The 57,491-nt window shown below is 56.0% G+C and carries 51 protein-coding genes and 1 pseudogene; 9 read left to right on the plus strand and 43 right to left on the minus strand.

Features of this window, described 5'->3' with window-relative positions; translation table 11 throughout:
* The 3 genes from APH41_RS23710 to APH41_RS23720 all read left to right on the plus strand — a co-directional run.
* Nucleotides 1-1,852 (plus strand): RHS repeat-associated core domain-containing protein (locus APH41_RS23710; protein WP_177333591.1); only part of this gene is annotated, 1,852 nt, incomplete at its 5' end.
* Entirely contained in the window at nt 1,849-2,253 is a 405-nt protein-coding gene (locus APH41_RS23715) for an Imm50 family immunity protein (protein ID WP_034126716.1), read from the plus strand. The genes APH41_RS23710 and APH41_RS23715, both read left to right, overlap by 4 nt.
* A 116-nt stretch (nt 2,254-2,369) precedes the next feature.
* Nucleotides 2,370-2,732 (plus strand): Mpo1-like protein, encoded by a 363-nt coding sequence (locus tag APH41_RS23720; protein WP_054921817.1) that lies wholly within the window; start codon nt 2,370-2,372, stop codon nt 2,730-2,732.
* 9 nt (nt 2,733-2,741) lie between these two features.
* On the opposite strand, the gene APH41_RS23725 is transcribed toward APH41_RS23720, so the two are convergent.
* From APH41_RS23725 to APH41_RS23735, 3 genes are all read right to left on the minus strand, one after another.
* Nucleotides 2,742-3,539, minus strand: a complete 798-nt coding sequence (locus tag APH41_RS23725; protein ID WP_034126715.1) for an acyl-CoA thioesterase II — start codon at nt 3,537-3,539, stop codon at nt 2,742-2,744.
* A gap of 89 nt (nt 3,540-3,628) precedes the next feature.
* Nucleotides 3,629-4,390, minus strand: coding sequence for a CHAD domain-containing protein (locus APH41_RS23730; RefSeq protein ID WP_054921818.1), 762 nt, complete (start codon nt 4,388-4,390; stop codon nt 3,629-3,631).
* A gap of 41 nt (nt 4,391-4,431) precedes the next feature.
* Nucleotides 4,432-4,710, minus strand: coding sequence for a hypothetical protein (locus tag APH41_RS23735; RefSeq protein WP_003189839.1), 279 nt, complete (start codon nt 4,708-4,710; stop codon nt 4,432-4,434).
* Between the two features lie 216 nt (nt 4,711-4,926).
* On the opposite strand from APH41_RS23735, the gene APH41_RS23740 reads away from it, so the two are divergent.
* Entirely contained in the window at nt 4,927-5,964 is a 1,038-nt protein-coding gene (locus tag APH41_RS23740; RefSeq protein ID WP_054898472.1) for a patatin-like phospholipase family protein, read from the plus strand.
* Nucleotides 5,965-6,079: 115 nt separating this feature from the next.
* On the opposite strand, the gene APH41_RS23745 is transcribed toward APH41_RS23740, so the two are convergent.
* From APH41_RS23745 to kdpF, 6 genes are all read right to left on the minus strand, one after another.
* Nucleotides 6,080-6,769, minus strand: coding sequence for a response regulator (locus APH41_RS23745; protein WP_034126713.1), 690 nt, complete (start codon nt 6,767-6,769; stop codon nt 6,080-6,082).
* A gap of 140 nt (nt 6,770-6,909) precedes the next feature.
* Nucleotides 6,910-9,552 (minus strand): sensor histidine kinase KdpD, encoded by a 2,643-nt coding sequence (locus APH41_RS23750; RefSeq protein WP_054921819.1) that lies wholly within the window; start codon nt 9,550-9,552, stop codon nt 6,910-6,912.
* Nucleotides 9,553-9,679: 127 nt separating this feature from the next.
* Entirely contained in the window at nt 9,680-10,225 is a 546-nt protein-coding gene (gene kdpC / locus APH41_RS23755; protein ID WP_054921820.1) for a potassium-transporting ATPase subunit KdpC, read from the minus strand.
* Between the two features lie 129 nt (nt 10,226-10,354).
* Entirely contained in the window at nt 10,355-12,412 is a 2,058-nt protein-coding gene (gene kdpB / locus APH41_RS23760; protein ID WP_177333592.1) for a potassium-transporting ATPase subunit KdpB, read from the minus strand.
* 15 nt (nt 12,413-12,427) lie between these two features.
* Nucleotides 12,428-14,122: a potassium-transporting ATPase subunit KdpA gene (gene kdpA, locus APH41_RS23765; protein ID WP_054921822.1), complete on the minus strand. Its 1,695-nt coding sequence runs from the start codon at nt 14,120-14,122 to the stop codon at nt 12,428-12,430.
* A gap of 9 nt (nt 14,123-14,131) precedes the next feature.
* Complete coding sequence (gene kdpF, locus APH41_RS28530; RefSeq protein ID WP_003218754.1) at nt 14,132-14,221, minus strand: K(+)-transporting ATPase subunit F; 90 nt, start codon at nt 14,219-14,221, stop codon at nt 14,132-14,134.
* A 412-nt stretch (nt 14,222-14,633) separates the two neighbouring features.
* Here kdpF and eat point away from each other — a divergent pair, with 412 nt between their 5' ends.
* Both eat and APH41_RS28535 read left to right on the plus strand, forming a co-directional pair.
* Entirely contained in the window at nt 14,634-15,998 is a 1,365-nt protein-coding gene (gene eat / locus APH41_RS23770) for an ethanolamine permease (RefSeq protein WP_054921824.1), read from the plus strand.
* A gap of 110 nt (nt 15,999-16,108) precedes the next feature.
* Nucleotides 16,109-16,276: a DUF2897 family protein gene (locus tag APH41_RS28535; RefSeq protein WP_003172675.1), complete on the plus strand. Its 168-nt coding sequence runs from the start codon at nt 16,109-16,111 to the stop codon at nt 16,274-16,276.
* Nucleotides 16,277-16,335: 59 nt separating this feature from the next.
* Here APH41_RS28535 and APH41_RS23775 read toward each other — a convergent pair whose 3' ends face one another.
* From APH41_RS23775 to APH41_RS23785, 3 genes are all read right to left on the minus strand, one after another.
* A complete protein-coding gene (locus tag APH41_RS23775; RefSeq protein ID WP_054921826.1) occupies nt 16,336-17,184 on the minus strand; it encodes a DUF1989 domain-containing protein in 849 nt (282 codons plus the stop codon).
* A 14-nt stretch (nt 17,185-17,198) separates the two neighbouring features.
* A complete protein-coding gene (locus APH41_RS23780; RefSeq protein WP_054921827.1) occupies nt 17,199-17,843 on the minus strand; it encodes a GntR family transcriptional regulator in 645 nt (214 codons plus the stop codon).
* Between the two features lie 139 nt (nt 17,844-17,982).
* On the minus strand, nt 17,983-18,315 hold the full coding sequence (locus tag APH41_RS23785) for a ComEA family DNA-binding protein (protein ID WP_054921829.1): 333 nt from the start codon (nt 18,313-18,315) through the stop codon (nt 17,983-17,985).
* A gap of 197 nt (nt 18,316-18,512) precedes the next feature.
* Here APH41_RS23785 and APH41_RS23790 point away from each other — a divergent pair, with 197 nt between their 5' ends.
* A complete protein-coding gene (locus tag APH41_RS23790; RefSeq protein WP_054921832.1) occupies nt 18,513-19,832 on the plus strand; it encodes a hypothetical protein in 1,320 nt (439 codons plus the stop codon).
* Between the two features lie 376 nt (nt 19,833-20,208).
* Complete coding sequence (locus tag APH41_RS23795; RefSeq protein WP_054921834.1) at nt 20,209-21,075, plus strand: acyltransferase; 867 nt, start codon at nt 20,209-20,211, stop codon at nt 21,073-21,075.
* Between the two features lie 147 nt (nt 21,076-21,222).
* Here APH41_RS23795 and APH41_RS23800 read toward each other — a convergent pair whose 3' ends face one another.
* The 31 genes from APH41_RS23800 to mtnA all read right to left on the minus strand — a co-directional run bounded on the left by APH41_RS23800 (nt 21,223) and on the right by mtnA (nt 57,069).
* The gene (locus tag APH41_RS23800; RefSeq protein WP_054921837.1) at nt 21,223-22,032 is read right to left on the minus strand and encodes a glycosyltransferase family 2 protein; all 810 of its coding nucleotides are present in this window, start codon (nt 22,030-22,032) and stop codon (nt 21,223-21,225) included.
* Nucleotides 22,033-22,043: 11 nt separating this feature from the next.
* Nucleotides 22,044-22,406 carry a multidrug efflux SMR transporter gene (locus tag APH41_RS23805; protein WP_232241726.1) on the minus strand — a complete coding sequence of 121 codons (363 nt, stop codon included), beginning with the start codon at nt 22,404-22,406 and terminating at the stop codon, nt 22,044-22,046.
* A complete protein-coding gene (locus APH41_RS23810) occupies nt 22,403-23,227 on the minus strand; it encodes a sugar phosphate isomerase/epimerase (protein ID WP_054921842.1) in 825 nt (274 codons plus the stop codon). Before APH41_RS23810 ends, APH41_RS23805 begins: the two co-directional genes overlap by 4 nt.
* Nucleotides 23,224-24,018: an NAD(P)-dependent oxidoreductase gene (locus APH41_RS23815; RefSeq protein ID WP_054921844.1), complete on the minus strand. Its 795-nt coding sequence runs from the start codon at nt 24,016-24,018 to the stop codon at nt 23,224-23,226. The genes APH41_RS23810 and APH41_RS23815 overlap by 4 nt, the downstream gene beginning before the upstream one ends.
* On the minus strand, nt 24,011-25,192 hold the full coding sequence (locus APH41_RS23820) for an FAD-binding oxidoreductase (protein WP_054921846.1): 1,182 nt from the start codon (nt 25,190-25,192) through the stop codon (nt 24,011-24,013). Before APH41_RS23820 ends, APH41_RS23815 begins: the two co-directional genes overlap by 8 nt.
* Entirely contained in the window at nt 25,192-26,214 is a 1,023-nt protein-coding gene (locus APH41_RS23825) for a glycosyltransferase (protein WP_054921849.1), read from the minus strand. Before APH41_RS23825 ends, APH41_RS23820 begins: the two co-directional genes overlap by 1 nt.
* A 125-nt stretch (nt 26,215-26,339) precedes the next feature.
* Nucleotides 26,340-28,337, minus strand: coding sequence for a nucleoside-diphosphate sugar epimerase/dehydratase (locus tag APH41_RS23830; RefSeq protein WP_054921852.1), 1,998 nt, complete (start codon nt 28,335-28,337; stop codon nt 26,340-26,342).
* Between the two features lie 86 nt (nt 28,338-28,423).
* Nucleotides 28,424-29,443 carry a glycosyltransferase family 4 protein gene (locus APH41_RS23835; protein ID WP_054921854.1) on the minus strand — a complete coding sequence of 340 codons (1,020 nt, stop codon included), beginning with the start codon at nt 29,441-29,443 and terminating at the stop codon, nt 28,424-28,426.
* Nucleotides 29,440-30,423, minus strand: coding sequence for an SDR family oxidoreductase (locus tag APH41_RS23840; protein WP_054921856.1), 984 nt, complete (start codon nt 30,421-30,423; stop codon nt 29,440-29,442). The genes APH41_RS23835 and APH41_RS23840 overlap by 4 nt, the downstream gene beginning before the upstream one ends.
* A 28-nt stretch (nt 30,424-30,451) precedes the next feature.
* Nucleotides 30,452-31,576 (minus strand): glycosyltransferase family 4 protein, encoded by a 1,125-nt coding sequence (locus APH41_RS23845; RefSeq protein WP_054921858.1) that lies wholly within the window; start codon nt 31,574-31,576, stop codon nt 30,452-30,454.
* Nucleotides 31,573-32,592: a UDP-glucose 4-epimerase GalE gene (gene galE, locus APH41_RS23850; RefSeq protein WP_054921861.1), complete on the minus strand. Its 1,020-nt coding sequence runs from the start codon at nt 32,590-32,592 to the stop codon at nt 31,573-31,575. Before galE ends, APH41_RS23845 begins: the two co-directional genes overlap by 4 nt.
* Before the next feature lie 104 nt (nt 32,593-32,696).
* Nucleotides 32,697-33,713, minus strand: coding sequence for an EpsG family protein (locus APH41_RS23855; RefSeq protein ID WP_172415457.1), 1,017 nt, complete (start codon nt 33,711-33,713; stop codon nt 32,697-32,699).
* A gap of 32 nt (nt 33,714-33,745) precedes the next feature.
* Complete coding sequence (locus APH41_RS23860; RefSeq protein WP_082430495.1) at nt 33,746-34,669, minus strand: glycosyltransferase family 2 protein; 924 nt, start codon at nt 34,667-34,669, stop codon at nt 33,746-33,748.
* Entirely contained in the window at nt 34,626-35,813 is a 1,188-nt protein-coding gene (locus tag APH41_RS23865; protein ID WP_054921868.1) for a glycosyltransferase family 2 protein, read from the minus strand. Before APH41_RS23865 ends, APH41_RS23860 begins: the two co-directional genes overlap by 44 nt.
* Before the next feature lies 1 nt (nt 35,814).
* Nucleotides 35,815-36,825 (minus strand): polysaccharide biosynthesis protein, encoded by a 1,011-nt coding sequence (locus tag APH41_RS23870; RefSeq protein WP_054921871.1) that lies wholly within the window; start codon nt 36,823-36,825, stop codon nt 35,815-35,817.
* Between the two features lie 11 nt (nt 36,826-36,836).
* A complete protein-coding gene (locus APH41_RS23875) occupies nt 36,837-38,192 on the minus strand; it encodes a lipopolysaccharide biosynthesis protein (protein ID WP_172415458.1) in 1,356 nt (451 codons plus the stop codon).
* Nucleotides 38,192-39,340, minus strand: a complete 1,149-nt coding sequence (locus APH41_RS23880) for a DegT/DnrJ/EryC1/StrS aminotransferase family protein (protein WP_054921875.1) — start codon at nt 39,338-39,340, stop codon at nt 38,192-38,194. The genes APH41_RS23875 and APH41_RS23880 overlap by 1 nt, the downstream gene beginning before the upstream one ends.
* Nucleotides 39,341-39,354: 14 nt before the next feature.
* Complete coding sequence (locus APH41_RS23885; RefSeq protein ID WP_198862922.1) at nt 39,355-40,395, minus strand: DegT/DnrJ/EryC1/StrS aminotransferase family protein; 1,041 nt, start codon at nt 40,393-40,395, stop codon at nt 39,355-39,357.
* 67 nt (nt 40,396-40,462) lie between these two features.
* Nucleotides 40,463-41,269, minus strand: coding sequence for a GNAT family N-acetyltransferase (locus APH41_RS23890; protein WP_054921880.1), 807 nt, complete (start codon nt 41,267-41,269; stop codon nt 40,463-40,465).
* 468 nt (nt 41,270-41,737) lie between these two features.
* Nucleotides 41,738-43,081, minus strand: coding sequence for a Wzz/FepE/Etk N-terminal domain-containing protein (locus tag APH41_RS23895; RefSeq protein WP_072446741.1), 1,344 nt, complete (start codon nt 43,079-43,081; stop codon nt 41,738-41,740).
* Nucleotides 43,082-43,509: 428 nt separating this feature from the next.
* The gene (locus APH41_RS23900; protein WP_054921884.1) at nt 43,510-43,752 is read right to left on the minus strand and encodes a LapA family protein; all 243 of its coding nucleotides are present in this window, start codon (nt 43,750-43,752) and stop codon (nt 43,510-43,512) included.
* A 24-nt stretch (nt 43,753-43,776) separates the two neighbouring features.
* Nucleotides 43,777-44,073, minus strand: coding sequence for an integration host factor subunit beta (gene ihfB, locus APH41_RS23905; RefSeq protein ID WP_003189779.1), 297 nt, complete (start codon nt 44,071-44,073; stop codon nt 43,777-43,779).
* Between the two features lie 130 nt (nt 44,074-44,203).
* Nucleotides 44,204-44,488, minus strand: coding sequence for a lipoprotein (locus APH41_RS23910; RefSeq protein ID WP_034126690.1), 285 nt, complete (start codon nt 44,486-44,488; stop codon nt 44,204-44,206).
* A 160-nt stretch (nt 44,489-44,648) separates the two neighbouring features.
* A complete protein-coding gene (rpsA, locus tag APH41_RS23915; protein ID WP_003189774.1) occupies nt 44,649-46,334 on the minus strand; it encodes a 30S ribosomal protein S1 in 1,686 nt (561 codons plus the stop codon).
* 120 nt (nt 46,335-46,454) lie between these two features.
* The gene (cmk, locus tag APH41_RS23920) at nt 46,455-47,144 is read right to left on the minus strand and encodes a (d)CMP kinase (RefSeq protein ID WP_003189772.1); all 690 of its coding nucleotides are present in this window, start codon (nt 47,142-47,144) and stop codon (nt 46,455-46,457) included.
* Nucleotides 47,141-49,351, minus strand: a complete 2,211-nt coding sequence (locus tag APH41_RS23925; RefSeq protein ID WP_054921894.1) for a bifunctional prephenate dehydrogenase/3-phosphoshikimate 1-carboxyvinyltransferase — start codon at nt 49,349-49,351, stop codon at nt 47,141-47,143. Before APH41_RS23925 ends, cmk begins: the two co-directional genes overlap by 4 nt.
* Before the next feature lie 28 nt (nt 49,352-49,379).
* Nucleotides 49,380-50,492 (minus strand): histidinol-phosphate transaminase, encoded by a 1,113-nt coding sequence (gene hisC / locus APH41_RS23930; RefSeq protein ID WP_054921886.1) that lies wholly within the window; start codon nt 50,490-50,492, stop codon nt 49,380-49,382.
* Between the two features lie 9 nt (nt 50,493-50,501).
* Nucleotides 50,502-51,596 (minus strand): prephenate dehydratase, encoded by a 1,095-nt coding sequence (gene pheA / locus APH41_RS23935; protein WP_032902668.1) that lies wholly within the window; start codon nt 51,594-51,596, stop codon nt 50,502-50,504.
* Nucleotides 51,596-52,681 carry a 3-phosphoserine/phosphohydroxythreonine transaminase gene (gene serC, locus APH41_RS23940; protein WP_054921888.1) on the minus strand — a complete coding sequence of 362 codons (1,086 nt, stop codon included), beginning with the start codon at nt 52,679-52,681 and terminating at the stop codon, nt 51,596-51,598. The genes pheA and serC overlap by 1 nt, the downstream gene beginning before the upstream one ends.
* A gap of 242 nt (nt 52,682-52,923) precedes the next feature.
* Nucleotides 52,924-55,578, minus strand: coding sequence for a DNA gyrase subunit A (gene gyrA, locus APH41_RS23945; RefSeq protein WP_032892792.1), 2,655 nt, complete (start codon nt 55,576-55,578; stop codon nt 52,924-52,926).
* A 420-nt stretch (nt 55,579-55,998) separates the two neighbouring features.
* A complete protein-coding gene (gene mtnA / locus APH41_RS23950) occupies nt 55,999-57,069 on the minus strand; it encodes an S-methyl-5-thioribose-1-phosphate isomerase (RefSeq protein ID WP_054921891.1) in 1,071 nt (356 codons plus the stop codon).
* 109 nt (nt 57,070-57,178) lie between these two features.
* Between mtnA and APH41_RS23955 the strand changes: the two are divergent.
* Nucleotides 57,179-57,491: pseudogene (locus APH41_RS23955) on the plus strand (TRZ/ATZ family hydrolase); the annotation flags it as partial.

Genomic DNA, 57,491 nt, shown 5'->3' on the forward strand with positions numbered 1-57,491 from the left:
CCTGATCCGCCAGGAAACCGGCTTCGACGGCCAGCGCACCGCCTACGCCTACGACCTCAACGGCAACCTGCTGGAGAAGACCGAATACGGCGACGATAACAGTCAGCTAATCACCCGCTACGAGCGCGACCACGCCGGGCGCCTCGTCCGAAAAACCCTGCCCGATGCCAGCGTTGTCGACTATGCCTACGACCGCCAGGGCAACCTCCTTAGCGTCGAGGACGGCCACTGGGCGCTGGCCTACGAATACGACCGCCAAAACCGCCTCACCGCCGAACACCAGGGCTGGGGCACCCTGCGCTACGGCTACGACGCCTGCGGGCAACTGAAAAACCTGTGTCTGCCGGACAACAACCGCCTCACCTTCACCCACGAAAAAGGCGGCCACCTCGCTACCGTCGAGCTCAACGGTGAAGTACTCACCTCACATCTATTCAAGAGCGGCCGAGAACATCAGCGCCAGCAAGGCCAACTGCTCAGCCACTACCACTACGACGACCAGAATCGTCTGCACGCCCACGCCGTTACGCAGCAGCAAAACTACCTCTACCAACGCCAATACGACTACGACAAAAGCGGCAACCTCACCCGCCTGCTCGACACTCGCAAAGGCGAACACCTTTACCGCTACGACCCGCTAAACCGCCTGACCCGCGCCGACCACTCCCAGGACGTACAGGAACGCTTCGCCCACAACCCGGCCGGCAACCTGCTGATGCAAGACCGCCCCGGCCCGGACATCGTCGCGGCGAATCGTCTGATGATCCAAGGCGACCGCCATTACGACTACGACGCCTTCGGCAACCTCATCCGCGAACGACGCGGCAAGGGCCAGCAACTCGTTACTGAGTACCGCTACGACTGCCAGCATCGGTTAATCGGCATCACAAAACCGAACGGCGAAACCGCCAGCTATCGCTATGACCCGTTTGGGCGGCGTGTCAGCAAAACCGTGGAGGGCAAAACCACGGAATTTTTCTGGCAAGGCGACAAGCTGATAGCCGAACACCATGCAGAGCGCCATCGCAGCTATCTCTACGAGCCCGACAGCTTCCGCCCCTTGGCCCTGTTGGAAGGTTTCGGCCCAAAAGAAACCAAGCCCTACCACTACCAACTCGACCACCTCGGCACCCCGCAGGAACTGACCGACACCGAAGGCGAAATCGTCTGGTCCGCCCACTACCGCGCCTACGGCCAGATCGCCCGGCTCGACGTGGGCAAAGTCGACAATCCACTGCGGTTTCAAGGGCAGTATTTCGATGCGGAAAGCGGACTGCACTACAACCGCCATCGCTACTACAATCCGGATATTGGTCGCTACCTGACGCCGGATCCGGTGAAGTTGGCGGGTGGGATCAACGGGTACCAATATGTGCCCAACCCTACGGGGTGGGTTGATCCTCTAGGGTTGAGCGCAAATTGTCCTGGCTCAGGAAAGAAAAAACCGATCTGCTCTTTGCCTGCAGAACCGGATATACCTGATGTCTCTCGTAAAGGGGCGTTCAGGCAAGCAAAAAGGGATGCCAATGTACCTATGACTCAAAACCCCGATGTGATGACACACCCGAACTCAGGAAGAACGACACAGTACAAAATAGAAAAAATGACTGATTTGAATGATGACAATATATTGGATGAAAGCGGTAGAACCATAAATTCAAGGGTTTATCAATTCACGAGAGCAGACGGCTCGAAGGTTCTTATTCAGGACCATTCTGCCGGGCATAAATTCGGCAGACCAGACGGCATAGGTGACCAAAAAGCGCATTTCAATTTGCGACCAATAGACAAGCCTCGAAACGGAACCGTAGACGGCGGCAAGGACCATTACAACTTTAGGAGAAGTCGATGAAATACTGGAACGAACTTGATCATAATATTTTTTTTGAAAAAATTTTTAGCACGCCTGTAGAAATCGGCCAAATTGCTCTTTTTTCTTTGCAAATAGAAAATGATCGACCTTCTGTGGGATTAGGATTCGACATACCCGAATTTCCAGATACTTTGCCAAAAAAATGGGAAGGGAAAGGCTATAACACCTGCAGAATGGGCATCGATTGCCATGGCATTCGCGAATTAAAAATACACAACATCCCCATTAAAGAGGTGTTTCTTGTTGATATCACTAAGCAAAATGATCTTTTTCATTTCCAAGCAAAGAATGAAAATTCTCTAATTGAATTCAAGGCTAAATTCATTTCACTTTGCGATCCGAATGTATACATAAATGGTCCAGACGATTATTTTTTCTAGATAGAGCAAAAATCGCATAATTACTATGAGCCCCATAGCCAGCCCCAATTCGCCACCTCGCCCACCTCAACCTAAACTCTGTTCAAGTTGTTTCAACGGACAGAGGATTCTCCACCATGGGCAAACGTCACCCCAATCTCCCCGCCTGGCAATGGCGTCAGTACCCACAGAACCATCAGCACCCAACCAACCTGGCGTTGCACCTGATTGCCGTGCCGCTGTTTATCGTCGGTTTCCTGCTGATCGTGTCGGGCGTGTTCAGCCTTAGCCTGGCCAGCTTCGCGGTCGGTGTCATTGGCATTGTCGCGGGCCTGGCGTTGCAGGGTCACGGCCATAGCCTGGAAGCCCAGGCCAGTGAGCCGTTCAGTGATCGCAAAGATGCGGTGCAGCGCCTGGTGGTCGAGCAGTTCGTGACCTTCCCGCGCTTTGTGCTCAGCGGTGGCTGGTGGCGCGCCTGGCGGCAGCGGCACCACCACTGACCGGCGGGTTCAGGCGAACACCACCACGGTCTGACGGCTGAGGGCGATCAACTCGCCGGTCGGGCTCCACAAGGCAGCGGCAGCGTGGCCATAGCCGTCGCGGGCGTGTTCGATATTGACGTGATACTGGCACCAGTCGAGCGTAGTCAGGTCTTGCAACGGCTGGATGAACTCGATGGTCCAGGTCAGGGTGCTGCCCGGCGCGGGCTTTTTCAGGTGTGGCAGCAACGCCGGTGGCCAGGCGTCGACCAGGGCGAGGATATGCGCCTCGGTCAGTGGCTCCTCTTTCACATCCCCCCGCAACCGTACCCAGCCGCCCATGTCGCGGGATTTATTGCCGGTAAACGGCAGGCCACCGACACTCCAGCGCATCGCCAGATGCCGCATGAATTCGGGGGTAACACCCTTGATATAGGGCAGTTCCTGGCACTCATCCCAATGTTTGAATACCGGTGGCGGCTCACTTGCCACGTCAATTTCGGAGGGGCGAGAGGCGCCAAAACTGGCCTGGACCAGGGTCGCCACTTCACCGTTCTGCACCACGCGCCCCAGCAACTGGCTGACCGCCTTGCCTTCGCGCAGCACTTCGACTTGATAGCTGGCAGTTACATCCGGCGCTACCGGGCCGACAAAGGTGATGGCCAGCGAGCGCAGCGGTCGGTCCGCCGGCACCTGGGCGCGCAGCGCCTCGTACTGCAAGGCAGCGACCAGCCCGCCAAAGGTGGCCCGGCCCTGGGCCCATTCGGCAGGGATGGTGACATCCAGCGGATTGCTACGGGCAGCGTCGAGCAAATCACTAAAGCGCATGGCGACCTCACATCAAGAAAATCGTGGAGGAATCTTAACCATCGAATTGCACAGGCACAGCGCCCATTCCGGCCAAAAACCGGACCGGTTTAAAAACACTCGGCGCTGAGCGTGTCCAGCACACGGTCGGCCTTGCCTTGCGCCTTGAGCATGGTGCGCTGCCACACTGCTACGCAGGGTTGCAGGTCTGGCTCATGGCCGGCCTGGGCCAGCCACTGCCAACAGTCATGCCAGTTACCCAGCGCACTCTGGGCCTTCTTCAAGTGCGACAGGGCGTTGGTGGGTAATTTGTCCAGCTCGGGATACGCCTCGGCGGCATAGCGCACACGTTTGATCAGCAACCGTAGCCGGTGGCGGTCATGATCGGGGTCCTTCAAGGCGCCATCGAGTGCCTGCCATTGCTTGGCCAGGCGTTTCTGGATGCGCGGGCGCAAGCCCTTGAGCAGTTTCTGATGCTGGGACGCGCGGATAAACCGTGGGAACGCATCCAGAATCAGCAGCAAGTGCGCCAACTCCGGGCTTTGCGCCACCTGGCGATAAGCCTCGGGCTGCAGACGCAGGCGTCGATCAGCCGCGTCGTGATGACCGTGCTGATGCAAATACGCCGCCAGCACCTCTCGGTCGCGTAGCGGCGTAGTCAGTTGGCCAACCGTGCTGGCGGCCAATTCAAGCTGTTCGACACCGGGCAGCCCGCGCAAAGGGCGCAACAGGCTGCGCAGGCGGCGTACCGTTGTGCGCAAATCATGCAAGGCTTCATCGTCAGTGACGGCGGCGAGGCGAGCCTGGCAGCTCAGTAACCCTACTTCCAGGCCAATGACCTGAGCGACTAACTGATTGACCAACGCTGACATCCTGCCCTCACTTTCCGATGAAAAATCCTATCCGCCCTGGGTTATCGCCCGGCGCGAGACTCACGAATGTAGAACCGCGCCTTTTCGGCCTTGTTGGAGCAACCCTCGAACGCTTCAAACTGCTGCTGAGTCTTGGCGCCAGTCAACAGCGACAAAGCCTTGGAGTAGCTGACAGTGCCAGCAAAACCTTCGGCCTTGGCCAGGTCCAGCTCTTTCCAGGCGGCGTCCAATTGCGAGCCACAGCTGTCGCGATACGCGGTTTTCCCGGCACAGCCAGCCAAGGCCAACACGATCACAGGCACACAGATCCAGGCTTTCATTGATGACACCTCAAATATACAAATTCAGTCGTAGCCTGTAGACGTTGCCTACAGGGAAAAGTGCCTTGTCCTTAGCCTGAAATCAGTAGTACCTATTGCCAGAGCATACCCGAGGCTGATCGCCAGCCTGGAAAAATATTGCGCGCTGTCAGCAAGGATTGAAGCAGGCCCCTTGATGGGTGCATTGTGGGCCCCTGTTTTGCGAAGGATCTGGCCATGAAGAAACGTGTTGCCTTAGTGCTGGGCTCCGGTGGGGCCAGGGGCTACGCCCATATCGGGGTGATCGAAGAAATCGAACGACGCGGCTATGACATCGCCTGTATCGCCGGCTGTTCCATGGGCGCCGTGGTGGGTGGAATCTACGCCGCCGGCAAGCTCGACGAGTACCGCAACTGGATCGAAAGCCTGGACTACCTCGACGTATTGCGCCTGGTAGATGTGAGCTTTCGCCTGGGAGCGATTCGCGGTGAGAAGGTGTTCGGGCAAATCCGCAAGATTGTCGGCGATATCAATATCGAGGAGCTGCGCATCCCCTACACTGCCGTCGCCACCGACCTCACCAACCAACAGGAGATCTGGTTCCAGGAAGGCTGCCTGCACCAGGCGATGCGCGCCTCGGCGGCCATCCCCAGCCTGTTCACACCGGTGATGCAGGGCAACCGCATGCTGGTGGACGGCGGCCTGCTCAACCCTCTGCCCATCGTTCCGGTGGTGTCGAGCCATTGCGACTTGATCATTGCGGTCAACCTCAATGCCACCAACCAGAAACACTACCAATTGCCGGTGATTCCGCGCCCGCCGGCGTTCAAGAGCCGCTTCAACAGCCTGGCCAAGTCACTGGGCTCCCACCTGCCATTTCGCCGCAAGCAGGCCGAGCAGTTGATGAAGCTGGAACAAGAAGCCTTGCAGGCCCAGGCCGCCGAAATCAACCCGTGGCTGGAGTCTGCCGAACCCGAAGCCCAGCAACCTGCCGCGGCGCCCGAGAAAGCCGGTGCACCGAAGTCGGCCACCGGCTCGTTCATCATCGACAACGTCGGGCCTGCCTCGTTGCTGGACCTGATCAACCAGAGTTTCGAGGTGATGCAAACCTCATTGGCACAGTACAAGATCGCTGGGTATCCGCCCGATGTGCTGATCAACGTGCCAAAGCGGGTGTGCCGCTTTTTCGAGTTCTATAAAGCGCCGGAATTGATCGCTTTGGGGCGGGAGATTGCCAGTGATACGTTGGATCGGTATGAGAGTGAGCAGAGTTGAGCGTGTAAGTGTTGCGGATGGCCTCATCGCGGGCAAGCCCGGCTCCCACAGGGAAATGCATTTCAGCTGTGGGAGCTGGCTTGCCTGCGATGGCGCCAGCACAGGCACCAAACGCTCAGGCACTTAGCAACCGATACCCCACCCCCGCCTCAGTCACGATAAACCGTGGCTGGGTCGGGTCATCCGCCAGCTTCTGGCGCAAGTGCCCCACCACGATCCGCAGGTAGTGGCTGTCCTCGGTATGGGTTGGCCCCCAGATGTCCTTGAGCAGTTGCTGTTGGGTAATCACCCGCCCCGGGTGGCGTGCCAACTGCGCCAGCACTGCGTATTCCTTGCGGGTCAGCGCCACTTCGGCACCGTCCAGCAAAACGCGGCGATAGGCCAGGTCGACCGTCAGCGGGCCAAAACTCAAGGCGGCTTCCTGGGCCTCTCCGGCCGGTGCCTGGCGCAACAGCGCACGCACACGGGCAAGAAACTCCTGGATGCCGAACGGTTTGGTCACGTAGTCATTGGCGCCACCGTCGAGGGCCTCGACCTTCTGACCTTCGCTGGCCCGCACCGACAGCACCAGCACCGGCACGCTCGACCACTCGCGAAACTCGCGCAGCACCTGTTGGCCGTCCATGTCGGGCAGGCCCAGGTCGAGTACCAGCAGATCCGGTTTGCTCAAGGCTGCTTGGGCCAGGCCTTCGTTGCCGGTGCCGGCTTCGATTACCTTATAGCCTTGGGAAGCCAGGCTGATGCGCAGGAATTTGCGGATCTGCGGTTCGTCATCAATGACAAGAATCGTCGCGGTCTGGCTCATGGTGTCTCATTAAAACCCATTAAAAAAATCACCCTCTGTAGGAGCGAGCTTGCTCGCGAAAAACCTCTAGGCAACGCGTGCATTCAGGAAGCCATCATTATCGTTAACGACCTTCGCGAGCAAGCTCGCTCCTACAAGGTTTACTCCAGGGCAGGCTGTGTGGGCAGCGGTAAAAACAAGGTGATGCAGGTGCCCCGCCCGTCAATGCCATCGGCCACGCTGATATGCCCACCGTGCGCACCCACCATGCCCTGGCAGATCGCCAAGCCGAGGCCGGTGCCCTGCCCGCCTCGATCACCGCGGGCAGCGGTGTAGAACATGTCGAAGATCTTCGCACGCTCCTCCTCGGGAATGCCTGGCCCTTCATCCGCTACGGCAAAAAACAACTGCTCATCCTGCACGCCCGCGCGCAACTGCAAGCGGCCCTGGGGCGGCGAAAACCGTGCGGCGTTTTCCAGCACATTGACCAGGGCCTGCTCAATCAGCGCCGCATGCACATACAACAAGGGCAGTTCCGGCGGCACATCGGTGCTCATCTGCAACGGCGCCAGCACGGCGCGCAATCGCCCAAGGGCACTGCCGACAATATCGCCGGGCGACACCCAATCGCGTGCCAGTTTCAGCGCACCGTGGCCCAGGCGTGTCATGTCCAGCAGATTCTGGATATAACGGTCGAGGCGCTCGGCCTCATCGCGAGTGCCTTCGAGCAATTCGCGGCGATCCTCCAGGGGGATGGCTTCACCCAGGGCCAGCAGGCTGTCGATGCTGCCGCGCATGGAGGTCAATGGCGTGCGCAAGTCGTGGGACACCGACGCGAGCAAAGCGCTGCGCAGTTGTTCGGTTTCGCCGTGCAGGCGCGCCGATTCCAACTCCTGCCCCAATTGTGCCCGCGCCAGTGCCTGGGCCAGCGGTTGGCTCAACGCGGTGAGCAAGCGTCGACGTTGCCCGCTCAATTCCAGGCCAGGCTTGGCACTGACACCCAGCAACCCCAAGGGCCCCTCTTCACCCGACAGCGGCCACCACCACCAACGCCCAAACGGCAAGGTGCCGGTGCCCATGCCGGCCGGCTGATCATGCTGCCAGGCCCAATCGGCGGCGGCGCGTTCAGCTTCGGTGAGGGTCAACGGGCCACCGGTCTCGACCTTCCAGCCGCCCTGTCCATCGCGATTGACCAGGCACAGATCGAGCTCGTTCCAACCTTGCAGATGGTGGGCGGCGGCACTGATGACAGCTTGGCGGTCGGTGGCAGCGGTGAGCTTGCGCGACAGGTCGAGCAGTTCGCTGGTTTCTTCCTGGGTATCGCGCAACGCCTGCAGCTGGCGGCGCTGGCGTGCGGCGAGGTTGCCGGTCAACGCTGCCATCAACAGGAAGAACAACAGGGTCAACACGTCTTCTTCGCGCTGGATGGCGAAGGAAAAATTCGGCGGAATAAACAGAAAATCGTAAGTCAAAAACGACAGTGCCGCACACACCAGGGACGGCCCCAGGCTGCTGCGCACCGCCACCAACAGCACGGCGGCAAGAAACACCAGCGAGATGTTCGGCAGCGCCAACGCACTGGACACGGCCCAGGCCACTGCGGCAGCGGCGAGGGTCGCCACCACCGCCAAGGCGTAATCGAACCACACCAACCCGCGCATCTCCGGCAGGCGTGGCGGTGCAGGCATGTCATCGCTGTCGAGGACGTTGATTTCCAAGCCGCGGGCATTGCGCAACAGGCGTGCCGCCAAGCCGCCACCGAACAGGCGCCGCCGCCAGCGCATCCGTGACTGCCCCACCAGCACTAAACTGGCACGGCGTTCGGCGGCGTGCTGGATGAGGGTCTTGGCCACTTCCCCGGCGCGCAGCAACACCACTTCCCCGCCCAGCCGCTCTGCCAGTTGCTGGGCGTTTTGCAGGCGCAGGCGCGATTGCTCATCCCGCGCACGGCCGTTGTCGATGTGCACCAGGCTCCAGGGCAAATGCCGACGCTGGGCCACGCGGCAGGCATGGCGCACCAGTCGTTCGGCTTGCGCATCGCCATCCACACCGACCAACAGGCGCCCACGCACTGCCGGCGCGGCCTGACCGAGTTGGCGGTAGCCCTGGGCCAGGTCATCGTCGACGTGGGCGGCGGCAGTTTGCATGGCCAGCTCGCGCAGGGCCATGAGGTTGGTCTGGGTGAAAAACGCATCGATGGCCGCACGCGCCTGCTCCGGCACATACACCTTGCCGTCACGCAGACGCTCAAGCAGCTCGCGGGATGGCAAGTCGATCAGCAGCAGTTCGTCGGCCTCTTGCAGCACCCAGTCCGGCAAGGTTTCGCGCACTTGCACGCCAGTGATGCCACGCACCTGGTCATTGAGGCTTTCCAGGTGCTGGACGTTGACCGTAGTGAACACGTTGATGCCGGCGGCGAGCAGTTCCTGGATGTCTTGCCAGCGTTTTTCATGACGACTGCCGGGAGCGTTGCTGTGGGCCAGTTCGTCCACCAGCACCAGCTTGGGCTTGGCGGCGAGCAGGCCGTCGAGGTCCATTTCTTCGAGCATCACGCCACGGTATTCGCTACGCAACAGCGGTTGTTGCGGCAGGCCGCTGAGCAAGGCTTCGGTCTCGGCGCGGCCGTGGGTTTCAACCACCCCAGCGATCAGGCGCACGCCCTGGCGCAGTTGGGTATGGGCCGCCTGGAGCATGGCGTAGGTCTTGCCCACACCGGGCGCGGCGCCAAGGAAGACTTTGAGCCGGCCACGGCCGTCCCGGGGCAGATCGGCTAACAGGGCATCGGCGCGGCCGGCGTCGCTCATGCTCGGGGGTTCCTTCAGGTATTGATAGAGACTCTTCAAGGCCGCCATCGCGGGCAAGCCCGGCTCCCACAGTGGAATGCATTCCAAATGTGGGAGCCGGGCTTGCCCGCGATGGCGATCGCCTGGCTTACAACGCTTCCAAAGCCATGTTGAGGGCCAGGACGTTTACTACGGGCGGGCCTACCAGAGGGCTTTCGATGTGCTCATCCAGCAACCGCTGCAAGGTCGACACCGGCACATTTCGCGCCGCCGCCACTCGCGCCAGTTGATAGGCAATCGCCTGCGGTGGCAAGTGTGGATCAAGGCCGCTGCCGGAGGTTGTCAGCGAGGCCAGTGGCACCGGGCCCTGGCCAGGCACTGACTGTTTGCCGGCATCCTCGAATATGCGTGTCGCCAAGGCCGGATTGCTCGGGCCCAGGTTACTGGCACTGCTGGACACTGTGGCAAAAGCACCGGCTGACGGGCGTGGGTGAAACCAGCTGTCGCCGGTAAAGTCCTGGGCGATCAGACTGGAGCCGCGCACCTTGCCGCTGGCGTCGCGCACCAGGCTGCCATTGGCTTGATCGGGGAAGGCCACTTGGGCCACGCCAGTGACTACCAGCGGGTAGGCCACGCCGGTGATCAGGGTCATGAGTACCAGCAGGCTCAGGGCTGGGCGGATGATGTTGGACATTTCAGACTCCTCAATTCAGTGGTGCGGTGGGACGCGGAGCGTCCGGGGTGGCATTCCCACGCGGAGCGTGGGAACGATCAGCGGAGCGTGGGAACGATCAGCGGAGCGTGGGAACGATCAGCGGCCAGGTCAAACCAGGTGCAGCGCGGTCAGCAACATGTCGATGGCCTTGATCCCCACGAACGGCACCAACAGTCCGCCCAGCCCGTAGATCAGCAGATTGCGCCGCAACAACGCCGCCGCACTCGCGGCCTGCACGCGCACGCCGCGCAGGGCCAACGGGATCAGCACCACGATAATCAGCGCGTTGAACACGATAGCCGAGAGGATCGCGCTCTGTGGGCTCTGCAAGTGCATGATGTTGAGCACGCCCAGTTGCGGGTAGATCGAGGCGAACAGCGCCGGCAGGATCGCGAAGTACTTGGCCACGTCGTTGGCGATGGAAAAGGTCGTCAGCGCGCCGCGAGTCACCAGCAACTCCTTGCCGATCTGCACCACGTCCAGCAGCTTGGTCGGGTCGCTGTCGAGGTCGACCATGTTGGCGGCTTCGCGCGCGGCCTGGGTGCCGTCGTTCATCGCCATGCCGACGTCAGCCTGGGCCAGCGCCGGGGCGTCGTTGGCGCCGTCGCCGCACATGGCAACCAGGCGACCATCGTTCTGCTCATGGCGAATACGCGCGAGTTTCTTCTCTGGCGTGGCTTCGGCCAGCACATCGTCCACACCCGCTTCAGCGGCAATCGCGGCGGCGGTCAGCGGGTTGTCGCCAGTGACCATCACGGTGCGAATCCCCAACTTGCGCAACTCGGCAAAACGCTCACGAATACCTGGCTTGACCACGTCTTTGAGATGGATCGCCCCCAGTAACTTGCCATCGGCGCACACCAGCAAGGGCGTGCCGCCGCTTTGGGCGATCTTGTCGATTTCCCGCGACAACGCAGGCAGCAGGTCGCTACGTTGCTGGCCGATAAACGCCAGCAGCGAGTCCACCGCGCCTTTACGGAACACACGGCCCTGATAGTCGACACCGGACAAACGGGTCTCGGCGCTGAAGGGCACGGCGGTCAACGCATCCAGGCTCGGCTCGGCCTGGGGGTGCAAGGCGCGCAGGTATTCAACGATGGACTTGCCTTCCGCCGTGTCATCGGCCAGGGACGCCAGCAACGCGCCTTCGGCCAATTCGCGGCCACTGACACCAGGTGCAGCGACCACGGCCGAGCAACGACGGTTGCCGAAGGTGATGGTGCCGGTCTTGTCCAGCAGCAACACATGCACATCCCCCGCCGCTTCTACCGCGCGGCCAGACTTGGCGATCACGTTGAGGCGCACCAGGCGGTCCATGCCGGCAATCCCGATGGCCGACAACAAGCCGCCAATGGTGGTAGGAATCAGCGTCACCAGCAGTGCGACCAGGAACACCAGAGGCAAGCTGCCATTGGCAAAGTGGGCGAACGGCTGCAGGGTCACGACCACCAGCAGAAAGATCAGGGTCAGGCCGATCAGCAGGATATCCAGCGCGACTTCGTTGGGGGTTTTCTGGCGTTTGGCGCCTTCCACCAGGGCGATCATGCGGTCCAGGGTGGACTCGCCCGGGTTGGCGGTGATGCGGATGAGCAGCCAGTCCGACACCAGCCGCGTGTTGCCGGTGACGGCCGAACGGTCGCCGCCAGACTCGCGGATCACCGGGGCGGATTCGCCGGTGATCGCAGCTTCGTTGACTGCCGCAATCCCTTCGACGACCTCGCCGTCACCGGGGATCATTTCCCCGGCGGCAACACGAACTACATCGCCTTTGCGCAGGCTGGTGGCCGGCACCACCTTGAAGCTGCCATCGGCTTCCTGGCGTCGGGCGCTCAAGCCTTCGCTGCCAGCCTTGAGGCTGTCGGCGCGGGCCTTTCCGCGGCCTTCGGCCAGGGCTTCGGCGAAGTTGGCGAACAGCACGGTGAACCACAGCCACACGGCGATTTGCACCGCTACAAAAGTGGGCACGGTGGTGTCGGGCACGAAGCACAACACGGTGGTGAGGATGGCGGTCAGTTCGACCACCAGCATCACTGGCGAGCGTTGCAGTTGGCGTGGGTCCAGCTTGATGAACGCCTGGACCAGCGCCGGGCGCCACAGGGCCGAGATGGCGGTTTTGGCAGGCTCCTGGCGTTTGACCGGGGCCGCGTTTTTTGCAGGCATATTCATTTTCATATCCCTTAACTAGAAGCCCATGCTCAAGTGTTCAGCGATGGGGCCCAACGCCAGCGTCGGCAGGAAAGTCAGGCCGCCCACCAACAAAATGGTCACGGTCAACAAGGTCACGAACAGCGCGCCATGGGTGGGGAAGCTGTTCTGGCCAATCGGTGCGGCCTTCTTCATCGCCAGGCTGCCGGCCAGGGCCAGTACCGGGAGGATGTAGCCAAAGCGGCCGATCAACATGCCCAGGCCGAGCATCAGGTTATGGAATGGGGTATTGGCGCCGAGGCCGGCAAACGCCGAACCGTTGTTGGCACTGGCCGAGGTATAGGCGTAGAGCAACTGGCTGAAGCCATGGGGGCCAGGGTTGCTGATGGCACCTGCCGGGCCGGGCAGGCTGGCGGCGATGGCACTCAAGACCAATACGCCGACCGGCATAACCAGCAGAGTCACCACCAGCAATTGCACTTCCTTGGCCTGGAGTTTCTTGCCCAGGTATTCGGGGGTGCGGCCGATCATCAAGCCGGCGAGGAACACCGCGATCAACACGTTGAGCAACATGCCGTACATACCGGCACCCACGCCGCCGAAGATCACTTCGCCGACCATCATGTTGACCAGCGCGACCATCCCACTCAGGGGGCTGAGGCTGTCCTGCATGCCATTGACCGAACCGTTGGACGCCGCAGTGGTGGTCACCGACCACAGCACGGTACCGGTGGTGCCGAAGCGTGTTTCCTTGCCTTCCAACGGTGCGGTTTGCTCCACCGCCGGGTTGTTCAGGGTTGGATTGGGCTGGTACTCGGACCACAGCGACGTCGCGCCGCCGATCAAGAACAACGCCAGCATGCACGCGAGGATCGCCCGGCTCTGACGCAGGTCTTTGACGTAATGGCCGAAGGTAAACACCAACGCTACCGGGATCAGGATGATCGAGGCCACTTCAAACAGGTTGGCCCAGGCTGTCGGGTCTTCAAACGGATGCGCCGAGTTCACGCCGAAGAAGCCACCGCCGTTGGTGCCCAGTTGCTTGATCGCAATCTGGCTGGCGGCCGGCCCCAGCGGAATTACCTGGTCCACGCCCTGCAGCGTGATGGCATCCACATAGTGAGCGAAGGTTTGCGGCACGCCCTGCCATACCAGGAACAGTGCGAGCACCAGGCACAACGGCAGCAGGCCGTAGAGGGTGGCGCGGGTCATGTCGACCCAGAAGTTGCCCAGGGTCTGGGCAGATTTGCGCCCGATCCCACGGCACAAGGCGACCAGGACGGCGAGACCGGTCGCCGCACTGACGAAGTTCTGCACCGTGAGGCCGGCCATCTGACTTAGATAACTTAGGGACGCTTCGCCGCTGTAGTTCTGCCAGTTGGTATTGGTCATGAAGCTGACGGCGGTGTTGAACGCCAGGGTCCATTCCTGGCCCGGCAGTTTTTGCGGGTTCAGTGGCAGGGAGCCCTGGAATAACAGGATCGAGAACAACAACAAGAAGCCTGCCAGGTTGAATGCGAGCAAGGCCAGCATGTATTTCTGCCAGCTCTGCTCCTGCTGCGCATCCACGCCCGAGAGGCGATAACAGGCTTTCTCGACAGGCCCCAGTACCGGGGTGAGCCAAGTGCGCTGGCCTTCCATCACCTTGTAGTAGAACCGCCCCAAAAACGGTGCCGGCACCAGTACCACGGCGAAGAAGGCGATGATCAGCCAATAGTCATAACTGTGCATAGCCCGCTCCTAGTTCCGATCCGCGCGTAACAGCGCAACCAGCAGATAAATGAACAGCGCCACGGCCAATAGCAGTGACACTCCGTCCAGAACGCTCATGGAAATTTCCCCGTCTTGCGGCGATTGCCGCGTGTGGGGGCATTGTCCGCAGGAGCGGTGTAAAGGAACGAGAGCGAGGCGCCGGGTGGGGCGTAAAGATGGCGTAAAGAGTGGGTTTATGCAGGGTTTACAGCGGGGTTTGCCGTGGCTGGGGGGCCTCTTCGCGGGCAAGCCCGGCTCCCACTTTCGACTGCGTTCTTTCAGTTAAAACTCGGTCAAGTGTGGGAGCGGGCTTGCCCGCGAAAGCGCCCGCCAAGTCACCACCGCACTTATGTGGTGCAACTCATGCCGCATTCAAACGCCAAACCGTCCCTTCGGCGACATAGGCATTGCTTTACGACATAGTTCTGAGGCTTGGCATAGCCACTGCAACACCTTGAATCATTCCAAACAGTTCAAGGAGCGCAGCACAATGAACACACAACTCAAACCCACATTGGGTACCTTGCATCTATGGGGCATTGCCGTGGGGCTGGTGATCTCCGGCGAGTATTTCGGCTGGAGCTACGGCTGGGGCGTCGCCGGTACCTTGGGCTTTCTGGTGACCTCGTTGATGGTCGCCGCGATGTACACCTGCTTCATCTTCAGCTTCACCGAACTGACCACTGCGATTCCCCACGCAGGAGGCCCCTTTGCCTACAGCCGTCGCGCCTTCGGTGAGAAAGGCGGCTTGATTGCCGGCCTGGCCACCTTGATCGAGTTCGTCTTCGCCCCGCCCGCGATTGCCCTGGCCATTGGTGCGTACCTGAACGTGCAGTTCCCGGCACTCGACCCCAAGCACGCCGCCGTCGGCGCTTATATCGTGTTCATGGGCCTGAATATCCTCGGGGTGAAACTCGCCGCCACCTTTGAGTTGGTCGTCTGCGTGCTCGCCGTCGCCGAACTGCTGGTGTTCATGGGGGTGGTCGCCCCTGCGTTCAGCTTCAGCCACTTCGCCCTCAACGGCTGGGCCGGTTCCGACACCTTCGGCGCCCCGGCGATTGCCGGGATGTTTGCCGCCATTCCCTTCGCCATCTGGTTCTTCCTCGCCATTGAAGGCGCTGCCATGGCCGCCGAAGAAGCCAAGGACCCCAAGCGCACCATTCCGAAGGCCTACATCAGCGGCATCCTCACCCTGGTGATCCTGGCCATGGGCGTGATGTTCTTCGCCGGTGGTGTGGGTGACTGGCGCACCCTCTCGAACATCAACGACCCACTGCCCCAGGCGATGAAAACCGTGGTGGGCGACAGCTCCGGCTGGCTGCACATGCTGGTATGGATTGGCCTGTTCGGCCTGGTGGCAAGCTTCCACGGCATCATCCTCGGCTACTCGCGCCAGTTCTTCGCCCTGGCCCGTGCCGGTTACCTGCCGCCCTTCCTGGCCAAACTGTCGCGCTTCCAGACGCCGCACCGCGCCATCCTCGCCGGCGGCGTGGTGGGTATCGCCGCCATCTACAGCGACGGCCTGATCAACCTGGGCGGCATGACCCTGACCGCCGCGATGATTACCATGGCGGTGTTCGGTGCCATCGTCATGTACATCATGAGCATGCTCAGCCTGTTCAAACTGCGTAAGACCGAGCCGTTGCTGGAACGCACCTTCCGCGCGCCGGGTTACCCCATCGTGCCAGGCATTGCGCTGGTGCTGGCGGTGGTATGCCTGGTGGCGATGGCCTGGTTCAATGCGTTGATCGGGCTTATCTTCCTGGGTTTTATGGCAGTGGGCTTCATCTACTTCCAGCTGACCGCACAAGACCGTGTCGATGCGCCGGCAGATGCGATGTTGACCGGACAATAGCGCCTATGAGGCAGAACGGGCCTACACTGAACTACTCAGAAAGCCCGTGACTCAAAGCAGTCATTACCGTGGGAAGCTTTCCCACGGACATCTGCCTCAAGGAGAGCCTTATGCCGTGGTATGCATGGTTGATTATGGTAGTAGCGATCGGGTCGATCGTCGGTGGCCTGATGATGCTGCGTGACAGCGCCAACAAAGTCGAACTCACCGACGAACAACGCAAACGCGTGGCCGAGCGAAATGCGCAGGCGGACGCCAAGGATGCGCAAGACAGATAAAACGCGTGTAACCCCGTGGCGAGGGAGCTTGCTCCCGCTGGGCTGCGAAGCAGCCCCCCCTACTCCCAATCCGCCTTGGCAATATGCAACCCATGTTGCCCCTTGTAGGCCGCACGCTCCGGCTGGCTCCAGCCACTGAGCAACTCATCCTCCAGCCTATAGATCTCAACCCCTAACGGACGACAAACCGTCAACGGGTCCTGCGCCTCCGGCCCCCACATCGGCAGCGACAGATCCCCGCCAGGGCACGTCGACAGCGCACACAGCAGATCAATCTCGGCAAAGAACTCCAGGTAATCGCCCTTCTGCGCCGGACAGGCCTTCATAAAGTACATGTCATCGTGATTGAGCCCGGTGCACTGGAAAATATTCAACACGTCATGCACATCGAACTCCGTCAGCCCATGGGGCAATACCGCACGGGTCAGGTTCGAGTGGCAATGGTGATGAAAGTCCTCCCCCGTCAGCATACGGTTCACATAGGGGTCGCACCGCGTGCCCAACAAATCATGCAAACGCCCACCGTGTTCATCAATGCCGTAGCTGGCCAGGCTGTCATCGGTGATCGTGACCAAGGGCCGTAGAAAAGGCAGGTTCGACCACAACCGATCATGGGTGCTGACATGGGCGCCTTGAAGCTGCCGGGTGCGCGCGGCCCACAAACGTTCGCGTGGGTCGTTGGCGTTCCACACATTGAAATCCCCCACCTGCGGGCCCACCGGCGTGGTCACACGAAACACATGCCCGGCCGGCACCTTCCACGCCCTCCCCGTGCGGATCGGCACCTCGAATTGTTCGATCAACCTGCGCTGGGTTTTCTGATCACGAATGCGCTCATAGAACGCCGTATCCACCTGCAACGCCGAACCTTTGCTGACCTGGTACGCGGCGGGATAGTCTTTGTACATGGGGCACTCCTCCATCAAGGGTGATCAAACAGGGCGAGGGAAAGGCGTTCCGAATCGTCCAGGTACAGGCTCATCGCCTCGCTGGCGGCCTGGGTTTGGTTGCGGGTTAGCAGTGTGTATATCTCATGGTCGCGCTCCAGCCAGGGTGACTGGAACCGCTGCTCATCCGGCGCGGCGCAGAACGCCAGGCGCAATTGGGCAATCACCTGGGCGAAGAACTCGTCGAACAACGGGCTGCCCATCAACGCGACGATCTGTTGGTGAAACATAAGACTGTGGGTGGCCACCGCTCGCCAGTCTTCGCGCTCCCGGGCCAGGGTGGTGGCGTCGATGGCGTTTTGCATACGGCCTGATTGAGCGTCCGTCAGCGGGCCGCTTTGGGCAATCGCCTGTAATTCCAGGGTGCGGCGGACTACGAAGAGGTCACGCACTTCTGCTCGCTCCAAGCGCCGAACCATGACGCCCTTGTTGCGGACATAGCGGGTAAGGCCCTCCTGGCCCAGACGATGCAGCGCCTCGCGAATCGTATTGCGGGATGCGTTGTAGGCTTTGACCAGGTCGGCCTCGATCAGCGGCATGCCTGGCAACAGCCGGCCGCCGATGATGTCGGCGCGCAGTTCCAGGGCGATCTGGTCGGCTAAGGATAGGGTGAGTGGCATTGTTACCTCGAGATTGTTGAACAATCACTGAGGAAGAGGTAACCACGTTTCGTGCCAATGCTGCCTGCGAAGGGAAATCGCAAGGCCGGATAAAGGAAAGGCCGGTCATTAACCGGCCCTCCGCGCTGTTTTCAGATCCTCAATTAATCACCAACCTGTCGCGATTTTTCTCCAGCAGTGCCTTGCCGATGCCTTTTACTTCGAGCAACTCATCCACCGCAGTGAACGGGCCGTTGCTTTCGCGATAGGCGATGATTGCCTTCGCCTTGGAAGAGCCGATACCGAACAGATCGCGACGCAGGGTTTCGGCGTCGGCGGCGTTGAGGTTGACCTTGGCGGATTGCTCGGTCTTGGTCATCTGGGTGGAGATCGGGGTTGGGGACTCTGGCTTGATGGACGGCGCAGCGGTGGTGGCGACAGAGAGGCTGGTGAGGAAGGCGAAGATGAGGGAGGAAATGTAGAGGTTTTGCATTGGTGACGCTCCATGACATCGGTGAGGGAAAAGCAGCTTTTCCGAAGCTGCTTTTCTAACTTAGGCGAATGTTGGAGCATGTCAAAAGCCCGTGAGTAACAGAGTATGAATGACGCCTAATAGATGATTTTCACAACGGTTCATGGCCCAATGATAAAGTTGCACCTGATTGTGAGACTCTGACCAAGGACTGCACGGTGAAAAAGCAATATTTAAACCTGATCGGATTGGCACTTTTCATCCTGTCGATGGTATCGGTTTTCTCGTTTTATCCCGGTGCGATGACATGGGACAGCATGGAGCAGCTCAGACAAGCGAGAGCCGGAGAATACAGCGATTGGCAACCGCCCACGATGGCTTACGTATGGAGTTGGTTATTGCCCTTTACAGATGGTCCGGGAGGGATGTTCCTATTGCAGTGCAGTCTGCTATGGGCAACCGCGCTGATTTTATATAAAGCTTGCATTAGAGAGGAATACTCCTATGGCATGCTTTTCTTGCTGATTCCTATTGCCCCATGGATCATGAACTTCGAATTTACCCTCTGGAAAGATGTGGCCATGGCTTACTCCTGGGGCTTGGCTACTGCAATCTGCTTATATTATAGAGATTGTCAAAAATTCCCCAAGGCTGCTGCGCTGCTTGTCTCAGTATTATTTTTGTACGGCGCGCTAGTGCGAACCAACTCTTTAAGCGCCGGGATCTTTCTGCTGCCATTCTTGATCAACTCAATTTTAAAAATCCATACCATCAAGAGCACAATATTTTTTATATTCATCAGTGGCGCGATAATTGGTCTGGCGCATTTATGCGTTACCCCCTTGATTGGGGCGAAAAAAGCCAATTCAGTTAGTTATGTGATGTTCGATGATATCGTTGCACTCAAGGTCAGAGGCGTCGAAGTGCCTGTAAGCTTTTTGAGTCCAGACGACATGAATGCCATCAAACAGTGTGAGTACCTGAATGTTCATGAAGTGGGCGCCGCCTTTTGTCTGAGCAATGAAAAATTCACCGATATCACCCAAGCGCATTACCAGGAACTCAAAGAAGCGTGGACCCGGTATGTACCGCGGAATATTCTGACGTATGGAGAATTCCGATTGAATGCTTTTTTGAATTTCATACGCTCGCCCTCCCTCCCTCCTTATTACCCTACTGAATTTCGTGTCATGAATCAGCCGTATGAGCCCAATGCAGGAACCAGATCGGTCTCGTCGATAGAAAAACTTACCGCTGGTTACGTTACAACCTCGATAGAAATACTTCCCGAGCTCTTCAAACCTTATAGCTGGCTTATCATATCCATACTATTGATTGGCGCATTTCAACTCAGCCGACAGTGCAGGGCACATTCACTCTGGCTTTTACCCATGTCGGGGCTTTCCTACACGACAAGCTATCTACTCATCACACCAGCCAGCGATCTGCGGTACGCCTACTGGATGATTTTTATAGCCACTCTTTCAATCGTTCTATTCATAAATATCCACTTTAAAAAACCGGCCACATCCAGTTGAGTCGAAAGCTGAACTTCCCCTCGGCCCACGATATTTCTTGCAACAGAGCTAAGGAGCGCTGCCGGTATAGCCTGCGGCAGCCCCGATTCGAGAACGAGTGCTCATCCAAGCCAAAAGCTCTCTTCACGTACCCATCGTGAAGGCTTCAGCACGAGCACGGATCCGGTAGGGTCGGTGAAGGCTAGCGACTCATAGCGTCAAACCACATCGAGGTCGACATACCTCGTGATCGAACGGCCTGCACGTAGGACAGATACCATCCTCATATGATTTAATACGTCACTACTTAGACCGAATTCAGCGTTCGGTAGTGTTTCCAGGACAAATGCAGATAACTCTGCCTGAACCAAAAAACCAAAAAAATGGACAGTTAGTGATGCAAAATTATCAGACTCACGGAATTGGCATTGTTAATATTGGTAAAAACTGCTCGATAGGCAATAACGTAAAATTCATCTTCAAGACCAACAGAACGCTAACCCTGGGCGACTATGTCACCTTGGGCGATGGGGTAAAAGTCATCATTGAAGACGGTGATGTATCGATTGATGATTGGACCACCCTACACTCGGACTGCCTTGTATTAAGTACAAAGGGTGTATCGATAGGACAACACTGCTGGTTTGGCCAAAACTGTGTGATTGATGGCACAGGCGGCCTGACGATCGGCAATGGCGTTAGAGTCGGCATGTATTCGCAAATTTGGACGCACATAGCCGCAGGTGAACAGATTGAAGGCTGTCTCTTCTACTCCGCCGACCCGGTAGTCATCCAGGACAATGTCTGGTTAGTGGGCTCATGCACTGTCGGCTCTGGTGTCACGATTGGTAAGAGGGCCGTGTGTCTCAGCGGCTCGAACATTATCAAGTCAGTGCCAGAAAATGTCACGGTTGCCGGCGCCCCCGCCAAAGTCAAAGAGCATATCAATGCTTACACGCACAAGTCGCTGGATGAGAAATTTGAAATGCTTCGCGGTTGGATCAAGGACTTCTGCGATGAATCCAACCATGCTTTCGCGTTCAAAAACGAAGACAACGAAAAGCTGACAATTCATTCAACCAGCGACTTGAACGACCAGATAATTATGTTCAAGTACACTGAAAGCTACAGCGCTGCGGCTAATCAAGAATTCAAATCCAAAGCGTGCATCGAAACCAAAACCTACACCAAAGGATTTACGCTATCCGAAGAAAGGGTGATGCGTTACCTGTCCGGCAACAAAGCACGTTTTCTAAGGGATTAACTAAAGCCGGCGTGCTTATCACCGTCCAGTGATAAGCACCGGCTTCACCCCGACACAGACCACCGAGCCAGCCACATAAACGTTACATTCCGATTCGTCCTCATCAGGCGAACTGCCCACATGAAAAAACCATGGCATATCGGCCTGCTAACGCGGATTGTAATTGCCAAAACATGACTTAAACAATATCGTCAAGACAGACAGATTCCCCCTAACACTGCTAATTTTTGTCGGTACTTCACCCTTAGGGTATCGCCGCACGGTAGGCAACTCAGCACAACGATATCCCAACCTTGGGGCCCGACATGACAGGTAAGCGAGTAATTCATACGTGATAAAGACATCACGGAACACAGCCAACCTGGAATCCAATAGCATTTTCCGGCTATACGCCCGAAAGCCCTGAGTCGTGTCAGTCCACTTGAACCCCGAGAACATGCTCAACATCGGAGCATGGATAAAGCGGATGGCAAAGTCTCTTGATTTGGGGGTATTTTCAGCCACGCCCCCTGCAACGAATCGCGAAGCTTGTACAAAATCAACGCCCTGCTCCAGCGCTGCTATAAAGCGCGGAATGGCTTCTGGATCATCTTTATCATTACCATCGATGGTAACGATGCCCTCATAACCCTGATCGAGCGCAAAGGAGTAGGCGCAACGAAGCTGTGCACTAAGTTTTCCTGCTGCTGTCTTGACCAATAGCCCCCGCACGCCAAGCGGCTTCAACTCGTGCAACTTCAGGGAACCGTCCGTGGTGCCGCCATCGACAATGATGATGTCAGCAATATTCTCGACGTGAAGTACGGACATCCTCGCGAGTAAATTTTTAATTCGTTCACCTTCGTTAATGACAGGGATTACGACGCACCAGGAGTGTTGGCGTCCAAGCCAGAGTGGGGTGTCATGCGCTGGCACTTCCCATGTTGCGCGAACGGCAGCAATATCCGAAAGGATCATTTGGGTTTCCATCAAGTCACGCGAGCTGTGATCAGCCCGACGCCGGCGATTATCAGTACGATTCCGACCGCTGTGGTCCAGTGGAAGGATTCACGAAAAAAAACAACCGAAAACACAGCAACGGTCGCAATCGCTCCAGCCGTCAGGACCGGGTGGGCAACATTCATCGGGAGCCGCGCCAATGCCGCTGCGTAAAGAACAAAGGCCCCACCATACAAACCGAGCCCTAGCCAAAATGGCCAATTACTCAACGCGCTCATGGGGTCGCTGGGGGACGGAAACTTACGTGGTGGAGTCATGGCCATCTTCACCAATACGCTTGCTGACGCATTGCAGAGAATACCAAGAATGAGAATGAGCCATTTCATATTCATACACTGACCCCACGGTAACGAAGAGTGGCTACCTGGATAGCGCGTTTAATCGACTCTAAATGTGGCTCATTCCCAGTTGCTACCATTTCGATGGACACGAGATGAGCCGGCAGGTAGCGCCCCAGTGCAGCGGCCATTGCCACATGGTCAGTACTGCCATCGCCCAAGGGTAAAAGATTCGGCTCGCTGGCATGCACATGCCCAATCAATTGAGCACAATCTGCCAGGACTTCCAGCGGATCTTCCTGGTTAATCGCGAGTGCGCCTGTGTCAAATTGCATACGAATAGAAGGATGCGCAACAGCACGAACCACTCTGGCAGTCTCAACACTGGTGGTCATAAAGTTCGCGCCGTAACACGCAGGGTTGGGTTCCAGGCAGAGTGTCACGCCGCACGCCTGAGCGAGATCGCCCAACTCACGAAAAAAGGGAATCGCAATGTCCAGCGCCTCTTGATCATTCAGCCCACTGCGATCCCGATTCTTCGGTGAGCCAAAAACTATTCGCGTCCCGCCCAAGCCTGCACCGATTCGACATATTGCGGCCAAGTGTGTAAGCAGATCCGCCCGGCTCCGAGCACTACCAAAGATATTCAGCCCCTTCGTACCAAACAACAGCGCCTGCATACCGGTGATTTCGACTCCTCGCTCAGCCCACCAAGCTTTGACTTGAGCGATATCTTCCCCTGTCGCTTTGGTAAGTTCAGGAAAATACTTTCCAGGGGCAATATCTATCGCATCCACCGAGAACTGCTGAAGCAAGGCAGCGACGGCCTCATCCTCGCAAATGTCCCACGCAATGTTGGATATAGCCAACCTCATGCCTTCAACCCTGTTTCAGGTTTAATCGTGCGGGACTCAGACTGCGCGTATGCCCTGACCGCCAGGATTGTTTCGCGAACACTATTTTGATAGAAGCCAGCAGAATCGAATACGTGAGCGTATTTGGTACGCAAGTCATACGACGCAGGCGAATGGCTCAAGGTATTGGTAAAAGGCAGACCAAAACCTTGCAGCGAGATCTGCTCCACACTGACGGGTGCCGCCGTCAGGTGGACCAACTTGAGCTTGGCATCAAGCGCTGTTTGGATGTCATGCCAGAGGTTAACCATGGGATAAAATTGGAAAACGCCACGGCTGTCAATTGTGTGAAGGTTGTTGTCATTCAAAAAATCAAAAATCACGTTCTTACGTAGCCCCGGGCCTACGAGTCCCGGCAAACGCACAACAAGACAATTCGAAAAATATTTCTCAACAAATATTTCCAATTTCCGGCGATGCAAACCGTAAGCGTGCAAACCTGATTCATCTACAGAGGCATCCTCATCGACCCCTATAGGGTGCTTGAAAACATCTACCGTACTAATCAAAATAAAGGTCTTGCATTTTATGGTTTTAAGATGACCAATCAATGTCTCAATTTTCTTGAGGTCATCTTCAGGTTCCCGGTTAGCGAGCCATTTTTGCGCGGAGGCAGCCGCACACACGACGGTATCGAATGACTGATGATCGATGTCACCGATATTCGTTGAGCGGTACAACGACGCGAAGGCAGTTTGCTTGAGGAGTGTGCCCCCTACATACCCAGAATATCCAATTAGCGCGCTACGCATCCGTACCTCCAGACATCGACGTGGTTTGATCGCTGCCGGTGAAGAAACTCTCAGCATCCAGCTTTTCAAGCACGTCATAAATATTGTCGATTTTACCACCCAGCACTGAGTAGGCGCCTGGCAAACCGGTGTGTTTCTCAAATAGAATCGGCCTTCCGTCGTCGCCTTCATTCTTCAGCAAAACGGTTTTAACCTCAAATAATGAGTCAACATGTTTGGCTTTTAACACTTCAGGGATATAGCGACCTACGTCCCTGAGCATCTTATCAACGCGCGTGGCACGATCATATTGGCCAAGTTTCTGATAAGGATCTAGCCCTTGCAGATCATTCCAATGAAGGTGCGGTGTATAGCGCACATGAGACAATGTATGGAGCCCACGTGCGGGAAACGGCATCATAGAAAAGAACGGACCGTCCATGACTGTAACACCCACATTTTCAAGTGCGGGCGGCATCTGGAGCAGGGCCATTTCTGTAATCTCTTGTTTTAGGCCTAAACCGACGCCTGGAAAGTCTCCGCCAAATTGGTTTAGCCCGCTATAGGTACAGTTGAATACATAGCGGCAGGAAAAGGCTTGCTGCTCTCCCTGCGCCAGGTCGACTACCACCTCCAGTGGTGCCAGCCGCCCCTTTGAAATAGCCACGACGCGGGTTTGATAGTGAACCTGCACACCACTCTCTTTAAGTTCTCGCGAAGCCCAAATGGAAAGTTGCGAGGTGTCAAATGCGCACTCATTGACCCAATATACTTGCTCAATCAATCGAGGTTCAAACAACGCACGTAAAGAAGGCTCAGCCGGTTTGATCCCTGCACCGATCTCTCGGCAAAACCGTTCAAACTGTTTAGCCGTAACTTTGGAGTTGCGTCGGGCAATAGCATAGAGCTTGGTGAAGTCTTGCTTTATGGCGAGCGGCCAATCCCGAACAAATTTCGGCAAGTTTACTCGACTGCGATAGGCAGTGGTAAAACTGCGCGGGTAATGGTAGCCGTTATGGACGCGTGCCTGGTTATTATAAGACGCACGCATCAATAACGCCGATTCGCGCTCAATTAGTAAAATACGCTTGAATCCCCGTTGTCTGGCCAGATAAATAGCGATAGCAGCGCCGTAGAACCCACCCCCGATGACTACCGCATCGTGGCATATTTCGCCTTTGTTAAGCCCCGACATCAGGCACGGTCACTGGTCGGAATTTCCTTATCCGCCGACTCTGATGCCCACTCTTCAACATTCAACTTTTCACAACGGGTCATCCGCGCACTGGTGAACTCTTGCGCAACATGATAAAGCGGCCCCTCGTTCGACAGGCTTGCCATGTTTAGAATGTATTCACCCAACACCAACAACACCAGAGAGATGAGAAAGAACATGCCAGATTGTTGCAATGAGAGACTGATCCAACCTGGAGCAACATCAGTTTTTAAAATGCCCACGGCAATGACGTAGATGCAGTACAGCAGGTTTGCAACGGCCCCAAACAGCGAGAGAGACGTGACCAATCGCATTGGAGCGCGCGTAGTCGAAATCAGCAAGCGCATGCCGCGATCAATGCTTTCACCCAGGCGTTTACGCTGTGAGGTTTGCGGGGGAGAACTGTAATTCAAATAAGCTTTGGCAAAACCACCCGTTGCGGGTAAGTGCCTATAGGTCATTACAGGCTGCGGATGCTGAAGAATGAAATTGATTACTCGTTTGCTCAAAATGCGATACTGCGGCGCCTCTCTGGCCAGATGCACGCCATTGAACCGATTGTAAAGGCTATGGAAAACAGAATTAGCCGCACGGTACATTGGCCCCTGCGCCGGCTTCATCGCGTTATTCGCAAATACAACATCAGCGCCGCTAAGCGCCTGATCAAGCATAGTCGGGATAAAAGCTACATCATCGGCTAACGGGTCAACTACAACGACGAAATCTCCCAGTGCGTTTTCCAGGCCAACCCAAAATGCGGTGTCCGTATCCACTTCCTTGGTTAGCGCATATACCTGCAGATTCGCGAGTCCATTTTCAGCCGTGAGTCCTTTCAATATCGACACGCTGTCATCGTCGGAGGCGTTATCCACCACAATCAATTCATAGTCCGCGACAGTATCAGCAATGATAAGCGCTGCATCAGCGAGAATTCTCTCGACACTGGCCGACTGATTTCGTGCCACGAACACGACAGACAAAAAACAGGGGAAATAATCCATGCTTGCTCTCAAAAGCTAATGCCGAAGCCGAGATCTAAAGGAACGACTAATCCGCCCTCCACCAGCGTGTCCGAGATGGCCGCATACCATGGCCATCGCTTTCGGCCTGGGCGCATCACCTCAGCTCACTTGAGCTTCATTCTACGCTGCTGGTGAACCCAATCGACGATATCGCCATCCGGCGCATAACCGCTTACGGTCTCGCGTAGCAATTGGCGTACCTTAGCGTAGTCATGCACCTCTATCGCGGAAAGCAGATCTCTGAGGACCCCTTTCAGTAGATCCCATTCGAGATAGTCTTCAGAAGCACTCATAATCATTGGATGCTGGGTGGGGGCAACGTTATCGCCAATCAACAGCTCTTCATAGAGTTTCTCGCCTGGCCGAAGCCCACTGAACTCAATAGAAATATCACCATGCGGGTTTTTCTCGGAACGAACACTAAGCCCAGAAAGATTGATCATCTTTTCAGCCAACTCCACGATTTTGACCGGTTCGCCCATATCCAGAACGAACACGTCGCCGCCCAAGCCCATCGATCCTGCCTGAATGACAAGTTGCGCAGCTTCGGGAATGGTCATGAAGTATCGAGTAATTTTCGGATGCGTCACTGTCAGGGGGCCACCTGACTTGATCTGTTTGTGAAAAAGCGGAATGACTGAGCCTGAAGAACCCAATACATTGCCGAAACGTACCATCGTGAAGCGCGTTTTGTTAGGCATGCCTACAGCCGCTAAATCACCGTGCAATTGCGGATTATCTTCACGACTAAGCGCCTGGAGTATCAGCTCGGCCAACCGCTTTGTACTGCCCATCACGTTAGTAGGACGCACCGCTTTGTCCGTTGAAATGAGTACGAAGTTTTGGACTTCCGCCTTGAGTGCCGCCTGCGCCGCACTCAGAGTACCCATCACATTGTTGAGTATGCCTTCAGCGATATTGTGCTCGACCATCGGCACATGTTTATAGGCCGCAGCGTGATAGACGGTATTTACGTTCCAAGACTTCATGAGGTTGAACAGCTGACCTTCGTTGCGCACCGACCCTAAAATCGGAAGCAACAATACAGACAGCGACTCACGGGAGACCCGCTGCTCCAGCTCGGAAACAATACTGTATAAGTTGAACTCGCTGTGTTCAAACAACAACAGTGTAGACGGACGCAGCGCCAGTATCTGCCGGCACAACTCAGACCCTATCGAGCCGCCCGCGCCGGTCACGAGCACTACTTGACCTTTGATACAATGTTCGAGCAATTCCCCTTGGGCAGGAACCGCGTCACGTCCCAGCAAGTCGGCAATATCCACCTCTTGGATATCATCGACCTTAACCCGTCCGCTGGCGAGATCCATAAATCCCGGAACACTACGAACATGCAACGGAAAGCCCTCCAGAAACCCCAGGATTTCCCGGCGACGGGCTCTGTTAGATGACGGGATAGCCAAAAGAATTTCTTGGGCACCCGTTGCGTCAATCATCCTCTGGATGTGTTTGGACTTATAAACCTGCAAGCCGGAAATAACACGATCGGAAATGCTGACATCGTCGTCAATAAAGGCGACAGGCCGCATCACACGCCCCATCCGCAATGCCGCAACCAACTGATTACCCGCGGCGCCTGCGCCATAAATTGCAACCCGTGGCAGGCCATTGTCGCGACTGGTAAATGGCACATGCTGAGCAGCAGAGAACCAGTCGCCCAGGAAGAACTGCCGCATGGCGAGTCTCAACCCTCCGACCATGATCAGGCTCAACCACCAGTAATTGAAGATAATAGAACGAGGCACGACGTTTTGGTGGTTGCTGTACCAGTACACAACCACACCTAATATCAGCGCTGACAGGCTCACGGCTTTGATAATAGCTATCAGCGCATCATTGCCAAAGTAACGCATAACCGCTCTGTACATGCCAAACCGTACATAGAGCGGTATAGCGACAATCGGCGCACACAAGAAAAGCCAGGTATGGGCAACCAAGGGGTTAACAAAATCCTCTACACCCAATCGTACAATGAACGACAGCCAGAGCGCAGTCCATACAAGTAATACATCTACGGAAACTTGAATAAGCCGTTTTTGCCGCCGTGGCAGATCAACTAAAAATGCACGAACCCTATCCATACCTACCTCTGAAGCACCGCATTGTTCAAAAAAACAGTCGCTTGATCTTTCCAATACGCTCCATCCTATCGACAGAGCAACAAATGTTATTCGCTGGCTTCCAACGCCCCCGCCCTGAACCTCCAGGCTAACAATATCAACGGCGTGTACGCGATGATCAACGCGACAATGCCATCAAGCTGTTTAGTCGCGACCAAGCAAGCTAAAGGCAATAACCATAAAATGTTAATGAGGGCAACAGCTACAGTTACAGGAATATGCGCTCTAAACTCGCGTGAGGCGAATTGATAGGCATGGCTGCGATGCGCCTCATATAGTTTGTCACCGCGCAGGATACGCCGACACAGTGTGAAAGTGGCATCAACAATAAACACGCCCAGAAGAATCAACCACCCCCAGAAAAGATCAAACGACATCCAAGCTCCCTGTATCGCCAGGACACCCAAGGATATGCCAAGGAAGCCGCTGCCAGCATCGCCCATGAAAATTCGTGCTTTGGGAAAGTTCCAATACAAGAATCCAGCCACCGCAAAACCAAGAAGCAATGGCACCCAGGCGATGATGGGCGTCGCGCAGAGCCAGTAGAGCAAGGCTGCGCCGAAGCAGGTGGTGATGGCCTCAACACTTGCCAGGCCATCAATTCCATCCATGAAATTGTAAAGGTTGAGCATCCATACCAGGTAAAACGCAGCCAGTATGTGGGCGAACCAACCTAAATCCACCACATAGCCAAAAGCCTCGACAGGGGGTAGGCCGTGACTCCATATCAGCACCCAGACAGCAGCGGTGAAATGGCTCAATAATCGCCAGCGAGCTGGAATATGCCCATGGTCATCGAGGAAACCGACGATCGCAACCAGCAGGCCGGCGCCGAATAGCGCCATGAATGCGTCAAAAGAAAGTACATCCCCGATCCAGAGCACGGGGAGGAACGCGAGAAAGCTCGAGACGATCGCTACCCCCCCTCCACGCGGAGTTGGGACAACATGAGAGCTACGACCATTCGGAAGATCAATGAGATTGTTGTTAAGAGCGTAGCGGCGCAGAGCTCCTGTGAGCACCAACGCCAAAATCAGAATGGCGGGAAACAACCAAAATAATGTCATTCAAATTTACTCTCGAGATAAGCGTTGGCCGTTTTTTTGAGGGACGCATCGAGAGTGACAGGAGGCAACCAACCCAACAGCTGATGATTTTTCGAAATGTCCACTTGCAGTGAGCCGAAGAGCCGGGTTGCTACCCCTTTCTTGCCAACAAGCGTGGCCATAAACATCAATAATTTTACTGGAAACGGGACCAACACAGCCTTAGTTCCAACCGAATGCGCGACCTTGCGTAAAAGCTCTGTGGTGGACACGTCATTGCCATCACTCACCAAAAAAATCTGGTTGGCTGCGGCAGGATGCACCATACAGGTTTTGATCAAGTCAACCAAATTGTCCAAAGCAACAAGGCTGCGTTTATTGTTGACCGAACCCAGCGGCAACGGAATGGAAACTCCCTTCGCCAGGAACGCCATCATATTGCGGAAATTCGCCTTCACACCTGGCCCGTAAACGAGAACCGGTCTGATGATCACAATGTCCATGCCGGTACTCTTGGAAAGGGCCAACAAACCATTTTCGGCTTCCAGCTTGGAAATGCCGTACGGGTCTACCGGGCATGGAGAGTCATTTGCCGTAAAAGGCCTGCCGGGGAGCGTGAACTCGCCGTTTACCTTGATTGAGCTGATAAATACGAAGCGCCGCACCCCGGAAGCCGCAGCTTGGCGCGCCAGGTTCAACGTACCGTCCACGTTGACCTTACGAAACTCTGCCAAAGGATCTGCGCTGTTATCGTTCATCACATGCACGCGAGCAGCGGCATGAACAATTACATCAACATCCTGGGCGAGAGATTCCCAGCGGGCATCACCACCCAGATCGCCCATGGTGATGTACTCGACATCAGGGTGCTCGGCCACACCGATATTGCGAGCGCAGGCGCGTACCTGATAGCTTGCGCTACCAACCAGAGAGTCCAAAAGCGCCCGCCCCACAAAGCCGGAAACGCCCGTCAGGAGCACGACTTTCTTAGTGCCTTCCATAATCCACCAGACCTATAATACAAAAAGTTCAAACGAGATAAGTCATCAAACGCTGATTAACAACGCCAGCGTCAAATTTCTCCTGCGCCATCGCATGGCTTGCCAACCCCATTTGGACTATATCGTCTGGGTGTCTGATGAAATGGATCATCTTGTCAGAGAGTTCTTCCGCAGACCAAGGTGCAACCAAGTAACCGTTGACCCCGTCCACCACAGTGTCCCTACAACCGGGCACATTCGTAGTCAGGATCGCACGGCCAATTGCCATTGCTTCCTGAGTGCTCCGGGGGACGCCTTCACGATAATAAGACGGGAGAACAAAGACACTGGCACCGGAGACCCAGCCAACAACATCAGACACGTGCCCCGGATGCTCAATCACGCCTTCCATCTTCAGTCGCTCTAAATCGTGCGCCTTTAGTCCACCTGGATTCGACTCGTCAATCCCCCCAAGCATCACGAATCGCGCCTCGGGAAATTGTTCTTTCACAATCCGTGCCGACTCGATAAATATATGCACACCCTTTTCCGCCAAGAGTCGCCCGACAAATATGAAGCTCACGGGAGACACGGGAGGTCGGGAATAGGGGTAGTCACTCAATTTCAAGCCGATTCCGCCGAGCACTGAAATCTTATTGACCTTCAGACGATACTTATCAACCAAGTCAATCTGGTCATCTTTGTTCAACAGGATCAATTGCTCAAGAAACGGAAACGCCATTCGATAAAGTGAAACTTGAACCCACTTTAACAGCTTGCGTTTAAACCCCATCCCCTCAGGGAGCTCCGTAAATACGTAGCCGAGGCCTTCCAACATTCCAACCCTGCGTTTGACACCTGCCAACACAGCCGCGAAAGTACCGAATATCACAGGCTTTGCAAAATATGAAAAAACCATGTCTGGCGCGATGGAGCGAAGAATTCTGGATAATTTCAGCGTCGAGGCAAGGTCATTTAACGGGTTTAATCCTGCCCTGCTAATGTGATAATCCATTGGAATGCCGCCCAACGCCCTGACGCCCTCGCGACTTGCACTGTCGTAGTCCAGGGCGAATGCGTAAACAACGTGGCCTTGCTCCGTCATCGCACGGATTAGATCAGCACGAAAGCCCAACACACAGGCAGCAGTAGTTCCTATCAAAGCAATTTTCATTTGGACTGATATCCATCCGGGTTGCTCTGTAACCATCTCCAGGTATCCCGCATCATATCCTCAAGGTCTAATTCCGCACGCCACCCTAGTTCTCTCAACGCCTTCGAGGGGTCAGACCAACATTCGGCAATATCTCCCGGCCTGCGCTCACAGATTTTCTGGGGGACTTCCACTCCTGACACTTTTTCAAATGCAGCGATCACTTGCAAGACAGAATAGCCCACGCCGGTGCCTAAGTTCCAAGCATGTAACCCAGTCTTCTCTGCTATATACCGCAATGCGCTAATGTGGCCGTTCGCCAAATCAGCAACATGAATGTAATCGCGCACGCCCGTTCCATCACACGTTGGATAATCATTACCGTAGATGGACAAATAGGGCAGCTTACCGGTTACTACTTTACTGATATACGGCAGTAAATTATTAGGCGTGCCATTCGGGTTTTCCCCAATCAGCCCGCTGGGATGAGCCCCCACCGGGTTGAAGTACCGAAGTGTCGCTATCGCCCATCGATCATCGGCGCGAACCAGGTCTTCGAGTACCTGCTCAACGATAAGCTTGGAACGACCATAGGGGCTTTTGGGCGCACCAACGGGATATTGCTCAGAGATAGGCATGACTTCTGGCTCGCCATACACTGTTGCCGACGAACTGAACACAAGCCTGAACACGCCCGCTGTCGCCATGGCAGAAAATAGTGAAAGGCTGCCCGCAACATTGGTTTGGTAGTATGCAAGGGGGTCTTTAACGCTATCCCCAACAGCTTTCAACCCAGCAAAATGGATTACGGCATCGAATTTATGCTCGCGAAAAAGCGTCGCGAGGAGTGCCTCGTCCAGAATGTCGCCGAGGACAAATAATGGCTCGCGTCCAGCTATCTGGGCAATCCGAACCAAGGAGACCTCGGAGCTATTAGCCAGGTTGTCAAGCACGACAACGTCCCAACCGACGCCCAGTAACTCGACCACCGTATGAGATGCTATGTAGCCAGCACCTCCAGTTACTAATATCTTCACAACTTCGTCTCCAACGGCCCTTCACGACCGCATGAATATAAAATGATCGAGAGCCAGATACACGCTCTGCTGCTGTTCACTAGATGCAGAATGAGGCTGCCTCTCTAATCTCCATTGGGAAAGCCGATAAAATGATAAGGCATGAACGGAGAGGGCCCAATACCCTCCTCGGCTACAAAATTCCTGTAGCCACTCGCCGCGCTCAAAACGCCCGCCATAATGAAGGCGAGTTTGATTGTTGTGTCAAATTTCAAGGCCAGACGGCTATAGGTCAAGAGAATCGCAACGGGAAAGGCGAAGGATATCAAATCCAAAAATCGCAAACCGGCATACGACACCGCTGACACCAACCAAAAAGAAATGGTGAAACCAGCGCCTAACACTATGAGTTTGGTTTTTTCCGCATTTGGAAGTTTTGAAAAGAACAACGCTGCCACGAACAGCAATAATACCCCGACCTTACTCAGGCCCGACAGCGGATTTGGAGACTCTGAATCCTGATAAGACAGCAATTTGGCGAGAAAGTAGTCACCATTCAAACTCAGTAAAAACAACAATGCACATACTACAAACGGGACAACCAAGACATTACTTGTCTTCAGCCAACGAGACCACGATGCCCAGATAAACAGCAACGACACCAGAGACGAGTAGTGAAACAACAGGGCAGATACCGCCAGCACCATTCCAGATTTATACCTAAGCTGACGCACGTTCTGCGTGGCCAGCAACAGCAACATTGCCGCCAGTCCAATTCGTAACCCGTTCATGCTGTACTGATAAACAAAGGTCGGCAAAATATAGGCGATGAGCAAAAAACGTTCGTTCTTGTCGGCACGACCCAAGTATAGAAACAACATCGCAAAAATCAGAAAGCTGAGCACCCTCACTGCGATGACGCCTGAGTCTGAAACAGACAATAACGCTTTACCCAATAATACGAAACCCGGCTCCATGCCACCCCAGACATAGTCTGCCGAAAAGCCTTCAACGATCAACTCGTAGTTGGCCGTGTCTGTGCCTACGGCACCGCGCATGACCGAAAACACCATAAATACAATCAAAGATATTGCGATAAACAGGCGCGTCCTGTTACCCGCCAACCCGGTCAGGAAAAACATGAGATACAGTATGCCCCAGCCAATTAGATATATCATCCCAGGCTTGATCCCAACTTAATCTTAAGCACTCTGCGTATATAACGCATGACCGACCACCCTTTTAGGAGACACCGACGGACAGATCCAATTCGACCCTCACGAAAAAGATGGTCATAGACATCCAGCTCCCCCTTTTCCATTGCCCACATATTACTGCTCAGTCCGGCATGCCCATAAATGGGCTTGTGGCAAAACGTCAAGGGCAACTCAAATGAATAGCCGCGAGCGCCACTACCCAGCAACTCGCACCACAGCAGGTAGTCCTCGCAGAACCTCTTATCCGTTGAAAAACGAAAAGCCACATCTTTCTTGATCATGACCGAGGGCGTTGAAAATCTATTGGATTTCAATAAAGCCGGGAAGGTAACTTGATAGAATCCTGCCTGCGAAGCGTTATAAACTTGATGCGGCATCGACTCCGAACTCAGCGTCTCACAGATCTGTCCGGTTAGCGTCACCTCTGGATTTTCCAGCATCCAGCCATACTGAAGCTCGATTTTCTGTGGGTGCCAACTATCATCGGAGTCTAGAAACGCAATATAGGGCTGCGACGCCATTTCCCATGCCGTGTTGCGAGCCGCTGCGGGTCCTGCGTTTTTTTCCAACGCGCAAACCCGCACCCAGTCCTCCGGGTACTCTGTGACCAATGACTGAAGAAAGTCTAGAGTGCCGTCCGGACTTGCGTCGTCGACCAGCAATACCTCGGCCGGTCTCAGCGTCTGGGCAAACACTGAATCAAGCGCACGCCGAATTGTTCCCTTGCAGCGATAACAAGGAATCACAACGCTCACGTTAGCAGACGTGGCGCTACGGGCGCCCTTTTCACACAGCATGTTCTGGCTCACACCTTCGTAATTATGAAGTAACAGAAGTTCACGAATTTGACTCAGGAAAATTGATCTTCGAGCCGCGCGCATCTAAGACTTCACGTAGTTTTTCGCTGCCGATCAACGTGTTGTTGAGCTGATCAAAAACCTCGACATTCTTCTCGACGTATCGTGCACGAACCCGGTTAATTATCCTTGACAAGCCCCATACAAATTCTGAACACACTGAAAATACTAACTGTGCAGTAATCTTCAGAACACCAAATTCTGCGCAAGCTGCCTTCAGGGAAGCCAATGTATATTTATACGAGCCTGGAAAGTAAACGAAACACTTCAATAACAACCTGCCAAAATTCGGATTCAGGCTCTTACCGCCTTGGGACTGAACTCTCTCGACGGCCTTAAGCAAAGAATACGACCACACCGTGGGAACCGAATAAAATTCGGGTATTCGGGCATCCCACACCAAGTTTTTGAACGGCGCAATATGAGCATTATCTCTTAACGCTCCGTAGTGCCCGCCCGTTACGCTCTTGCCTGAAGTACTTTGACCCGAGGCGCCTGGTACGATGACCGGATAATCGACCAGCACGCACGAGGTGGACTCAGTGGCGATCAGCAATGAACTGTAGATATCAGGACTGACGCCGCCAAACAGCGCGCCGTACTTCCCCTCAATCCTCTTGGCCAATGTGTTTGAAATCATACCTGCATACGCTCGCGGCATACCAAATACGCCACCGCCAAAATTATCCAGAGCGTAATTGACCGACGCTTTGACGTCGTGTCGAACCACATCACCTGTGAACGGGCTCATGTGCAGCGTGCCAAAATAAGAATCGCCACGGGTTGAATGTTTGAAATCATCCCAGTAGTACAACGCAGGAAAATTGAATTTCAGCGCATCAACATCGTGTTTTTTAGCCCAATGGGCAACATCAATTATTTCCTTCGCGACGAAATCATCATCGCCGATGAAAACTAAATAATCACCATCTGCCGACTGCAACCCAAGGTTGAAGTTATCGACCACACTGATGCCCTCAGTCGAACGAACCAACTTCAAGCGTGTTTCTGGATATAGACCTTTAAAGGCTTCTGATATTTCGTCAACCGGGCTTGAGTCACAAACCACTACTTGAATTTCTTCCGACAAATCCAATATAGATCGGATTGACGGAATCGCGTAGCGCGCCCGATTATGCGTAGGGATAATGACACTCAGAATGCTCATACTATTGACCAAGACTGTGCTGAATATAGGACAATGTCATGAGCAACTTCTTAATATCTTCGCCTTTCAGCAATTCTGTATTGTGCGACGTATAGTCGTCGATTGCGTTTGCCTCTGGCTGACCTTCAATAATAAATTTATCATAGTTCAGGTCGCGGTTATCCGCCGGAATTCGATAGTAACGTCCCATGTCTTTGGCTTTGGCCATTTCTTCTCGAGACACCAAAGACTCATAGAGTTTTTCGCCGTGTCGAGTACCAATAATATTAACCGGCACGTGGCTATCAAAAAGCTCCTTCAACGCGTTCGTCAGATCACCGATGGTACTGGCCGGCGCCTTCTGCACGAAGATATCACCCTGCTCGCCATGTTCGAACGCATGCAATACCAAGTCCACGGAGTCTTCAAGACTCATGAGGAACCGGGTCATGTTCGGGTCAGTCACCGTGAGAGGGGCACCCGCTTTGATTTTATCCACGAACAACGGAATGACCGAGCCACGGGAGGCCATTACATTACCGTAACGGGTTGCGCACAACACTGGGCCGCCGTCGCGGACTGTCCGCGACTTTGCGATCAATACCTTCTCGCCCATCGCCTTGGAAATACCCATAGCGTTGATAGGGTAGACCGCTTTATCTGTACTCAGCAGAACAACGCGTTGTACTTTGTTATCAATCGCCGCATTGAGTACGTTCTCTGTACCGATGATATTGGTCAATACAGCTTCCATCGGGTAAAACTCACAAGACGGCACTTGCTTCAGTGCGGCAGCATGAAATACGTAATCGACCCCGGCCATTGCGCGACTGATGCTCTCGTAATTTCTCACATCGCCAATGTGAAATTTCACCTTGGGATTGTTCAGTGCAATCCGCATGTCTTCCTGCTTCTTCTCATCGCGACTGAACACGATGATCTCCTTAACCGCAGTGTCGAGAAAACGCTTCAGGACAGTATTACCGAATGAGCCTGTGCCACCGGTGATCATCAAAACCTTATTGTCAAACATACCTTCACCAATCAAACCAAGAAGAAAAACAGCAGCGCTACCACCGCTACAAACAACATCACTGCTGAAGACACCAATAGCGCCGAAACTCTCGCGTAGCCTTTTACATCCGGCAGGGTCATCGCCCTGCCCCACGAAACCATAGTCGATGACGCATGATAGGCCGAGTACACATAACAGATCGCTTTTACGTCGCCAGCGGAGGCGGCCAATATCGTCATGACCAGCGTAGCGATCGTCAATAAGCCTGACATGGTCGCCTGAAACCTGAAGTCTTTGGCATAGATTAACAGGCTATAAGGGATAAATCCGAAAGCCCCGATCGCAACACCGGGTAAAAGTATCGCGAGATAGGCTGAAATCAGCTCGTTATTAGCACCTGGCCCCACCCAAAGCGTGATGAGAGGTTCACGGAACCACCAGAGTACAAAGGTCGGTAGCGCGGTCACTACGAAGACCGAGATGGTGAACCTGATAATTATCTTACGCGCGTCACTGCGCACTCCGCTCGCTGCTGTACGCAGCATGATCGGTTGAAAATACTGGCTGACTGGCCCTGCGAGAATCGAAATCGGGGCCATGCAAAGCAAGCTGGCGAGGTAATAGGGCGCGACACTGGCAGCAGAAGTAAAAAATGAGATGATTGGTTTGTCGAGCTGCGTCACCGCGGCACCCGCCGCAGAGAAGATAACCAGCGCACCACCCGCCTTCGTGAGGTTGAATGCTTCAGAAAAAGATGGCCAATCAGCCTTTTGGACCCCGAGTGATGTATCTGACAGATCTTTTATCAAGATCAGTCGAGACACCCACCAATGAATAATCGTAGTTACCAGTTGGGTGTATATGAACACATCCAGAGTCGCTGAAAACACGTACATTGCAATGACAGTTAAGGCTGCTCTTAGCGACACACCTATCACCTGCAAAGCGCTACCCGATATATATTGCCTGTTGGCGATCAGCATCGAATAGTAAAGGTTTTGCAGCACCAAAAACCAAAACAGTAGGACTACCGCAACGATCGCCCCCCAGCTGATGCCCAGCTCAGTAATAAACAGCTTGACGCCCACTGCAACAAAAAACAAAAACCCATAAAATCCAGCGAGACTAAGCTCCGCACTTCTAAGCAACTTGATTAAGGGGGATTTATCTTTGTCTGATACAGAAACCTCCCTTCCCAGCAGCGTTGACATCCCCAAGTCCATCATCACCAGAAGGGCTTGAAAGGACAGAATCACCGCGATGCTGCCAAACTGACTCGCACCGAGCATACGGCTATAAATAGGTAAAAAAACAAAAGCTACCAATAGGCTGGACGATCGCCCAGCGTACAGCATCAGCATCCTGCTAATAACGGACATATTCATCATTTCGCACAATCGGTCATAGTATCCGCAGGGCCTCTCAGTGCGCCCTTCAAAGACGCTGTGACCGTCAGCAAGTCATCCTCATCGAGCCACCAACCACATGGCACACCTATTATATGATGCTGAAGGAAATCGGTGTTCGGCAGATATTGCGGCGCCGCGTCAAACCCACTGTAGATATCGTTTCTTTGATGAATACTTGAAACCATGACTCCGGACTGCTTGAGCCGGCAAATCACTTCATCTCTATTTTCAACAAAAAACAGTAACACCCAATAGGCGGATTGATCACCCTCCAATACAGGCACAGGTGTCAAACCGTCTATATCTCTGGTTAACCCCAGCAACGCTTTGGCATTAGCCTGTGTAGCTGCCTGCCGGGACTGCAAGGATGTCATTTGAGCATATCCCATCGCCGCGCACATATTATTCAGCGTCATGCTCCAGCCAATTTCTGGCACATCCGAGCTGCTATTTATCTCGCCAATAGCTGATCGAAAAGTGCCGAAGTCGATACCAAAGCGCCGTAGTTTGCGGGCTCTATTCGCCATGTCAATACTTCGGCATGCCAGCGCGCCACCTTCAGTGGTATTGATCTGTCGGTTTGGATAAAACGAATAAATGGCAAAGTCACCGTAAGCGCCAACCGGTAGCGAAGCGTGCATAGCAGACAAAGCGTTATCACAGTCTTCTATCAAGACAAGATTATGCTTCTTGCATATTTCTGCTATTTCACGGGCTGGCCCAGGATAGCCAGCAACATGATATAGAATAACAGCTCTAGTCTTTGGCGTGATCTTCGATTCGAGGTCTGCAACGTCCATGGTAACCGAGCGCGGGCTAACATCCACCCAGACAGGAACCGCTTTACTCTGTGCAATTGCTGAGTTGGTGGAGAGACAGGCAAACGCCGTGGTGAGCACCTCATCCCCATCCTTTACACCAGCCAAATACAGAGCAAGATATAAAGCCGTCGTCATATCGATGGTAGAAACTACATGGGGCAAGCCGGCAATTTTTTCCAACTCGGACTCAAACTTTTCCACCCACTCTCCGCCCGCGATTCTCCCGGAACGTAAAACTTCCACAGCAGCCTGCTCCATTTCAGGAAGCATGACCGAGTTATACAGAGGGACGTTGTTGAGCATAGTCAAATCTCTAATCAGCCGCGTTTCAATGCCGTAACAATTTTCTCACGATCCTCATCCGAGACCCACCAACCGCAAGGTACATGAATCAATTTTTTATAGAAAGCGTCCAATTGTGGCATCGGCCTCACGAACTCTTTGAATACCGAATGAAAGTGATTGGGACGGTGCAACTTCGACGCCATTACGCTCTCTTCAGCCAAGATACGCTCAACATCATCCGAATCATCCGCTAGTAGCGTATAAAGCCAGTAGGCAGACTGTGCATTGGCTTCATACTTAGCTGGCTGAAGTCCAGGGATATTCTGTAATGCCTGATCCAGGTATCGGCCGTTAGCTTGATGCCGCTTCAACAGTGGCGTTATATATTCAAGTTGCTTGAGCCCGATAACGGCCGCCACGTTATGCATGTTGTATTTGTAACCCACGCGCGTTATATCGACTTCGGTGCGAGGAACGCCCTTGGCCAATCCAAACCAACGCAAGCGACGCGCCTCTGCAATTTTCGCAGCATCCTTCACCACCAAGGCACCGCCGTCCACGGTAGTCATGTGCTTGATCGCCTGAAAGGAGAAGATCGAATAATCACCAATCGTTCCAATGGACTGATTTCCATAAGACGCGCCCAGTGCATGGGCGCAATCTTCTATCAGACAAAGCCCGTGACGATCGGCTATGGATCGCAGCTCAGTCAACCGCGCAGGATATCCGGCATAATGGACAACACAAATAGCTTTTGTATTCTCTGTAATCAGGGCTTCCACAGCTGAGGGGTCAAGATTACCTGTCAGACTGTCAACGTCTGCGAAAATTGGCTTGGCACCCATTTGTAGAATCGTCGTATTCGTCGGCTCAGCCGTCATTGAGGTGGTGATGACCTCATCCCCAGGCTCGATCCCGCCAAGCAGCATAGCCAAGTGCAAGGCGGCCGTACCGCTGCTCGTGGCGACTACATTCTGGAGACCAAACAATTGCGCAAATGCCGCTTCGAATTGATAAACAAACTCGCCCTCTCCAATCATTCCGCTATAGAGCACCGCTTCCAAGGCGGGCATCAGTACCTCTTTGGGAGGCATTGCGACCTTAACAATAGGTAACATTGGAAGACTACTAGACATTCATTTAGATCCGATCAATAAGTTTAATAGGGTGCACTTTCAAGGGACGGCTTGTTAACCACTTGATCATTCGAACCGCTCCCGGCACAAGATCAACTCTGAAGCCTCTTTTAGTCAACTCCGCCACCAATGTACTCTGTGCGCAGACATTGATGACCCAAGGCTCTGCTATAACAGCCTGGATCAAACTCGCCACCTGCGAGTCCTCCCCTTGCCACTCGGCCAAGGTTACGCGATTTGCTCCGCCTAAAAGAATCAACTCAGCGCATTCGCTTTTAATCCGTTTCCCATGTAAAGCAAACGGCGGAAGACCACGTTCTCGGTCGTGCTTATCCGAGCCAGGCCAGTCGCTCGTTACGTATTCAATATTTTCAGCACACTCGCTAGGGAGATAGATCGACCCTATTGAGTCTTGCTCGTCAAAACGGAAGCCATGCCGGTCGTAGATGCCTGGTTTCTGAGTCCAGAGCACCAATGCGGATAGACCATTATGCATAGCATGGTCCATCGCAGCCGACATCAATTCAACACTCAAGCCTGCCCCCCTCCACTCCTCATGTACGCAGACTAAGCCGATCAGTCCTACCGACTCACCGGTGGGTAGCTCAATTACCCTGATAATCAGAGCGGCTATGGCAGACTCCAGGTTGGAGGGGTCTCTGATTTCAAGGCAAGTCACTTCCCGATCATTTTCCAACCAAGGAAAATGGACCTGCAAGCTAACCCCACGGCCACGAGAGGAAAAGAAAACATCCCAGAATAGCGCCCGGGCAGCCTCAGAGGCCCCAGCACGCGCGATCACATCAGACATTATGAGTGCCCGACCTTTGAGTGACGATCGGCCACTCCACAAGCGTCGCCAGCCAGATAAACTTCACAGGCACCAAATTCGACACCATTCTCGCTCCCTCAAAAACTGCTTAGAGAATTCCCCTGACCATTCTCAACGTTTAAACATCAAGAGTGATAGCAAGCGGTATCCAATTTTGAACCAACACTCAGTGTAGCGGGTGAAGAAATCAGTCAAATTTACTGATCGGGTGCCATTTGATAGAAGCTTAAACAGGAGCCGACCAAACCTGCACAGGGACGGTGCCAGGCCAGCGAGCGTAAAGCGCGCCCGAAACAGAGCAAAATGCGATGATCTCGGCCTGTCGGATTGGATACGACGCGAACGAGCGAGTTCCGAAACCAAACCAAAAAGTCGCTCTCACCCTCACAATTGCTCAGTGACTTTAATGCCTGGCATTGCTCGCCCCTCTCTACAGTGCTTACGGCACTATTTTTCTCGGCTCGCAATCGACAGTTGGGCGCCCGCAAGTGAGCTTGACGCACGCAGCCTATTCCGCGAGTTAATCCCTGAGGTTTCGAAAAGATAACGGCCCAACACTACTACCAATCCTAACAGGAGGCCAAGTGCCAGGCCTGCAAGAATGATCAGTGTCTTTTTAGGCCGAATTGGCGCCAAAGGCTCCAGTGCTCGTTTATCCACCGTCACCAGCTTGAGCCGGCTTATGTCGATACTGAGTGCGGACAGGCGGGCCTCTTCGGCCCTGAGAGACTCCACACCACCTAGAAAAATATCTTCATTATCGCGCCGGCCCAATACTTCTGCCTCGCGGTTAGCCTGCAGCAGTTGAAGCTCTTTTGCGATCTGGGCAATTCGACCATCGGTAAAATCATCAGACTTACGCTGCGCCAACGCTGAGCGCTCAGCCTCGAGAGCTTCGACACCCATGAAGTACAACGGAATCTGCTGATTATTGATTTCAGTACGCATGGTCCCAGTCGAACTGGCTCGATCCGAGTCGCCAAGCGATGAGGGCGTAGTAGGCTTGCGTATCCCAAGTGACTTGGCAATGCCGATCGCCTCCGTAAGCTGTGCGATACGATCCCCACGCAACGCCTTTAGCTGCGCACGCAAAGCCTTGAGCTCATCCTGCAATTGCGCGCGGCGCAAATTATCAGTCTCTCGCAAAGCCGCAATCTTGGCCTCTTTTCCAATTTGGTAACTGGAACGAGCAGCCTCCAACTTGCCCTTGAGCTCACTCAAGCGATTTTTAACGATTACACGCAGATCGCCAGCAATTTGGTCTCGCTCAGTGGCGATGGCGTAATCAACAAACCCGTTGATAATCGCGACACCATCAACCCCCTGCGGGTATGTCATCTCGACGCCAATAAAGGAACTGAGAGCATCTACCTTTTTTGGATCAGTGAGAATAAGACGAATGGAGTTGCGATTAAACTCTTCGAAGCTTTGCTCCAACGTTCTGCCGGGGCGCTCAAACGCCTGAAAGAGCTTTGGATTGGAACGGAAAAACCCCAACCGGGTGTCGTAGGACTCCAGAGAAGCCCCCACCCTGATGAGTGCTGCACTAGGCGGCAGTTGATAAATTTCCGAGCGATTAAGCGCGTCGAGTTCGTTGATCGCAGCAGGTCGCAGCACGCTGCTGACCTCATACTCCGGAACCACTGAATAGGCATAAAAGCCAGCCAGCAACCCAAAAACAATGGACGCGCCTAAAATTAATTTCTTATGCAGCCAGGCAGCGCGCATGAGTTGCGCAAGATCAATTTCGTCGGACGGGGGTACCGGCGGAGCGCGGAAGCTACTACTCACAACAAAAACCTGCCTTCAAAGAGAAACTGCGGGCTCGTTATGCAGACAAGATTGTGTGTGTACTTTTATTTTAGTTGGATGACCGCTAAAAACTCAGCGTCTCTGCCAAATTTTTAGCGCACAAAATGCCCGTTATCGAGAACAGATTCCATTTTGCCATCTCCCAGCCATAATACAAGTCTTGAATTCCTATAGGAACTTTCCTAAAATTCGAAAGAAAAATCGCTTTAGCCCCTCTCCCAGACACAAACATGAAAAAAATTCTAAATCAGCCCCACGCCATTCAATAAAATGGACACGCACGCCCCCTCCCTTGATTCAGCATCCCGATCAAATGCGGCGTGAAAAGCTTTGTGGAAGATATTTATCTGACAGGCGGTAAAAGCTGCAGCCTACAAAGCCGGTGAACGAGCTAGTGACAATCCACTCTAAACCCGCTCTGCCCTCATCGCCCCACCTCTTCTACCGCGGATGAAGATAGCAATCAGCGGCCCAATCAACATCCCCAAAATCAAAGCCACCACCACAAACACCGCCACCGGCATCTGCGCAGTACTCCACCCCAGGAATGACAGCGCCACGCCCTGCTGGTTCTCCAGCACAAACGCCAGAACCACCAAAGCCGCAAGCACTGCAATCAACACCGCAACAACGCGCTTAACCCCACGCATACTCTTCTCCTTCCCCAAAAACACTCAGACGCCTTCTTCCTCTTCTTCGTTCACCCGATCGCGCAATTCCTTGCCCGGTTTGAAGTGGGGAACGAATTTGCCGTCAAGGCTGACGGATTGGCCGGTTTTTGGGTTGCGGCCTACGCGCGGTGCGCGGTAGTGCAGGGAGAAGCTGCCGAAGCCGCGGATTTCGATGCGATCTCCGGTGGCCAGGCATTGGGACATTTGCTCAAGCATGGTCTTGATAGCCAGCTCCACATCCTTGGATGAGAGCAGCCCTTGATGGGTGACAATTCGTTCGATCAACTCCGACTTCGTCATATTTTTCCCTTCTTTTTCAAGCAGCTAGGAAAAGCGCTCCGAAGGTTTTAGCATGAGTTGATGAATTTGAACAGCCCATGTATCAACTTATGTGAGGCTGAATAAACACGCTCAGCGAGCGGTCAACCCCTTACTTACAGATCACCAACATGGTCCGCGTCACCGCGCCAGCAGGGTTCCAGCCGAACAGGTAGTCGCCCTCTTCGTCCTCCGCATCACTGGAGCGGGTAATGACCTTATAGCCCTGCATCTTGCACTCACGGGCGGCGCGTTTTTCGCATTTTTCCCACTTGTTACCCAAGCCAGAGCAGTCGATCTCGATGCCGCTGACGCCACGCTTGGCGTGGGTCTTGGCGCTGGTAGAGGAGCAGCCTGCAAGCGCCAGCAAAGCGAATACTACGATAATTCTGTTCATTCAAACCCTTATTGAGTCAGCAACGCGAAATAGCCGTTTTTAAAACTATAGTCAGTTCTGACATTGGGCTGAACACCTTCGTTCGGTGCAGTTGCTTCATCAAATTTCAGGCACAAAAAAGGGCGACCGAGGTCGCCCTTTTTCTACAGCTTTACAGAACTTAGTTCTGCTTAGCCATTGCCTGGCGCAGCAGTGCCGCCATGGTGGTGTCAGCAGCAGCTTCCGGAGCAGCTTCTTTCAGGCTCTGGATAGCTTCTTTCTCTTCCACTTCGTCCTTCGACTTGATGGAGAGCTGAATCACGCGGCTCTTGCGGTCAACGCTGATGATCTTGGCTTCTACTTCCTGGCCTTCTTTCAGAACGTTGCGCGCGTCTTCAACGCGGTCACGGCTGATTTCGGAGGCTTTCAGAGTCGCTTCGATATCGTCGGCCAGAACGATGATGGCGCCTTTGGCGTCAACTTCTTTCACAGTGCCTTTAACGATGGCGCCTTTGTCGTTCTCTTGAACGTACTCGGAGAACGGATCGCTTTCCAGTTGCTTAATACCCAGGGAGATGCGCTCGCGCTCTGGGTCAACCGACAGGATAACGGTGTCCAGCTCGTCGCCCTTCTTGAAACGACGAACAGCTTCTTCGCCAACTTCGTTCCAGGAGATGTCGGACAGGTGAACCAGGCCGTCGATGCCGCCGTCCAGACCAATGAAGATACCGAAATCGGTGATCGACTTGATGGTGCCGGAGATTTTATCGCCCTTGTTGAACTGGCCAGAGAAATCTTCCCATGGGTTAGATTTGCACTGCTTGATGCCCAGGGAGATACGACGACGCTCTTCGTCGATGTCCAGAACCATAACTTCCACTTCGTCGCCGACTTGTACGACTTTCGAAGGGTGGATGTTCTTGTTGGTCCAGTCCATTTCGGAAACGTGTACCAGGCCTTCCACGCCTTCTTCCAGCTCTGCGAAGCAGCCGTAGTCGGTCAGGTTGGTAACACGCGCGGTTACGCGAGTGCTTTCTGGGTAACGAGCCTTGATAGCAACCCATGGATCTTCGCCCAGCTGCTTCAAGCCCAGGGAAACGCGGTTACGCTCACGATCGTACTTCAGAACCTTGACATCGATCTCGTCGCCAACGTTGACGATTTCGGAAGGATGCTTGATACGCTTCCAAGCCATGTCGGTAATGTGCAGCAGGCCATCGACGCCACCCAGATCGACGAATGCGCCGTAATCGGTGAGGTTCTTGACGATACCTTTGACTTGTTGGCCTTCCTGCAGGGATTCCAGCAGAGCTTCACGCTCGGCGGAGTTCTCTGCTTCCAGCACGCTGCGACGGGAAACGACAACGTTGTTGCGCTTCTGGTCGAGCTTGATGACTTTGAATTCGAGTTCTTTGCCTTCCAGGTGCGTGGTGTCGCGCACTGGACGAACGTCGACCAAAGAACCTGGCAGGAACGCACGGATGCCGTTAACGTCGACAGTGAAGCCGCCTTTAACCTTACCGTTGATAACGCCCTTGACCACTTCTTCAGCTGCGAAGGCTGCTTCGAGAACAATCCAGCATTCAGCGCGCTTGGCTTTTTCACGGGACAGCTTGGTTTCACCGAAACCGTCTTCAACCGAGTCCAGAGCAACGTGAACTTCGTCACCGACATTGATAGTCAGGTCACCAGCATCGTTGTAGAACTGTTCCAGCGGGATCAGAGCTTCAGACTTCAGACCAGCGTGAACGGTTACCCAGCGAGCTTGGTAATCGATATCAACGATAACACCGGTGATGATGGAGCCTGCCTGAAGGTTCAGGGTTTTTAGGCTTTCTTCAAAGAGTTCCGCAAAGCTTTCGCTCATTTTAATTCCTGTTGATAAGGGCGAAGAATACGCCCATCTCCACACCCCAGACGGTGTGGGTCAGTTTCAGTTAAAAGAAGCCACCGCAGGACTATGACTGGTCCCCTGCGGCCTTCTTGATCACCCGGCGATATCGCGAATGGCGATTTCACTCATGATGCGTTCCAGCACCTGCTCGATGGACAGCTCCGTGGAATCCAGCTGTATGGCGTCAGCCGCCGGTTTGAGCGGGGCTACCGCACGCTGGGTATCACGCTCATCGCGTGCACGGATCTCATCTAGCAGACTCGACAGACTAACACCATCGACTTTGCCCTTCAACTGCAAGTAACGGCGGCGTGCCCGCTCCTCGGCGCTGGCGGTCAGGAAAATCTTCAGCGGCGCCTCGGGAAACACCACCGTGCCCATGTCGCGGCCATCGGCCACCAGGCCCGGCGCCTCCTGGAATGCGCGCTGGCGCTGCAGCAGCGCCTCGCGCACGGCGGGCAGCGCAGCCACTTGGGAGGCGCCCGCGCCGATACTCTCGGTGCGAATCACATCGCTGACTTCATCACCTTCCAGAATGATGCGCTGCAACTGACCCTCGGTCGCCGCAATGAACTGCACATCCAGATGGGCGGCAAGCTTCGTCAGCAATTCTTCGTTGGTCAGGTCAACACCATGGTTGTGCGCAGCAAACGCCAGCAGGCGGTACAGCGCGCCAGAATCCAGCAGGCACCAACCCAGGCGCTTGGCCAGAATGCCAGCGATTGTGCCTTTGCCCGAGCCACTAGGCCCGTCGATGGTAATCACCGGTGCTTTGATATTCACAATTGAGCCTCTTGGGCAACACGGATGCCGACTTGGGCACACAGTGTCAGAAAGTTCGGAAAAGACGTAGCAACATTGGCGCAGTCAAGGATACGAATAGGCGCCATCGCCCGCAGGGAAGCCACACTGAACGCCATGGCAATCCGGTGATCGCCATGGGCATGCACTTCACCGCCGCCCATCGGGCCACCGTCAATGATAATCCCATCAGGCGTGGGTTCACACTTCACGCCCAGGGCCAACAGACCGTCGGCCATCACCTGGATACGGTCGGACTCCTTGAGCCGCAACTCCTCGGCACCGCGCAAAACGGTGCGACCTTGAGCGCAGGCTGCGGCAATAAACAGCACAGGGAACTCATCAATCGCCAACGGCACCAGGGCCTCTGGAATTTCGACGCCCTTGAGCGCGGCGGCACGCACACGTAGATCCGCAACCGGCTCGCCGCCCACCTCGCGCTGATTTTCGAGGGCGATATCAGCCCCCATCAGCCGCAGGATATCGATTACCCCGGTGCGGGTCGGGTTGATACCGACATGCTCCAACAGCAGCTCGGAGCCCTCGGCAATCGAGGCCGCCACCAGGAAAAACGCCGAAGACGAAATATCCCCCGGCACTTCAATACGCGTAGCGGTCAACCCAAGCCCCGACGCCAGCGACGCCGTCGCGCCCTGCACCGCCACCGGGTAACCAAAGCCGCGCAGCATGCGCTCGGTATGGTCGCGGGTCGGTGCTGGCTCGGTCACCGAGGTTTTACCCTCAGCGTACAACCCCGCCAACAACAGGCAGGATTTCACCTGGGCACTGGCCATGGGCAGTACATAGTTCAAGCCTTTTAGCGACTGCCCACCACGAATGCTCAGTGGCGGACGCCCGTCCGGCCCGGTTTCGATGATCGCGCCCATTTCCCGCAGCGGCTTGGCTACACGGTTCATCGGGCGCTTGGACAGCGAGGCATCGCCGGTCAGCACGCTGTCAAAGCTCTGCGCCGCCAATACACCGGCCAACAGGCGCATCGATGTGCCGGAATTACCCACATAGATCGGCCCCGGCGCAGCCTTCAGGCCATGCAGGCCGACACCGTGAATGGTCACGCGCCCATGGTGCGGGCCCTCGATCACCACGCCCATGTCGCGAAAGGCCTGCAAGGTCGCCAGGGCATCTTCACCCTCAAGGAAGCCCTCCACCTCGGTCACACCTTCGGCCAACGACCCCAGCATGATCGAGCGATGAGAGATCGACTTGTCACCCGGCACGCGGATGCGCCCGCTCAAGCGGCCACCCGGGCTGGCGATGAAGGTCAAGTCATCGGTGCTCACTGCGGTTTCCATGTAGGCCCGGCGCGCGAGGATCTTGCTGAAATGTTCACGCGCCACCCGCGCACGGGTGAACACGCCCAGCAGTTGATGGCCGTCTCCCGCATCCACCGCGTCGCGCAAGGCGTCGAGGTCACTGCGGAAGGTGTCCAGAGTGCGCAACACCGCTTCGCGATTGGCGAGGAAGATGTCGTGCCACATCACCGGATCGCTGCCGGCAATCCGCGTAAAATCGCGGAAGCCGCCGGCGGCGTAGCGGAAAATCTCGAGGTTCTCGTTGCGCTTGGCCAACGAATCCACCAAGCCAAATGCCAGCAGATGCGGCAAGTGACTGGTCGCTGCCAACACTTCGTCGTGACGCTCGACCTGCATATGCTCTACATCCGCGCCCAGCTCGCGCCAGAGACGATCCACCACTGCCAACGCCGTGGGATCGGTTTGCGCAAGCGGCGTCAGGATGACCTTATGCCGACGGAACAACTGCGCATTGGATGCCTCCACCCCGCTCTGCTCGGACCCAGCGATTGGATGGCCCGGCACAAAGCGCGGCGGCATCCCACCAAACGCCAATCGTGCCGCACGCACCACGTTGCCTTTGGCGCTGCCCACATCGGTAAGAATCGCTTGCCCGAGGTCCATACCAGCCAGTACCGCCAGCAATTTCTCCATGGCAAGGATCGGCACGGCGAGCTGGATCACATCCGCGCCCTGGCACGCAACGGCCAGGTCCGCTTCACAGCGGTCCACCACGCCCAACTCCACCGCCAACTTGCGCGACTGCGGGTCGAGGTCCACGCCCACCACTTCGCCACACAGCCCGCTTTCACGCAGGCCCTTGGCGAAGGAGCCACCGATCAACCCCAGGCCGACCACCACCAGGCGACCGATCATAGGCACAGCAGGTTGCAATGCAGTGACATCAACCACGGGCCAGAACCTTGGCCAACGCCTCAAGGAAGCGGCTGTTCTCAGCCGGCAGACCGATGGTGATACGCAGATGGTTCGGCATGCCGTAGTTGGCCACCGGGCGCACGATCACGCCCTCGCGCAGCAAGCCCTGGAACACCGGCGCAGCCACCTGGCCGAGGTCGACGCAGATGAAGTTGCCCTTGGACGGAATCCAGCCCAGGCCCAGCTCACGAAAACCTTCCTGCAATTGCAGCATGCCGCTTTCGTTGAGGCGACGGCCTTCTTCCAGGTATTCGGTATCCTGCACCGCCGCACAGGCGGCCGCCAGGGCCAGGCTGTTAACGTTGAACGGCTGGCGCACGCGGTTCAGCACATCGGCTACCACGGGCGTGGACAAGCCATAACCGACCCGCAACGACGCCAGGCCATAAGCCTTGGAGAACGTACGCGACACCAGCAGGTTCGGGTAGGCCGCGAGGAAATCCAGGCCATCGGGCAGGTCGCTGCCTTCGGCGTACTCGATGTAGGCTTCGTCCAGCACGACCAGCACATGCCCCGGCACGTCCTGCAGGAATTCGTTCAGTGCCTGCTCGTCAAACCAGGTGCCGGTCGGGTTGTTCGGGTTGGCGATAAACACCACGCGAGTCTGGGCATCGATGGCCGCCAGCATCGCCGGCAAGTCATGGCCCCAGTCCTTGGCAGGAATCACGCGAGCATCCGCCCCCACCGCCTGAGTCACGATCGGGTAGACCGCAAACGCGTGCTCGCTGAACACCGCATTCAAGCCTGGCGCCAGGTAAGCACGGGCGACCAGCTCAAGGATGTCATTGGAGCCATTGCCCAGGGTCACCTGGTTCAGCTCGACCCGGCACTTGTCCGCCAGCAAAGACTTGAGCGCAAAACCGTTGCCATCGGGATAACGGGTCAGTTCGGCCAGCTCTTCACGAATCGCCGCCAACACTTTTGGGCTAGGGCCCAGCGGGTTTTCGTTACTCGCCAGCTTGACGATTTTGGACGGGTCCAGATTCAACTCGCGGGCCAGTTCGTCCACAGGCTTGCCTGGAACGTAAGGCGAGAGTTGTTGCACGCCCGGCTGCGCCAGGGCGAGGAAGTTGCCACTCATGTCAAAGCCTCACAAAACCGCTTTCGGGTAAGAGCCCAGCACCTTGAGTGCCACGGCTTCCTGACTGATTTTCTCCAGCACGCCCTTGACCAGAGGGTCGCGGTGATGGCCCATGAAGTCGATAAAGAATACGTAGGTCCACTTACCGCTGCGCGAAGGACGAGTCTCGATGCGCGTCAGGTCAATCCCGTTGTCGTGGAACGGCACCAGCAGCTCATGCAGCGCGCCGGGCTTGTTGCTCATGGAGACGATGATCGAGGTCTTGTCGTCGCCGGTGGGCGGCACTTCCTGGCTGCCGATCATCAAAAAGCGCGTGGAGTTATCCGGGCGATCTTCGATCTTTTCGGCCAGGCGCGTCAGGCCGTACAGGCCGGCAGCCATATCGCCGGCAATCGCCGCCGAGTTCCACTCACCCTTGACCCGCTTGGCCGCCTCGGCGTTGCTGGACACCGCAACGCGCTCTACATTCGGGTAATGGGCGTCCAACCACTTGCGGCACTGGGCCAGGGACTGGGCGTGGGAATAGATACGGCTGATGCTGTCGGTCTTGGTGTTTTCACCCACCAGCAGGTGGTGGTGGATACGCAGCTCCACCTCACCGCAGATGACCATGTCGTGCTCAAGGAAGCTGTCCAGCGTGTGGTTGACCGCGCCTTCGGTGGAGTTTTCCACCGGCACCACGCCAAAATTCACCGCACCGGCCGCGACTTCACGGAAGACTTCGTCGATGGCCGCCATCGGCTTGCTGATCACCGCATGGCCGAAGTGCTTCATGGCTGCCGCCTGGGTGAAGGTGCCTTCAGGGCCGAGGTAAGCCACTTTCAGCGGCTGCTCCAGCGCCAGGCACGAGGACATGATTTCACGGAACAACCGCGCCATCTCTTCGTTGCCCAACGGGCCCTTGTTGCGTTCCATCACACGCTTGAGCACCTGGGCTTCACGCTCGGGCCGGTAGAACACCGGCACTTCGCCTTCCGCCAGGGACGCCATTTTCACCCGGGCCACTTCCTGGGCGCAGCGCGCGCGCTCACTGATCAGTTCCAGGACCTTCTCGTCCAGACTGTCAATGCGTACGCGCAGGGCCTTGAGTTCTTGCTCAGACATTAGCCGTGTTCCTTCTCGAACTCTGCCATGTAGGCAACCAGCGCATTGATGGCGTGGATGTCAACGGCGTTATAAATGGAGGCGCGCATGCCACCCACCGAGCGGTGGCCCTTGAGGTTCAGCAGGCCGCGCGCGTCGGCGCCGGCCAGGAACGGTTTGTCCAGGCGGTCGTCGGCCAGGCGGAACGGCACGTTCATCCACGAGCGGTCGCTGAGGTTGATCGGGTTGCTGTACAGGCCGCTGGCGTCGATAAAGTCGTACAGGACGCGCTTCTTCTCTTCATTGAGCTTGCCCATGGCCGCCACGCCGCCCTGCTCCTTGAGCCATTCGAACACCAGGCCCGACAGGTACCAGGCAAACGCCGGCGGGGTGTTGTACATCGAGCCGTTATCGGCCGCGACCTTGTAGTTGAGCATGGTCGGGCACACCGAGCGGGCGCGACCCAGCAGGTCTTCGCGGATGATATTGACCAGGATGCCGCTCGGGCCGATGTTCTTCTGCGCGCCGGCGTAGATCATGCCGTACTTGGACACGTCGATCGGGCGCGAGAGGATGTCCGAGGACATGTCGCACACCAGCGGAACGTCACCGACTTGCGGCACCCAATCAAATTCCAGGCCGCCGATGGTTTCGTTCGCGACGTAGTGAACGTAGGCCGCGTCCTTGGTCAGCTTCCACTCGTTCTGACCGGGAATGGCGAAGTAGTCGTAGGGCTTGGCGGTGCCCGCCACGTTGACATGGCCGTAGCGCGAGGCCTCCTCAATGGCCTTCTGCCCCCAGATACCGGTGTCGATATAGTCGGCAGTGCCGCCTTCGGGCAGCAGGTTCAGCGGTAACTGGGCGAACTGCTGGCTCGCACCACCCTGCAAGAACAGCACTTTGTAATTGGATGGGATGTCCAGCAGGTCGCGCAGGTCCTGCTCGGCCTTGTTGGCGATAGACACGAACTCATCGCTGCGATGGCTCATTTCCATCACGGAGAGGCCTTTTCCATGCCAGTCGAGGAGTTCACCCTGCGCACGCTGCAGGACTGCTTCAGGAAGCGCCGCGGGACCGGCACAGAAGTTATAGGCTCTCTTGCTCACATCCAATCTCACTCTGATCTGGTGGGGCTGCAATCATGTCAGCAACGCCCTCGTTCTGGAGCGGACATCTGTGGGAGCTGGCTTGCCTGCGATAGCAGCGCCGCGGTATCACTTAATGACCGAGGCGCCTGTATCGCAGGCAAGCCAGCTCCCACATGGACCGCGTCCAGGCAAAGGGCGCTGTATTTCATACGGGACAAACAACAAGGGGGCGAATCTTCATCCGCCCCCTGTGTGTCCGCTTATTCCTGCGGTTCTTCTTCGTCTGCGGCAGCGTCGAGGGTTGGCTCGTCAACGTTGTCATCGCCAGCTGCGATCACCTCGCCTTCAAATTCCTCACCTTCGAGCTCTTCACCTTCGACTTCCGAAGGCTCCTGCACACGCTCCAGGCCGACCAGTTTTTCGTCCTTGGCCAGCTTGATCAGGGTCACGCCCTGGGTGTTACGGCCCAGGCTCGACACTTCCGCCACACGGGTACGCACCAAGGTGCCCTGGTCGGAAATCAGCATGATCTCCTCGCCATCGAGCACCTGCACCGCGCCGACCAGACGGCCGTTGCGGTCGTTGCTGACCATGGCAATCACGCCCTGGCCGCCACGCTTGTACTCCGGGAACTCACTGATGGCGGTACGCTTGCCATAACCACGCTCGGACGCGGTGAGGATCTGGCTGCCTTCTTCCGGGATCAGCATCGAAATCAGCTTCTGCCCTTCCGGCAGGCGCATGCCGCGTACACCCCGGGCGGTACGGCCCATGGCACGCACGTCGGACTCCTTGAAACGTGTGACCTTGCCGCCGTCGGAGAACAGCATGACTTCGCGCTCGCCATCAGTGATGGCTGCGGAAATCAGCACGTCGCCTTCATCCAGCTCCAGGGCGATCAGGCCCACGCTGCGTTGACGGCTGAAGGATTCCAACGGGGTCTTCTTCACGGTGCCTTTGGCGGTGGCCATGAAGATGAAGTGGCCTTCGGTGTATTCCTCGACCGGCAGCATGGTAGTGATGTATTCATCACTGTCCAGGGGCAGCAGGTTGACCAACGGACGGCCACGGGCAGCGCGGGAGGCTTCCGGGATTTCGTAAGTCTTGAGCCAGTACACCTTGCCCTTGCTGGAGAACAGCAGCAGCGTGGTGTGGCTATTGGCGACCAGCAGGTGAGCGATGTAGTCCTCATCCTTCACGCCGGTAGCCGATTTACCTTTACCGCCACGACGCTGGGCCTGATAAGCAGCCAGCGGCTGGGTCTTGGCATAGCCGCCGTGGGAGATGGTCACCACGCGCTCTTCTTCCGGGATCATGTCACCCAGGGTCAGGTCCAGGCGCGCATCGAGGATTTCGGTGCGGCGCACGTCGCCGTATTCGGCGCGGATCACTTCCAGTTCTTCGCGGATCACTTCCATCAGGCGCACGGCGCTGCTGAGGATGCGGATCAACTCGCCGATCTGGTTGAGGATCTCCTGGTACTCGGCCAGCAGCTTCTCGTGTTCAAGGCCGGTGAGGCGGTGCAGACGCAGTTCCAGGATGGCCTGGGCCTGTTCTGGCGACAGGAAGTACTTGCCTTCACGCAGACCGTATTGCGGGTCCAGGGTCTCGGGGCGGCACGAGTCGGCGCCAGCGCGCTCAACCATTGCGACCACGGCGCTGGATTCCCAAGGCGTGCTGATCAGCGCTTCCTTGGCTTCCGACGGGGTTGGCGAGGCCTTGATCAGGGCGATCACCGGGTCGATGTTCGACAACGCAACCGCCTGGCCTTCCAGGATATGGCCGCGCTCGCGGGCCTTGCGCAGTTCGAACACGGTACGGCGGGTCACTACTTCGCGACGGTGACGCACGAAGGCTTCCAGCAGGTCCTTGAGGTTCAGGATGCGCGGGCGGCCGTCGATCAGGGCAACCACGTTGATACCAAACACGCTTTGCAGCTGGGTCTGAGCGTAGAGGTTGTTGAGGATCACCTCAGGCACTTCGCCGCGGCGCAGCTCGATGACCACGCGCATACCGTCCTTGTCGGACTCGTCGCGCAGCTCGGTGATGCCTTCCAGCTTCTTCTCTTTAACCAGCTCGGCGATCTTCTCGATCAGGCGTGCCTTGTTCAGTTGGTAAGGGAGCTCGGTGATGACGATCTGCTGGCGGCCACCGACCTTGTCGATATCTTCGATCATCGAGCGGGCACGCATGTAAATGCGCCCGCGGCCAGTGCGGTAGGCTTCGATGATGCCGGCGCGACCGTTGATGATCGCGGCGGTCGGGAAGTCCGGGCCGGGGATGTATTGCATCAGCTCATCGACGGTCAGCTCAGGGTTGTCGATAAGGGCCAGGCAACCGTCGATGACTTCACCGAGGTTGTGCGGCGGGATGTTGGTGGCCATGCCCACGGCGATACCGCTGGAACCGTTGACCAGCAGGTTGGGAATCTTGGTGGGCATGACAGCCGGGATCATTTCGGTGCCGTCGTAGTTCGGCACCCAGTCCACGGTTTCTTTATGCAGGTCGGCCAGCAGCTCGTGCGCCAGCTTGGTCATGCGCACTTCGGTGTATCGCATGGCTGCGGCGTTGTCGCCGTCCACCGAACCGAAGTTGCCCTGGCCGTCTACCAGCAGGTAGCGCAAGGAAAACGGCTGCGCCATCCGAACGATGGTGTCGTACACCGCAGTGTCGCCGTGAGGGTGATACTTACCGATCACGTCACCGACAACACGGGCAGATTTCTTGTACGGCTTGTTCCAGTCGTTACCCAGCTCGCTCATCGCGAACAGCACACGCCGGTGCACGGGCTTCAAGCCATCGCGCGCATCAGGCAGTGCCCGACCGACAATTACGCTCATCGCGTAGTCGAGGTAGGACTGTTTCAGCTCGTCTTCGATATTGACCGGGAGGATTTCTTTGGCCAGTTCGCCCATGAGAAGCCTGATTCCTTTTTCGGGTGAAACCTCGTCACATCCATTCGGGACGAACGAAGCTCGCCGCTGCCGGCACGGTGCCTGACAACGACTTACGACAAATCAACGAGTTATGACACGGATCTGCACGTTATAGGCAACCCCTCGGGGCAGCCCTGGAAACCGCCGGATGTTATCACAATCGCCGCCACGCACCTATCCCCCTGATGCGCATGGAGGCTAGTAATTTGACGGATGACAGGCTTGAAGGGGACGAGAGGGGCTCAGAGGCGCGATGGTGCTTTTTTGCGAGGGTGGAATGCAGACGTTTTGTTGACTTCAAGGGCCGATCGCAGGCAAGCCACCACCTTTGATTTGTGAATACAGTTAAAGGTGGGAGCTGGCTTGCCTGCGATGGCGCCCCCACAGGCACCCACACACTCAATGCAGCCGCTTACGGCACATCAACTTGGCCAGTTTGGCAGTGTCTGGCCGCTCGACAATGCCTTTTTCGGTGACGATCACGTCAATCAGGTCCGCAGGCGTCACATCAAATACAGGGTTAAGCGCCGCGATATCCAACCGCTGCCCATCCACCTCAAGCAACTCACCCGTATCGCGCTGCTCCAGCGCAACATCCTCCCCCGTAGCCATCATCAAATCGAGGGTCGAACTTGACGCCACCACCATAAAGCGCACGCCATGGTGCATGGCACAGACGGCCAGTTGATAAGTGCCGATCTTGCTGACCACATCGCCATTGGCCGCAACACAGTCAGCACCCACCACCACCCAGGTCACGCCTTTGGTCTTGAGGATATGCGCGCCCGCGGAGTCGGCATTCACCGCCACCGGGATGCCCTGGCTCGCCAACTCCCACGCCGTCAGACGCGAGCCTTGCAGCCATGGACGGGTTTCATTGACATAGACCTGCTCGACCAACCCCTCCAGATACGCCGCGTGAATCACCCCGAGGGCTGTGCCAACGCCGCCGGAAGCCAACGCGCCGGCATTGCCATGGGTAAGGATCGCCTGGGCATTGCCCTGATGCTTGCGAATCCGCTCCATACCCAGCTGGGCCATGACCACATTGGCTTCCCGATCACTCTCATGGATCGCGACGGCTTCGGCCTCCAGCACCACCAGCGGGTCGGCGTCCTGCTTGAGGCGATCCAGGCGGTCGCGCATGCGCTGCAAGGCCCAGAACAAATTCGATGCGGTCGGCCGGGTGTGGGCCAGCAAGGCGTAGTCTTCTTCCCACGCGGCCTGCCAGTCACCGCCCTCGGCGATGCGCTCGCGGGCGGCGAGCACCAAGCCATAGGCAGCGCAGATGCCGATGGCCGGTGCACCCCGCACCACCATGGTGCGAATGGCGTCGGCCACCGCTTCAACGGTACCGCAGGCCACCCAATGCTCCCGGGACGGCAAAACACGCTGGTCGAGCAGGTGCAGCGCGCCATCACGCCATTCGATGGCCTTCACGTTCTCTGCAGCCAACAGTCGGTCGCGCATCCCTTACCCCGCACTCATGAACAAAAGCCGCCGATTATAGCGATCCGCCAGCCGGGACGCTCGGGTATACTTCGCCCTTCTTTTATAGCTGCCTGGGAAGAAGCCTGCGATGACCTCCACTGCCGCCCCGCTCGACTTGTTGCTGCTGCCGACCTGGCTGGTACCCGTCGAGCCCGCTGGGGTGGTGCTCAAGGAGCACGGCCTGGGTATCCGCGATGGCTGCATTGCCTTTATCGGGCCACGGGACGCGGCGTTGAAGCTGGCGGCGCAAGAGGTGCGTGAACTGCCCGGCATGCTGCTCAGCCCCGGCCTGGTCAATGCACACGGCCATGCAGCCATGACCCTGTTCCGCGGCCTGGCCGACGATTTGCCACTGATGACCTGGCTGGAAAAGCACATCTGGCCAGCCGAAGCCAAATGGG

Source organism: Pseudomonas sp. NBRC 111138, from assembly GCF_001320835.1.
GTDB classification, from domain to species: Bacteria; Pseudomonadota; Gammaproteobacteria; order Pseudomonadales; family Pseudomonadaceae; genus Aquipseudomonas; species Aquipseudomonas paracarnis.

What these genes read in the sequence shown, in the direction of transcription:
- APH41_RS23715 (WP_034126716.1), top strand. Translation starts at nt 1,849, where the DNA reads ATGAAATACTGGAACGAACTTGATCATAATATTTTTTTTGAAAAAATT.
- APH41_RS23720 (WP_054921817.1), top strand. Translation starts at nt 2,370, where the DNA reads ATGGGCAAACGTCACCCCAATCTCCCCGCCTGGCAATGGCGTCAGTAC.
- APH41_RS23725 (WP_034126715.1), bottom strand. Translation starts at nt 3,539, where the DNA reads ATGCGCTTTAGTGATTTGCTCGACGCTGCCCGTAGCAATCCGCTGGAT.
- APH41_RS23730 (WP_054921818.1), bottom strand. Translation starts at nt 4,390, where the DNA reads ATGTCAGCGTTGGTCAATCAGTTAGTCGCTCAGGTCATTGGCCTGGAA.
- APH41_RS23735 (WP_003189839.1), bottom strand. Translation starts at nt 4,710, where the DNA reads ATGAAAGCCTGGATCTGTGTGCCTGTGATCGTGTTGGCCTTGGCTGGC.
- APH41_RS23740 (WP_054898472.1), top strand. Translation starts at nt 4,927, where the DNA reads ATGAAGAAACGTGTTGCCTTAGTGCTGGGCTCCGGTGGGGCCAGGGGC.
- APH41_RS23745 (WP_034126713.1), bottom strand. Translation starts at nt 6,769, where the DNA reads ATGAGCCAGACCGCGACGATTCTTGTCATTGATGACGAACCGCAGATC.
- APH41_RS23750 (WP_054921819.1), bottom strand. Translation starts at nt 9,552, where the DNA reads ATGAGCGACGCCGGCCGCGCCGATGCCCTGTTAGCCGATCTGCCCCGG.
- kdpC (WP_054921820.1), bottom strand. Translation starts at nt 10,225, where the DNA reads ATGTCCAACATCATCCGCCCAGCCCTGAGCCTGCTGGTACTCATGACC.
- kdpB (WP_177333592.1), bottom strand. Translation starts at nt 12,412, where the DNA reads ATGAATATGCCTGCAAAAAACGCGGCCCCGGTCAAACGCCAGGAGCCT.
- kdpA (WP_054921822.1), bottom strand. Translation starts at nt 14,122, where the DNA reads ATGCACAGTTATGACTATTGGCTGATCATCGCCTTCTTCGCCGTGGTA.
- kdpF (WP_003218754.1), bottom strand. Translation starts at nt 14,221, where the DNA reads ATGAGCGTTCTGGACGGAGTGTCACTGCTATTGGCCGTGGCGCTGTTC.
- eat (WP_054921824.1), top strand. Translation starts at nt 14,634, where the DNA reads ATGAACACACAACTCAAACCCACATTGGGTACCTTGCATCTATGGGGC.
- APH41_RS28535 (WP_003172675.1), top strand. Translation starts at nt 16,109, where the DNA reads ATGCCGTGGTATGCATGGTTGATTATGGTAGTAGCGATCGGGTCGATC.
- APH41_RS23775 (WP_054921826.1), bottom strand. Translation starts at nt 17,184, where the DNA reads ATGTACAAAGACTATCCCGCCGCGTACCAGGTCAGCAAAGGTTCGGCG.
- APH41_RS23780 (WP_054921827.1), bottom strand. Translation starts at nt 17,843, where the DNA reads ATGCCACTCACCCTATCCTTAGCCGACCAGATCGCCCTGGAACTGCGC.
- APH41_RS23785 (WP_054921829.1), bottom strand. Translation starts at nt 18,315, where the DNA reads ATGCAAAACCTCTACATTTCCTCCCTCATCTTCGCCTTCCTCACCAGC.
- APH41_RS23795 (WP_054921834.1), top strand. Translation starts at nt 20,209, where the DNA reads ATGCAAAATTATCAGACTCACGGAATTGGCATTGTTAATATTGGTAAA.
- APH41_RS23800 (WP_054921837.1), bottom strand. Translation starts at nt 22,032, where the DNA reads ATGATCCTTTCGGATATTGCTGCCGTTCGCGCAACATGGGAAGTGCCA.
- APH41_RS23805 (WP_232241726.1), bottom strand. Translation starts at nt 22,406, where the DNA reads ATGAATATGAAATGGCTCATTCTCATTCTTGGTATTCTCTGCAATGCG.
- APH41_RS23810 (WP_054921842.1), bottom strand. Translation starts at nt 23,227, where the DNA reads ATGAGGTTGGCTATATCCAACATTGCGTGGGACATTTGCGAGGATGAG.
- APH41_RS23815 (WP_054921844.1), bottom strand. Translation starts at nt 24,018, where the DNA reads ATGCGTAGCGCGCTAATTGGATATTCTGGGTATGTAGGGGGCACACTC.
- APH41_RS23820 (WP_054921846.1), bottom strand. Translation starts at nt 25,192, where the DNA reads ATGTCGGGGCTTAACAAAGGCGAAATATGCCACGATGCGGTAGTCATC.
- APH41_RS23825 (WP_054921849.1), bottom strand. Translation starts at nt 26,214, where the DNA reads ATGGATTATTTCCCCTGTTTTTTGTCTGTCGTGTTCGTGGCACGAAAT.
- APH41_RS23830 (WP_054921852.1), bottom strand. Translation starts at nt 28,337, where the DNA reads ATGGATAGGGTTCGTGCATTTTTAGTTGATCTGCCACGGCGGCAAAAA.
- APH41_RS23835 (WP_054921854.1), bottom strand. Translation starts at nt 29,443, where the DNA reads ATGACATTATTTTGGTTGTTTCCCGCCATTCTGATTTTGGCGTTGGTG.
- APH41_RS23840 (WP_054921856.1), bottom strand. Translation starts at nt 30,423, where the DNA reads ATGGAAGGCACTAAGAAAGTCGTGCTCCTGACGGGCGTTTCCGGCTTT.
- APH41_RS23845 (WP_054921858.1), bottom strand. Translation starts at nt 31,576, where the DNA reads ATGAAAATTGCTTTGATAGGAACTACTGCTGCCTGTGTGTTGGGCTTT.
- APH41_RS23855 (WP_172415457.1), bottom strand. Translation starts at nt 33,713, where the DNA reads ATGTTTTTCCTGACCGGGTTGGCGGGTAACAGGACGCGCCTGTTTATC.
- APH41_RS23860 (WP_082430495.1), bottom strand. Translation starts at nt 34,669, where the DNA reads ATGCGCGCGGCTCGAAGATCAATTTTCCTGAGTCAAATTCGTGAACTT.
- APH41_RS23865 (WP_054921868.1), bottom strand. Translation starts at nt 35,813, where the DNA reads ATGAGCATTCTGAGTGTCATTATCCCTACGCATAATCGGGCGCGCTAC.
- APH41_RS23870 (WP_054921871.1), bottom strand. Translation starts at nt 36,825, where the DNA reads ATGTTTGACAATAAGGTTTTGATGATCACCGGTGGCACAGGCTCATTC.
- APH41_RS23875 (WP_172415458.1), bottom strand. Translation starts at nt 38,192, where the DNA reads ATGAATATGTCCGTTATTAGCAGGATGCTGATGCTGTACGCTGGGCGA.
- APH41_RS23880 (WP_054921875.1), bottom strand. Translation starts at nt 39,340, where the DNA reads ATGCTCAACAACGTCCCTCTGTATAACTCGGTCATGCTTCCTGAAATG.
- APH41_RS23885 (WP_198862922.1), bottom strand. Translation starts at nt 40,395, where the DNA reads ATGCCCGCCTTGGAAGCGGTGCTCTATAGCGGAATGATTGGAGAGGGC.
- APH41_RS23890 (WP_054921880.1), bottom strand. Translation starts at nt 41,269, where the DNA reads ATGTCTGATGTGATCGCGCGTGCTGGGGCCTCTGAGGCTGCCCGGGCG.
- APH41_RS23900 (WP_054921884.1), bottom strand. Translation starts at nt 43,752, where the DNA reads ATGCGTGGGGTTAAGCGCGTTGTTGCGGTGTTGATTGCAGTGCTTGCG.
- ihfB (WP_003189779.1), bottom strand. Translation starts at nt 44,073, where the DNA reads ATGACGAAGTCGGAGTTGATCGAACGAATTGTCACCCATCAAGGGCTG.
- APH41_RS23910 (WP_034126690.1), bottom strand. Translation starts at nt 44,488, where the DNA reads ATGAACAGAATTATCGTAGTATTCGCTTTGCTGGCGCTTGCAGGCTGC.
- rpsA (WP_003189774.1), bottom strand. Translation starts at nt 46,334, where the DNA reads ATGAGCGAAAGCTTTGCGGAACTCTTTGAAGAAAGCCTAAAAACCCTG.
- APH41_RS23925 (WP_054921894.1), bottom strand. Translation starts at nt 49,351, where the DNA reads ATGATCGGTCGCCTGGTGGTGGTCGGCCTGGGGTTGATCGGTGGCTCC.
- hisC (WP_054921886.1), bottom strand. Translation starts at nt 50,492, where the DNA reads ATGAGTGGCAACTTCCTCGCCCTGGCGCAGCCGGGCGTGCAACAACTC.
- pheA (WP_032902668.1), bottom strand. Translation starts at nt 51,596, where the DNA reads ATGTCTGAGCAAGAACTCAAGGCCCTGCGCGTACGCATTGACAGTCTG.
- gyrA (WP_032892792.1), bottom strand. Translation starts at nt 55,578, where the DNA reads ATGGGCGAACTGGCCAAAGAAATCCTCCCGGTCAATATCGAAGACGAG.
- mtnA (WP_054921891.1), bottom strand. Translation starts at nt 57,069, where the DNA reads ATGCGCGACCGACTGTTGGCTGCAGAGAACGTGAAGGCCATCGAATGG.